Origin of the sequence: Chryseobacterium sp. MHB01 (assembly GCF_034651565.1) — a bacterium.
Classification (GTDB): Bacteria; Bacteroidota; Bacteroidia; order Flavobacteriales; family Weeksellaceae; genus Chryseobacterium; species Chryseobacterium nepalense.
On the sequence record NZ_JAYEDA010000007.1, the window covers coordinates 1 to 57,200 of the forward strand.

Here is a 57,200-nt window from a genome sequence, read left to right on the forward strand (position 1 = left end):
ACTCATCGAAAGGTTCTTCTACCAAATCAGAAAATTATTGGGGTATCAAAGGTAAATTGAAAAAATATAAAAAAAATAAAAACCGAAACATTACTGTTTCGGTTTTTTTGTAGCGAAGACGGGAATTGAACCCGTGACCTCAGGGTTATGAATCCTGCGCTCTAACCAACTGAGCTACCTCGCCGTTTTGGTGGTGCAAATATAGAAAATATTTACAAGTAACCAAAATTATTTTAATTTAAAATATTCCAAAACATCGCCTACATGCTCTGGTTTATTGATTATCTTATTGTTAGCATCCAAAATAAAATACGTTGGTGTAGCATGAACATTATAGGTATCTGCATAACTGCTGTTCCATCCTCTTAATTCTGAATCATTCACCCACGGAAATGCGCTGATTTTTTTAATATATGAATCTTTATCAACATCCAATGACAAACCGACGATCTGAATATTTCTTGCTTTCAAATCATTATATTTTGCCAATAATTGCGGTAGCTCACTTTCACAATGAGAACATGTTGATGACCAGAATATCACTACCTTTTTATCCGCTTTTATATCATGAAGTGTTTTGGCATTAGTATTAACCGGTGCCTGAAAAGTGTAATTAGGGAAAACCGCTCCAATTTCGACGTTGGCATTAGATTTTATGGTAGACGCCAATCGGTCCGTGATTGTACATTTAAGATTTTTAGCCAGCCCAAGATATTTGGTTTTAAAATCCTGCATGTCGTAAACATCAAAAATATCAATCAGCTCAGAAAGAACAGTCTGCCCTCTGGGAGTTTCTACTTTTAACCTGTCAAGGAGCTTATCTACAGACGTACTCACATTAGTATTTCCACCTGTATTGAGATACGAAACCAAAACCGGTCTCAGTAAAGACGAGGTTTCGAGCATGTCGTTTGATTTATCGATGAAATTAATAATATCATCCTGACTCACTTTTTTAGAAGCATCATTAGAAAGAAATTTGCTGTAATTGGTATTGTAATAATAAATAAAAGGATGTTGAGCCTGATCAATACCTTCAGAACCTCCGCTAAGTCTGCTGATTTCGGCCTTAAGTGCCTTTCCAAATTCTGTATTGTCTTTATAGTATTCTTTAATTTGTGACAATGCAGGAAGTATAAGCTCTTTTTTCTGGGAACCCTCCTGCTGTTTACTCATAAGGTCATTTGCTTCATCAAGATATACGATATCTTTAATTTTATTAGCCTGCGTTTCGAGTTTTATATTTACATTTTTATTTTCTGAAATAAAATTAAATGTATTGTTAGACCCCGGGAAATAAGCCTTCATCATCCCCATATAATTTTTAGGATACTTAAAGACCCATGTATTATTTTTACTTTTTTCTTTTGAAAAAATGATGTCTTTGGAACCGTTTAAGGTATATAAAATAGCGTCTTGATCTGTAAAATCTGAAGGAGCCTGTATGGTAACTGTAAACTGAGCCTGCAATGAAAATGCGGCTGTAATAGCCGATAACGTAAAAATCTTTTTCATAATGTAAAAATAGAAAAACTCCCTGAGTAATCAGGGAGTTTAATATTATTTTAATAAAATTTATATTTTCTTAAGCATATATTTTTTGCCGAAAATTAGTATCAATAAGATCGCAATAATGGCAAGTAAATATACATACATAGCCACTGGAGCAGATTCTGATCCTGTCCCGTTCCCCCCATTACCGCCACCTCCCGGAATTGGCGGCTGCGCACTAATCCATAAGACAGGTAAGAGAAAGAAAGCTATGACTAGTTTATTTATAGTTTTCATATATTCTATTTTAAAATTTTTGTATTAACAATCTCTCCTTTGTCAGATACTACTTTCACTACATAAGCATTTTTAATCTTACCATCTAATTCTATAACAAAATCACGTGATGTATCTACAGCTTTTCTAGAGATAACTAATTTTCCACTCATATCATAAACTTCAATATCAGCTTTTTTCCAGTTGGGATCAAATCTTACAAAATAGTTTGCTATCGACGGATCATATATTACAAGTGTTCTTGGAGAAGCTCCTGCCGTTTCAGTAGTCGCTAAAACAATATTGCTAGGTTCTCCGTAATACAGATCATATTCAGCACCTGTTACAGGTATTATCTGACCTTGTTTTGCTTCTTGTACTGTTCCATTTGGCGCCTTATAATAAAATCCTATTCCGGAAGAAAGTGCATGAGCCCCATTTGCAATAGGTTCTGCATTTTCTTTAATTTCAAACTTATAAGATGTAACCTGATCTGTATAATAATTAACAAGTTTTACATTTTTACCTTTAAAATTAAGCTCGTTGGCTTCATTAATGTATAGCCAGTAGTTAAGATAATTATCATACCCTCCGTTTAAAGCTTCTTCAAAAGTACCGATCATATTTTTACCGGCAGAAGCCTGAACGGATGTTGCCGCAGAAGTTTGATGTCCAGTAGTGAAAGTCGGGGAAACCACATAATAAGTCCTAGATAATTCTTTTCCGTTGACATCAAGACCAATCACACCTAACTGCTTCACTGTTCCTGTAGAAGTTGTTTTTGCAGCAACAACGCTATAGTCAGTTGACGCCGCTCTTACAGTTCCGCTAAACCTTCTCAAGGTGTTAAAATTTAATGTTTGAGGTGAATTATCTCTCAGCTTGATTTTAAAAGTTTGCATTGGTTTTATAATAAGACCAGTATCCCCTACCGGGATTCCATTTGTATCAAAGGTCTGTACTATAGAGCCTGTTGCATAAGTTGAGCCATTCGCAAGGGTAATGACTGTGCCTGGATTATATTCAATACCCCATATATTGGACACAGCGTTTCCGTCTGTTACACCCGCACTTTCATTATAGCCTATTCTGGATAAGTCTATATTCGTAAGAAACGGATTACCAAACTGGTAGAAATTCTTCCCAAATGTTCCGGACCAAGGTGTGGTTGTAAATTCAAAGCTGTCATCAAGATAAGTATTATACTTTTCATTGTACACATTTTTATTACTTCCGCTAGGACCAAAGTTCACATTCCCTCCATTCTGTAGTGTTAATGGAGCCGAAAGATTGGTATAAGGCTGGCCGTGGAGCGTAAATACGGATCCTGTTGCAGTTGGTGCAATAGTAGTGAGTGAAACAGGTGGAGTACTTGCATCCAAATCATTATTTTTGGATTTCAGCATGTAATATCCTGTAGGATCACTTGTTGCGGATGCTAAACTTGTAAAATGAACAGAGACCACATTCGTATTATCCCACTTTAAAACTGGGTTATCGTACCTGCTTGTATTAAACGTCTTTCCGAATTCCGTAGATAAGCTGCTGACTGTTTTACCGTTAAACGGCATAGCAATCTGCTGAAAATAGCTATTGCTGTTTCCATGTCTACCTGTGCGAAATTCTTTGGTAACAACACCCGTAATATTGGATTGAGATAGTCCGTTGATGTAAAGCTGGCCGTAAGTAGAAGATGCGTATGTATTAGGATCATTAAGACGTAATACGATATTTCCGCCGTTTGTTTTATTGGCTCCTCCGGTAGTAATGGTTTTGAAACCATCACCGGATACGCCGTCAATCATGATGTTGCCGTGAACATCGATTATACCGGAGCCTCTTGTTTGGAACCCGCCTCCGGAGTATAATAAAGTACCGTCACTAACATAGGTAATAGCTGTATCATCTATGTGTACTAGAATATTCTGCGCCTGAACAGAATAAGTAGCTGCTAATAGACCAATAGCAAATAAATTTTTTCTCACTGTATGTAGTTATTTGTGTGTTAATATACCTGCAAAGTTATATTTTTTTTAATTAAAAACAAAAATATTTTAATTTTTTACAAAAATATTGTCCTCAGACAGGATTATTTCTTTTTCTTCACCAATCGAAAACATATAATCTTCAAGAACTTTTTCAGTAGTTCCTCTCAATCCTCTTGCCCCTAAACCTTTTTCAATAGTTTCCTCTACGATTTTTTCAATAGCACCGTCTGTAAAAACAAGCTTGGTACCATCCATTTTGAAAAGCTCTATAAACTGGTTAACAATTGAGTTTTTAGGCTCTTTCATAATCCTTACCATTGTTTCTTTTGTCAATTTATCAAGGTAGGTGATAATCGGGAATCTTCCCAGAAGTTCAGGAATTAATCCGAAAGAACGGAGATCAATAGCATTTATATTTGTTAAAATGTATTCATCTTCATTGGTATTATTGATTTTCTCTGCACTGAAACCAATAGCCTGTTTATTCATTCTGCGCTCGATAATTTCCTTAATCCCATCGAATGCGCCTCCTGCAATGAACAAAATATTCTGTGTATTTACCTGAATATATTTCTGGTCCGGATGTTTTCTTCCTCCCTGCGGCGGTACGTTTACAATACTTCCCTCCAAAAGTTTAAGCAAGCCCTGCTGTACCCCTTCTCCGGAAACATCTCTTGTAATGCTCGGATTGTCAGATTTTCTTGCAATTTTATCTATTTCATCAATAAAAACAATACCTCTCTCTGCTTTTTCCACATCATAATCTGCAACCATCAGTAATCTTGACAGAATACTTTCAACATCTTCTCCTACATATCCTGCTTCAGTTAAAATAGTAGCATCTACAATACAGAAAGGAACATTCAGTTCGCGTGCTATGGTTTTAGCCAATAAAGTTTTTCCGGTTCCGGTTTCACCAATCATGATGATGTTGGACTTTTCAAGCTCAACTTCGCGGTTTTCGTCCTGAGCATGAAGCAATCTTTTATAATGATTATAAACAGCGATTGACAGTTGTTTTTTTGCCTGATCCTGTCCGATCACATATTGATCAAGAAATTCTTTGATTTCTTTAGGTTTCTTTAATTCTTCTATATTTTCAGCCGGGGAAAATCCTGTTTTTACCGAACTGTCCTTCACAATAGCATGTGCCTGCTCGATACAGTTTTCACAAATAAAACCATTCTGACCGGAAATCAGCATCTGCACTTCATTTCTCTTTCTTCCGCAGAAAGAACACTGGTTTGAATTCATTAGTATATATAAATATATGTATAGATTAAATAAACCCGTAAAAAGTTACGAGTTTATTGTTTTTTTTAGGAATTAATGATCGAGTTCTGAATCTCAACGTACTCTTCGTTTGTTAATTTAAGTCTTTCATTTTTGAAATTCATATCTTCCACCTGGTTTAGAGGAATCAAATGAATATGGGCATGGGGAACTTCAAGCCCTACTACTGCCACTCCTACCCGTACACAAGGTATTGCCGTTTTTATTTTTTTGGCAACTTCCTGAGTAAAACCCCAAAGGTTTTTATATTCTTCACTTTCAAGATCAAAGATAAGGTCCACTTCTTTTTTGGGAACAACTAAAGTATGTCCTTTTACCAAAGGCATTGCATCCAGAAAAGCGATAAAGTTTTCATCCTCGGCAATTGTATATGAGGGAATTTCGCCATTGATGATCTTTGTGAATATTGTACTCATTTTCTTTGTGTTGAGATTGTTTTTTTTCTTTACTGAATTAAAGGGTAATTTCTAATACTTCAAAAGAAAGTTTATTGCCGTTAGGAAGTGTAATGTCTGCGGTTTCGCCAACAGCCTTACCTAAAAGCCCTTTTGCAATCGGGGTATTCACAGAAATTTTTCCTGCCTTAAGATCACTTTCATTATCAGGAACCAAAGTAAATACCTGTTCTTTTTTAGTGGCATTATTCATCAATCTTACTGTGGTAAGAATAGAAACTTTTGAAGTATCCAGCTGACTTTCATCTATGATCTTGGAAGTAGCAATAACATCTTTCAGCTTAGAAATTCTCATTTCAAGCATTCCCTGGGCTTCTTTCGCGGCATCATACTCTGCATTTTCAGACAGATCTCCCTTGTCTCTTGCCTCTGCAATCTGCTGGGTGATTTTTGGTCTTTCCACAGTTTCCAACTGTTCCAGCTCAGCTTTCATTTTGTCTAATCCCTCCTTTGTAACATAGCTTGCCATAATTTTCAAAATTTAGTTTTAGTATAAAAAAATAATCCGACATTTGCCGGACAATGTTTTCGAGTTGTAATCGTTTAATTTCTACAAATATATAAAAATTTAAATTGAAATGAAAAAAACTTTTTCAATATTATCTTTAATAACATTATTGATTTTCAGCAATTTAGCAATAAAATCCTGTGGAAGCACAGAAGATACCGTAAGTTGCTTCCCGAATAACCCCATTAATGTTACGCTTAATCTTAATCTTCCTGCTTATTACCCGCTGAACCAGGTTGGCGGATGGGTATATATCAACGAGCAACAATCCGGTACAAGAGGACTGATTATTGTAAGAGCTTCAGATACCACTTTTAAAGTGTACGACCGAAATGCTCCGCACATTTGCCCAGACAGCAATACAACCTTAGAAGTACAGGATAATATCAGAATCGTTTGCCCGAAAGATAATGCCCAATGGATTTTATTAACCGGACAGCCTACCGCGGTAGCCAATGTACAGCCTAAAACGTATCTTTATAATTATGATCCTTCGGGGAAAATTTTAAGTGTTACGTATTAAAAAATTAACCGCAGAAAATTTCTGCGGTTTAATTTTATTTTAGTTTTTTGTAGATCTTATATACAAAATAGCACAATATGATAAGAAAAATTAATGCTATTATTTGCAAAAAAAATAAACCTGAACTGAACTCACTTATTGTTTTCATATCATTATATTAAAAGCATTTGCCCAAGTTTATTTATAATCTTTCCCCCACAGCTTTTTATCTTCTTTAACTTTTTGTTTATATAGTTTTTTAATGATCGTATTTAGTTCATTACTTTCATAATAACTTAAACATGATGAAATAATAAAGTTTTTCCCTTCTATTGTCTCATCTTCTAGATGAATATAAGGTATTGGCATATTTGAAATTATTCTTTTTGCTAAGCTGTCTTGCATAGATTCTTCCCGGGGCATAAGTGGCTCATCATATGGAGAAAATAAATCCTTTTCAGCCATTAGTTTTCCTATTTTAAAATTGAGGCTATCGCCATAACCATATTTTAAACATTTATAAAAAATGTTATCTCTAAATCTTTTACTATAAAAATACTGGTCATTATATTTTTTGGTTCTGTCACTCCTATAATGAAATTGTGGCCTTTCGTTGGCTGAACAGGAAAGGATAAATAAAAATAATAATGCTGGAATGAAAATTTTTGTTTTTTTCATAAGTTAAAAATTAGAAATAATTATTGCAATATCCAAACGTCAATATACGCAATAGGTGCATCAAAAAAATGACACCCGTTGATACATGTTGTATTAGGAAGTAAGATATCACCATGACCAGATGCCCAATTAGAATTACTAGAAACAAGAGAATAAATTCCTTTTTTTCCTCCTAATAAATTAGGTAAGTTAACTCCATGTACTCCCGCCTGAGCTCCAGTTATATGTATATGTTTTGGATTAAACGGTGTATTTGGTGTTGCCGGATTTGTTCCAAATGTTTTTCTCATCCATGCGTTCAATTTTTTAGCACTTAGAAAATAATATTTTCCGTCTGCCCCTTTAAATGTTTGATTCGGTAAATTAGGAATTATAACACCCGAATAATTTAAAGCCCTTGAAACCCTTAACGCACATGCATTATCATAATCACGATCATTATTTGGATTAGAATCACTTAATACACCATCTCTCATTCCCTTTGGTACGCCACCAACTAAGTTGTAAATATCTGGCCCTGGTATTCCATTACCATTAGAGTCCTTAGGAAAAGCATTATAATAATTTTGCCATGAAGGAAGGTTTTGTGCTGGAAAAATTAGATTTGGATCATCCCAATATGTAGCATCATAATCTTCTCCATCTTTTCCTTCAGACTCTCCCATAAACCAATTCTCAAACTGCTGCCAAGTCGTATCTGGATTTTGCATTAAAAAATCTATTGCCCAATTGGTAAAATTAATATTGTTACTGTTGTCACCGGTAGAGTAATTATTAAGATAATTTTCAATCAAATTCTGGTACATTTCCGGATGTTCATTTGCCCACTGATGGTATAATGCTCCCGGAAGCTGTTCCGAAAACAGATGCGCTCTCATTGCCCTTACATACCCTTCATCTATAGAAGGCGGTATATTAGGATCAAAAACATATCCGCTCGGGTCGGTAAGATATGCAGCAGAGCCACCTTCTGAAAAAGGATCTAAAGGCGGCGGCGGATCAGAAGGATTTCCGTCACTAGGGTTTCCAAAACCACCAGAGTTGTCTCCTCCACCACTTCCTACACAAACAGTTAAGGTTTCCAGACAGCTCTCACATTTATCGCATGCATCCCAACTACTCCCGTTTTTGCAATGCCATACACTCACGCTGTAAGAAGCAGCACAATCTTTATGACTGGATGTTTTAGCGGTGCTATTATTAGCTGCATGTTTCTGGGCTACGGAAGCTGCTTCTGAATCGTAAAGTACATAAGGGGTGTTTCCTTTTATGTGTATAATAGAATAATGCAGCGTGCCGTCATTTCTCTTACGGTATACCATATTATAGACATCCTGGGGATTGCCAAACAAAGAATAGATCCTAAAGGTATAAGTAGAAATATCCCCGTTGGCTTTAATACGATTGATCGTTTCTGTATCAATGAGGAATCCCGAAAGTAGATCATCATTTTGATTATTTTTTTGTACGGTACTTATCGGAGAAATTACCTCTCCAATTTTTTGAATCTGTGTTTCTTTTTGGAAAGCAGCAAAGGAAATGACATCCCGTTTTCTATTTGCAGAGGATTCGTTTAACGCATCCTGCTCATTTCGGCAGGAGAAAAGAATAAAAAACACTGCCATAAAAGACAGCCACGAAATCTTTTTTTTCATCATGTATTGATTTAAATTAAAGTTCAAATATAAAAAATAATTTCAATCTCTACCTGCTCTATTTTCGGGAATTAATTCTCTTTTTCCGGACGAAAATAATTTTTAGGAATCAGAAGAGAGTTTTTGTTATTTTTGTTAGATTAATATCACATTAGCAATGAACATTCAGATAGGAAGCAAAATAAGAAGACTGAGGGAAAATAAAGGTTTTTCTCAGGAAGAAATGGCTGAAAGGCTGCAAATTTCCCGTTCAGCCTACAGCAGAATAGAAAGCGGCGAAACAAACTCATGGGTTAATCACATCGAAAAACTGTGTGAAAATTTAGATATTAAGCCAGAAGATTTCTTTATTAATTCAGATAATAATATTAATACAAATCAGGATAATGCTTCTGCGGTTCAAACAAATACGCATCATGATACCCATATCACAATCAACCAGTTATCTGAAAAAGTAATTGAGCTTTATGAAGAACGCATCAAAGAATTAAAGGAACAGGTAGAATTCTGGAAAAACAAAAATAGTTAAAGTATTTAATGAAAGTAGTTATTCAAAGAGTTTCGGAATCCCATGTAAAAGTACACGGGAAGATAGTGGGAGCAATAGGAAAAGGGCTTATGCTCCTGGTTGGCATTGATGAAAATGATATGGAGACCGATGCCGACTGGCTCGTGCAGAAGATCCTTAATCTTAGGATTTTCGGAGATGAAGACGGGAAACTCAATCTTTCAGTACAGGACATCAAAGGAGAAATTCTCTGCATCAGCCAGTTTACCCTGATTGCCGATTACAAGAAAGGAAACCGCCCATCTTTCATTAAAGCTGCAAAGCCTGATAGAGCGATTCCGCTTTTCGATTATTTTAAACAAGAGCTCTCAAAATCCGGACTAAAAACCGAGAGCGGGATCTTTGGTGCCGATATGAAAGTTTCATTAATCAATGACGGACCGGTAACAATTGTGATGGATTCCATTATAAAAGCTTAAATTCGCAAAAAATATATTTATAATCAATGAAAAAAACATTATTTACGTTAGTTCTTTTAGCAGGAGCACAACTTGCATTTGCTCAGAAATCTTATACCGATGAACAAAAAGCCTCTTATTATATCGGGCAAGACATCGCCGAAAACATGAAAAAACAAGGCTTTCCTGCAGATCCTGAACTGTTGGCGCAAGGATTCAAAGATGCTTTCGGAGAGAAGGCAAGTTTATTTCCTAAAGAAGAAATGGCTACTTTCATGCAAAATTTCATGCAGAAGCAGAACGAAAAAAAGCAGGCTGAAGCTAAATTAAAAGCAGAAGAAAATAAAAAGAAAGGTGCAGACTTTTTAGCAAAAAATAAGCTGAACAAGAATATTAAAACCACAGCAAGCGGCCTGCAGTATGAAGTTTTGAAAGAAGGTGACGGAAAAACAAAACCAACAGCGACCAATACAGCAACCGTAACGTATACCGGAAAACTTATGGATGGAACCGTATTCGATTCTACGGATAAAAACGGCGGACAACCAATCGAACTGAATCTTTCAGGAGTGATTAAAGGATGGACAGAAGGAATTCAGCTGATGTCGAAGGGAGCAAAATACAGGTTTTATATTCCATCTGACCTTGCTTACGGAGATAACGGAGCCGGCGGTGTGATTCCTCCGGGAGCAACACTTATTTTTGATGTGGAGCTTGTAGATTTTAAATAGCCTTTATAACGATCAAAATAAAAACGTCTTTCAGTACCGAAAGACGTTTTTTTAATAAACTTTTATAAAAAATTAATTCGCAGGAATACTGCTGAAGTTAAGTGCTATCCTAAGGTTCATATCCGAGCTTGTCTGATTCTTCAGCTCATATACTGTTCTTACGGTCACTCCCGTACTTTTTACTACTTCATCCAAAAATCCTGTATTTTCCAGATCAAGCGTAAGGCTTGAAGCATCCGTGGAAATATTGGTTCTTGAAGCAACCAATCTCTCGCCCGTTCCGCTGGATGAAATATATACTTTAATTGATTTAAAGGCACTTAGATTTCCTCCTGAAGGTGTCACAACAGAAACCTTAGCATCAGAAATTCGTACATCTTTTATTTTGGCATTATTATTTCCCCCGAACCAGGTCTGAACATTAGATGCCGTGGCGGTAGAAGAAACTTCTTTATCTGCAGGAACGCCAGTTGAAATCAAAACATTAGCTGTATAAGGAAATGTATTCTGAACCAACGACTGCACGGTGCCGCAGCTTACCAAAGCAATTGAGGCTACTGCCGCTGTCAAAACGATATTTTTCATAATGATAAATTTTAAAAGTTGAAGCAGAAACTATACCAAATTGTTAAATTATTCTAAGCTTACTGTAAAGCTTCCTTTTGTATTTCCTGAAGCCATATTGCTTTTTCCGATAATGAGCCAGACTTCACCTTTTTCTTTAATATCGTACGTAAGGTCACGCCCGAAAGGCCCGTCATAATCGCCATTCGGCAATTTTATCTGGTTAAATCTGATATTAAAATCCTTTTCTTTTGTAGAAATTTTCGCGTTTATTTTTGGCTGATTGAAGTTGATGATTTTAAGAACAAATTCCTGCCCGTCTTTTGTGAATTCTTCTCCCAAAGTAAGTGGAAACCGTTCTCCATCAACTGTTCTTATAATCTGTCCGTCCTTAACTTCTCTCATAACACCGGTACGCAAAACTTCTTTCGTTTTCGGAGCATTGTTGATCACAGAATCTTTCATTTTCAATACTGCAGAATCAGTTTTTTCTGTTGTAACCGGTTGCTGAACAGCAGCTAATGAATCTGTATTCTGTGTTTCAGTAACGGATGACTCTTTTTTACATGAAAATATAACAAGAGGAATAAGCAAAAATAATTTTTTCATAACAACTATTTTTTTGAATGTAATAAGCCAGCGGCTTTTTAAAGTTTATTGAGAAGCGAAAATTGTTCCATTGATACATTATTTTAAAAGAGAAAAATCATGCTTTATTGATTTTTGGCAGCAACAGTTTGCCTGTCAATACTTTTTACAGATTTCATCATGAAATACATAAAATTAAGCATTACCCCCATGAATACAGTGACGCCCCAGGTTTGTGCATGGTTCATAGGATAAACAATTCTAACCAAAATGTCGTTAAAAAGACCAAAAGGATTGTTGATAACATCCCAACTGTTCCATCGCAAAAATCTCCCCAGATAAACACCAAACCCGGTAAGGAATAAAAATGAAATGATGATGATCCTGATGGTTGATTGTTTAAAATAAGCTAAAAGTAATTTTTCAATATCGAAAAGACTTATAAAACCACAAAACAATCCTGTCCATGCATAAGAAAGAATAACTACCAAATCATACCATACCGGTATGGAATTTCTGCTTTTCAGATGAAAAAGGTCTGTCAGAATATATGGTGAATTCGGAAAGAAAAGAATCCACACCGCTATTGCTGCAAAAACAGACAGCTTACTTCTGATCTTAAAAAGCATTAGAAAACTGCTGATAACAAACGGGATCCACGCAAGAAACAAATTCCAGTTGAGAAACAAAAACACTTTCGTATCACTGATATAATATCTGAAAACTGAAAGACTAAAACAAAACAATGTCATTAAAGCCAACAAAAAAGTGATTTCAAATCTTTCGATTTCTTTTAATTTTCTAATCATTTTAAATTTGATTTAATTTGTAATACATCATCTGTCATTTAGAATTTTTTCAAAATTTATTTTAAACTCTGGTAATACAGAACTTTAGAAAGGAATTTTTCATTCTGCTGGAATTTTACTCTTTCCAGTTCCAAAATTTCAGATTTCAAAAGGTAATTCCTTTTTTCTCCGGCATATTTCAGGAGAGGTTTTTCGCTGAAGTTGATTTCCCTCAAATGGTATTCTGCATTGAAATCTTTACGTTTCATATTTTCGGAAGTGATTATTCCGCCCCAATTAATGTAACTGCAAACGAGGATCACCCCGTAAATATACCAGGCCATGGTGTTGAAAAGGAAAATATTTCTTTTTTGTTTCTGAATTTTGATAAATGTGGTAAATAACCCGATCAACGCTAAAATTAAAAATGCATAAACGCCCAACCTTTTATAGGTAAAACCATAATTCATAATATATTCAGAATTCTTCACCATAGCAGATATGACGAGAACAGCATTCAGAAAAATCCAGATTTTGGCTAAAATTTTCATAAGTCCGGCTTTCGGATCAAAATTGAAGCTGGACTTGAAGTAAAACATAATAACCAGAATCGACATGATGATGGATATAATTACGGCATTGACTCTTTCATGCGTTTCCTCGGAAAGTTTAACCGGTGTTTTTGTGAATTCGTAAAATTGTTCATAATTGTAAGTAACGATAAAAAACACCAGCAAAATATTCAGCGCGAATAAAGAAATAACTCCGCTCATTCTCTCTGCATCCAGATCAAGAAAGGAATAGGTCGCTTTCTGAATTTTATCTTTTTCTCCAAAATTATTATCCAGCAATCTGTTGGTTTTGTAGATAAATCGTTCAACAGCGAAATTCCAGTAATTGAAGGCAATAAAAAATCCCAAAACAATCATTACCAAAAGTTGCCAGAAATTGATATCAAGCTCAATATTTGTAAACAGGCCGGCAAAATGATCGCTTCCTGCGGAATAAATTCCAAAGAAAACAGAGATCAGAATTAAAGGAATTATTACAAAAGCCAGTGTTTTCTGCCACAATCCGGAAACATTTCTTTTCGGAAGCCAGGCATCAAAATTTAAGATCCTGAAAAATTCGGTAAAACAATTCGTTACAAATACCGGAACAAGCAAAAGAATTTTCATCCTGCGGTTTCTTGAGCGGTAACCTAATAATAAAAGCGAAGTTGCCACCGCTAAAAAAGAAGGAAAATCTCCGTACCAGGCAAAAGCTGCACCCGAGAAAATGCTTGTTATAAAAAGAAAAACGAAGGTTTTGGTTCTGTTTCTTTTTGGTGTCCTGAAAAGTGTAAGTACGGCATAAATAATTCCTATAATTCCGAGATTAAGACCCACATTCTGGTCATAAAATACAACAACAAAAAGCAGTGTCGTGAGAAATATATAGTGATGTGTTTTCATAGTTTAGTTTTAGTGTAGTACGGTTGTATTTTTCTGTTGAATAAAATCTTTCAGGTGCTCAAAATTCTGCCAGAGCAGTGCCTCGAAATCCCACTGGTGAAAAGGGCGCATGTTTTGTCCTTTTTTATACGCTTTGATGTAAATTTTATAATATTCCGGTAAGATGATGCTTCCCAAAACAATAGCCGCCAAAAGATGGGCATTCAGCTTTCCGTTTCCCAACAACAGGAACTGCATGGCGATTTCATCCTCAAAATTGGTTCCGCAGCCAGTAATGAGGTGATGAACGTCGTGATTTTCCATTTTCGGGATCATAGAGAAACCGTGGTTTTGATAAAACTCGCCCAACTTTCGGCCCAGAGAATCTTCCTGAAATTCCAGCAGCTGCTTTTCGGTAAACTGCCACTGCCTTTTCTTTTTCTTAAAATATTTCCTGTAGAGTTTCTGGGTTTTATTGTAGACGAACAGAAGAAATTGTACGCGTATTTTTTTCATAGTTATGGGTTTAAAAAATTTGTGGAAACCAGTTGAATTCCTATAAAAATATAGATGATAGCGATCGGCACATTCATTAACATGATTGCAGAAGATTTAAGACAGGAATCAAGTTTACTGTTATGAAAAATGCCGTAGGTAATGAGAATAAATATCGCTCCAAGATTAATTAAGAATCCCCATTGAAGTACTAAGAATCCACCATTTACAAAGAATTTATTTCTGGTAAAAATATAACCGAATAGGCAAATGTTTCCTGATAAAAGTGAAGTCCAAAACAGAATTTTTCCGACGTTTATGATTGTTTTTTCACTCATATTGTTCAATTTAATCTACTTTTAGATAATAATGATTCATATCTGCGTTCAAAATAATCTTTGTTTTTTCAAAAAGTTTATTCGAAAAATAAGTATTACCTAATGCTGGTTCTCCATCACTTATATAATGCAATATAATTCTGGAAACAAGCCCATTACTTACCTCAAACCGTCCTTTCCCATAAAATTCACTTTCAAAATGTCCATCACGAAATAAAATTAAAGTATCAGGTTCATGAGGAGCTTCAACACAGCAAATCGGATTTTGGTAATTATAATTGGCATACCTTCCGTAAAGTTCTTTTTCTTTTAAAGGAAAATTTATATTTAAAATTATAATCACAAAGATTCCCAAAACTGCAAGTGATATTATTCGCTTCATCATTGATCAATTAACTTCCCGCGAAAGGAGTTCCGAAAATCCCGACAGCCAATTCAATCCAAATCAATGAAAGCAGCAATAAAATAATGAAGCAGATCATCAGCTTAGACAGCAATGGCTTTTTTGACCGGATAACCAGATTAATAAAGAAAGCGGTCCCGAAAAGTAAAACTGCAGCCATTGTAAAATCGAAAGGCGACCAGTTCCAGCCTTCTACAAAAAGGTTTGCGAAAAAAGCTGTGATCATTAAAAGGACAGGCACAGCGAAAATGATTGTTGTTTTTTGTTTTTCTAAAGTCATGATTTCTATTTTAAATTATTAAAAGTACTTTGTATTTCAAAGTTTAAATTCAAAAAAAATTTATTTTCCCAGTAATTTTTCCAAAGCATTAATATGTTCGGTAAAGGCTTCCCTTCCATTTTGTGTAACGCGATATGAAGTCTTTGGTTTTTTTCCTACGAATTCTTTTTTAACTTCTATATAACCGGATTTTTCAAGCGCATTGCTGTGGCTTGCCAGGTTGCCATCCGTAATTTCAAGCAGGCTTTTCATCTCGGAGAAATCAACCCAGTCGTTAACCATAAGAACAGACATAATGCCCAATCTTACACGGCTTTCAAATTCTTTGTTGAGTTGATTTATTTTTATCATTTTTTAATTTTGTTTTGAGAAACATTGTCTTCCAATTGCTCCTCCTCCGTATTCTAAAGCCAATTTATAGTTTACAAGAATATAGGTACAGCCATCATTAAATAAAGTCCTATCTGTTTCCTTCTTCTGAAAAACATTAAAAAAGTACATTCCCATACCGCTTCTCTTAAATCCTATTTTAATAGGCTCACCATCTTCAATTGAGATACAATTGGCTTTATCAAGTCTGTTTTTCAATTCATTAACTTGATCTTCATTCCAATGTAATTCTTTTTTAAATTCCTGCTGATAAAGGCTCTTAACATTAATATCCCAACCACGATATGTATCTTTAGTTGTATCAGAAGGTACAACAACTAATCTCTCAAGGATTTTGTCATTCTTAAATTCAATTGCAACATTTGTATCTTTAGGCTTTATCTGATTAAAGTACTTAATAAGATCATCAATTTCCTTTTCCTTGTGATTATATTCTGTTTTAAGTTCATCTATAGAATAATCTCTTTCAAAGAAATCTCCAAATACTGATGCAATTGAAATTAAAATATATAGACAATAAATCATTAAAATTCCTACAATACAGGTAAAAACAATTAAAATATACTTGAAAACCGATGACATTTCACTTATACTTTTTATGCATAATCAATCCGTACACAATATGCAAAGCCCCAAAACCAACGGTCCAGAACAGCAGTCCCCAACCTAAAAAGAACAAAGAAATCAATCCTAAAATAATCTGGCAATATCCTAAATATTTTATATCCGTTAACGTATATCGTTCTGCACTTACCAGAGCCAGTCCGTAGAAAAGCAATGTTGCCGGAGCAATCAATACAAAAAGATGATGATAAAGCAGCGCCAGACAAAAGAAGCCTCCCGTTACTAAAGGAATTGCAAAGGTAACCAAAAGTCTTCTTGTAGTAGCATCCCATATTTTCAAGCCTTTTCTTTTACTTTTGTTGGCCGTAAAAATATATCCGCTGAAAATAGCAACTACCATAATCGCAATTCCGATTGTTACCAGTTCTTTAACAAGAGAGGGTGAAAAAACATTCCGTTCGCCATCAAAATAATCAATCCCTTCTCTCTGAAATACAAAATAAACATATACCGCTCCTGCAATTGCAGCCAATCCTGCAACTACTCCGGACAAACCGCTCAAAGAAATAAAGCGGGAAGAACGCTCCATCATGGTGCGAATGTGTGATAAGTCTTCGTGATAGTTTTTTGATTCCATAAAAAGAACTTTGAATTACAAAGTTATTATTTATTTTCAATCTGCAAAATATTTTTTGAAATTATTTGCAGACAGATTACGGCGTAAAAAAACCGCTGGGGAATCCGGCGGCATATATTGTTGTATAGAAGGACAGCTATTTCGCTCTCAGCCTTTCCTTAATAGATTCAATATTTTTCTTTGCAGAATCTTCCAGGATCAAACTAGCACTCATGTGAATTCTTGCCGGCATCAGCTCATTAAAATGATCGGTTCCTTCCCACGAAACTTTTTTAATCAAAGCTAATGCATCACTGCTTCTTGAAGCAAGAGTCTGGAGGAAGCTCTCCAGTTTAGCATCCATTTCTTCAATGGTTTCTGAAACGGAATGATAAATATTATGCTGTACTGCCCATTCTGCCGATCTGAAATCTGCATCAATAGCCATTGCCGAAAATTGCGACTTTCCTATTTTTCTTTCTACATAAGGTCCGATTACGAAAGGTCCGATCCCTAAATTGATTTCCGTTAGAGCCAAGGCAGCATCCTTTACAGCAAAACAATAATCGGCTCCGCAGGCAATACCCACTCCTCCTCCTGTAGTTTTACCCTGTACTCTTACTACTACGATTTTTCCGCAGTTTCGCATTGCATTCAGAACTTTTGCAAAACCTCCGAAAAACCTGGTGGATTTTTCCAGGTCTTCAATTTCCAGCAATTCATCAAAACTTGCTCCTGCACAGAATGCTTTGCTGCCTTCACTTTTAATAAGGATGGCTTTTACTTCCTCTTTTGTTCCTTCCTCAAGAATGGTTTGTGCCAGTTTTTCAAGAATTGCCCCCGGAAGGGAGTTGCTTTTCGGGGTCCCGAAAGTAATTTCAGCAATATGGTTTTTAAGTTCAGATACTACAAATTCGCTCATTTTTAAATTTAATTGGATAAGAGCAAAAATACTAATACAAAGTGTTTTGGGAAAATAAATTTTTATAAAACTCTAAGGACATTTTATAAACGAATTGATTATAGCTAATTATCAATCATATAATATTTATTGACAAAATAAAGATGAGATAATACAGGTACCATATTATGAAAAGGAATCAATAAATTATTTATTTTTGCCGAAAATTTAACACTTCCCCATTATCCGTAGAAATACGTAATGTACAATTTGGTATTTTTTACTCTATAGGAAAAGATGCGATTGTTGTTAATTTGAACTCTAAATAAAGTATAATATTTAATTAAAGGCGGAAACCGAAAAGCCTGAACAGAGTAGGAAATTAATTAAAAAAATTAATAATCATAAACGAAAATTCCTGGGAATTTCGAAATCACACGACTTCAACTTCCCGATAATGTGAAATATTGTGCATTCATCAATCAAGTCATACCAATCCTTATCCGGAATTAGATAATTAGGAAGCCTCATTGCCAGAACTTGCTTTTGATAATGCTCTTATTTTCAAATTATTATATCAATATAATCATTTACCAACTAAAAAATACATATCAACCTTAAATTTAAAATTATGAAAAGTACTTTACTTTCTACCCTTTGCGGTCTGTTTGTTTCAATGCTTACATTTGGGCAAACCAGTACAGAACAATTTGAAACAGAATCCAATGGGAGCTCAAGCTTCACGGATAATGGAGTAATCTTCAATATCCTGTCTGTTGTAAACAGCTATAAGGTATCTGGCGCTAATCCTACTGCAGGATGGAACGGAACTTCTATCGACAACAGGTTTATTGATAATTCAGGAACGGGAAACCAGTCGGCGGGAACAGCATTTAGTATCAAAACAACTTCAAACCTTTTTAAGGTAAACAGATTCTGGGTTTCTGCAGCAGCTGCAAACGGCACATTGGGTGTAGCCGGTACAATTACCGTTACAGGAAAATTGTCTGGAGTAACGAAATTTACACAGACTAAAACCACTGGTTTTAACGGAACAACGGCTGTTACCAATGGTTACACATTAATTGACATGACCAACCTTAACGGCCAAAATTACAGCAATATTGTAATTGACCAACTTCAAATTACTGCCGGAGGAAACTTCCAGTATCTTAAATTTGATGCCTTCACATGGGTGAAAGACAGCGGAATTGTGTTGGCTGCCAATGAAGTAAAATCTTCTAAAAAAGAAACAAACATCTATCCAAATCCAACAAGCGGTCCCCTAACAATTAAAGCTGCTGAGAATACAAAGTTTGATATTTACAGCGAAGCCGGACAACTGGTAAAAACAATCGAAGCGAAAAAAGGCACAAACCAGGCAGATATCACAGAACTACCAAGAGGAGTTTATATGGTAAAATCTGCTTTAGAAGCTTACAAAATCATTAAACAATAAGATATTTATTATCTAAACTAATAACCATAACCAACTGTTAAATAACTTATTGTTTGTGTGACGGTTCTAATGCATAAGTGTGATTAATCCCCTGAATTTTTCAGGGGATTTATTATTTTAAAGCTAAAATATATTTATCAATATACAGTTGTTTCTCTTTTGATTTATATTGCTGAATATACCTGGGATGTTCCAGCACGGTCATTTTTCCAAAAAGTTGAGCTTCCTGATTAAGTTTCGAAATAAAGTCTGCATTTTTTTTACCCATGATAAAAACTTCGGACGTATCCAGGTTAAGGCTGATGTGTTTTTTTAAAGAATCAATCATAAAATCTTTAACATCATTAAATAGAGCTTTATCATCGTAGTAATTGGCATTAATCCAGCTACCTTTCGATTTTCTGACAATGGCTAACGGAAATGGTGAATTAATGTAAATTTCTTTATAAAATTCTTCTGCACCACCATATTCAGAAATCATATCATACACAAAAACGGATGAAACTTCATGCGTATAAGCAGAAATCATTTTTATGCCGCAAACACTTTCCAGACGTTTGGTATCCGTGAAGGGCACACCGGTAACTCCGGCTCCATGGCGACTGGGATTGATTCCAACTAAAAATTTCCTTTGATGATTGTCACTATAATATTTATGATAAAACTGTTCCATCACCAGTAACGTTTCGGGATTATCAAGATAAGGATTCAGTACATGAAAATCATCGGGAAGATTTCCGTTATAACTTAATTTTTTATTAAATTCTATGACTTTTTCTCCGAAGTTCTTCATAAGATATCAAAATTCCAAAGGTTTATAGTTTTTATATATTCTGTAAAAATCTTCGTCATTACCAGTAAATATTTTTTCTTCGATAATTCTAAATCTCCCTAAAGAATCTTTTTCTTCAACTAAAATTTTGTCCGACACATCTACTCTTGCAAACTCATCTAAAGAATCTCCTTTAATTTTAAGAAAACTGGTAGTTGTAGATCCCGTTAAAATAAGAGAATTAATGCAGTTTAATGTTGAATTGTAGCTTAAATTCGGAAAAGAATCTGAGTTTTTAATAAGAGTAAAATTTTTACTTTCGGGATTATAGATAAATAGTGTCCTGATAATATTTCCGCCTCTGGCTGCTATTCCGCTTTGAAAAGTAAAATCCTTAAACCCATCATTGTTGAAATCTGAAATTTCGGCATTTATTCCTGTAAGACCATCTTTATCGAAATAAAACCTTTGCATAGATTTCCAAATCTCTCCTACATTCTTCTGTTTTTTATGGTCCCAAATACTGTCTCGCTGATAAAAACTAACAATTACAAAATTATCTTCTCTTTTATCATTCCGGAAGTTTTCAACACCAATTTTAGTTATTCTTTTCCCTCCTATGTTCAAACTATCAATAAATTTTTCGCAAGAAAAATAGACATCAGATTTTTTTTCTTTTAAACAAGAATTAAAAACAATACAAGCAAGTAATGCTAAAAAAATAAGTCTTAGAAGTTTCATACTAAAAATCCCTTCCAGAACAATGACTGAAAGGGATTATAAATTTATTAATTATTTTCAATTAAATCAATCCAAACTGCTCAAAATGATGGGTAAAATGTTTTCTGTGCATTAATTCCCACATTTCTTTATTCAGTTTCCCGAACACGAAATTCATATGCTCAGCCTGTGGATTTTCTTTATAATAAATGATGAACCTTTTCAGATTATCCATAAATGATTGCTTCGCGGCTTCTAGATTTTTATGTCTTGGTTCCAAAAGCTTTTCATCTTCTGCTAAAAATGGTGCAGGGAAATCTTTTGGCATTTTTCTGTGGTTGTACAGAGAATCCTGCCATTTTTCCAACTGCTCTTCCGGAGTGAAGCATTTGTCAGCTTCAGGCTCGCCTAAACTTACCAGAATACCGTGCTCCAAATGTTCGATCATTTGCTGAGGCGACATTTTCCCCCATTCCGGCTGAGTAGATTCCGTTAAACCATTTAATGCTTTCTGAATATTTTTCAGGTTTAACTCAATAAAAGGAGATTGTTTTGCTACTAATGTTAAAATTGTAGCTACACAAACAATTTCATCTCTTTGATTAACAACCTCAACCAGCCATTTTACAACACCAGATGGAATATTTCTTCCTTTTACGCCCCGGTTGATCTTTTCTTTCGCTGTTAAATACACCGTAATTGTATCTCCGGCATAAACAGGCTTGAAGAAAGAACAGTTTTCCAGTCCGTAATTCGCAATAACCGGCCCTTTTTTCCCGGAAACAAACAATCCTGCTGCCGCAGAAAGAATAAAATATCCGTGAGCAACCGTTTTATCGAAAATAGTTCCCGTTAAACTTGTAGCATCGGTGTGCGCATAAAAATGATCCCATGAAACATTGGAGAAATTTACGATATCCGCATCCGTTACGGTTCTTCCTGCGGTTTCTAAAGAATCTCCAACTTCAACTTCTTCAAAATATTTCCGGAAAGGATGTTTGTCTGAATATTTTTTCTCAGCACCTTGCTGATAAATTTTCGTAATTGCCGTTAAAATATCCGGAGAACCCTGAATTGCCGTTTTCTGAAGGAAAAAATGAAGACCGTTCAGTCCGCCCATTTCCTCACCGCCTCCTGCTCTTCCCGGGCCGCCATGCATTAAAGTCGGAAGCGGCGAACCGTGACCTGTACTTTCTTTCGCACTGTCTCTGTTCAACACAAAAATTCTTCCGTGCTGAGATGCCATTTTCCATGAGGTTTCTGCAACGAAGTTATTATCATAAGAAACGATGGAACCAACCAGACTTCCTTTTCCTCTTTTTGCCAACGCCGCAGCTTCTTCGGCATCTTTATAAGGCATTAACGTAGAAACAGGACCAAAAGCTTCGACATCGTGAGAAATATTTTTCTCGAACGGTTTATCATTTAAAAACAGTTTCGGGCTCATGAAGGCTCCGTTTTCGTAATCGGCATCTACCAATTCATGTTTTCCGTCATAAATAAGCTCGGTTTCTGCTTTCAGCAAATTGATTTTTCTAACGACTTCATCATACTGCTGCTTTCCTACCAAAGATCCCATTCTTGTTTCTCTGCTTAACGGATTCCCGATTTTTGTCTGGTCTAAAGCTTTAGATAAAGCATGCTGAACATCGCCTATCAAATTCTCAGGCACAACAATTCTTCGGATCGCCGTACATTTTTGCCCGGCTTTAGTGGTCATTTCATTACGAACTTCTTTGATGAACAGATCAAATTCCGGAGTTCCCGGTTTTGCATCCAAACCAAGGATTGAACAGTTCAGAGAATCTGCTTCCATATTGAAACGGACCGCATTTCCTGCAACCGAAGGTAACGATTTTAATTTTCTTCCTGTATTGGCAGAACCTGTGAACAACACAGAATCTCCATCCTGAACATAATCCAGAATATTCCCAGGCTCACCGCAAACTAATTGTACGGCTCCTTCCGGAAGCAATCCGCTTTCGATCATATCGTGGAAAACGGCATTCGTTAAATATGAACCATAAGGTGAAGGTTTTACAATAGACGGAACACCTGCCAATAACGAGGTAGATAGTTTTTCCAACATTCCCCAAACCGGGAAGTTATAGGCATTGATCTGAATAGAAACGCCTTCGCTTGGTGTTAAAATATGAGTTCCCAAAAAAGTTCCATTGGCAGAAATCTTCTGAGTTTCCCCATCTACCCAAAACGGTGTGTTCGGAAGCATTCTTTTTGCCAAACCTGAGTAGGTAAAGAAAGTACCGAACCCTCCTTCAATATCTACCCACGAATCTACATGAGTTGCTCCTGTTTTATAAGATAAATCGTAATATTTTTTCTTTCTTTCTAAAAGGTAAAGCGCTACTTTTTTCAGCATTTCTCCACGGTCATAAAATGTCATGGACGAGAGGTTTTTGTAGCCGACTGTTCTTCCATAGTCCAGAGCCTGTTCAAAATTCAATCCTTCCGTATCAGAAACAGCAACCTGTTCTCCTGTCACAGCATTGTACAAAGGAATCCCGTTTCCGGTTCCTTCGACCCATTCGCCGTGAATATAGTTTTTTAATTTTTCCATAAAATTTAATTTAACAATGTAATAATATAACAGTTTACCAATTAATTGTTACATTTCTTACACTGGTATATTGTTATATTATTTAATATCATCCCAAATGCTGTAATCAACAACTTTCGTAGGAATCTGCTGAACGTATTCTGTAAATGGTTCGCAAGGTAAAATAGCATCTTTTCCTTCTCTCGCCAATTCCTGATATAGTTTTGTCCCTTCTGTTTTCCATTTAATCATTTCATCGGAAACATCACGGATAATTTTTGCTGGGCTTCCAACGATCAGTTTTCTTGGTTCACATGTAAAATTGGCAGGTACAAAAGCCAAAGCGCCAATAATACATTCGTCACCAATAACAGCTTTATCCATCACGACAGCATTCATTCCGACTAAGCAGTTTTTTCCGATATGCCCGGAATGAATAATAGCGCCGTGACCGATATGTGCAGATTCTTCCAAAATGGTTTCAATCCCGGGAAAAACGTGAAGCGTACAGTTTTCCTGAACATTAGCGCCGTCTTTGACGATAATTTTACCCCAGTCCCCACGGATCACCGCGTTGGGACCGACATAAACTTCTTCGCCGATTTCCACATTGCCGATAATTACCGCCTGGGGATGAACGTAAGCGGAAGGTTTAATGATTGGTTTGATTCCGTGGTATGAGTAGATATTCATAAATTTTTTGTTAAAAATTTAGTTTAACAATGTATCAATCTAACAGTTTACCAATAGATAATTCGACAAGTTACTATACTTCATTACAATGGAATTGATACATTGATACATTTCTATATTGTTACATTATTGAAAAAGTTATACTTTTTCAATCACCATCGCATACCCTTGTCCGACACCGATACAAAGAGTACACAAGGCATATTTTTTATTTTGTTTTTGCAATTCCATTGCGGCAGAACCAACAATTCTTGCTCCCGAAACACCAAGTGGATGACCAATAGCAATCGCTCCTCCGTTTGGATTCACTCTTGAATCATCATCCTTTAATCCCAATGTTCTGGTTACTGCCAAAGCCTGCGCTGCGAATGCTTCATTTAGTTCGATAATATCCATATCGTCTAACGATAGACTGACTCTTTTTAATACTTTCTGAGTAGCTTCTACAGGACCGATTCCCATGATTCTTGGTTCCACACCAGCAACGGCTGAACCTAAAATTTTTGCAATAGGATGAAGTCCGTATTTTTGTACTGCTTCTTCACTGGCTAAGATCAATGCTGCTGCACCGTCATTCATGCCGGAAGCATTTCCAGCCGTTACCGTTCCTTCTTTTCTGAAAGCAGGACGAAGCTTCCCTAAACCTTCCATTGAAGAAGCCGGCTTAATGAATTCGTCTTTATCAAAGATCTTCGGTTCGCCTTTTTTCTGAGGAATTTCAACTTTTACGATTTCTTCTGCCAGTCTTCCGTTTTGCTGAGCTTTGGTTGCTTTTTGCTGTGACCAAAGGGCAAATTTATCCTGATCTTCACGGCTGATGCTATGAATATCCGCTAAATTTTCTGCGGTTTCGCCCATTCCGTCTACTCCGTACATTTCTTTCATTTTCGGGTTGATGAATCTCCATCCGAAAGTGGTATCAAACATCTGGCTGTCTCTTCCGAAAGCTGTGCTGGGTTTTGACATTACGTAAGGCGAACGTGTCATATGCTCCACTCCACCGGCAATATAAATTTCACCTTCTCCAGCTGCAATAGAACGAAATGCATTGGCCACCGCAGACATTCCCGAAGCACATAATCTGTTTACGGTTTCCCCGCCGATTTTATACGGAAGCCCCGCCAATAAAAGTCCCATTCTGGCTACATTTCTGTTGTCTTCACCTGCCTGATTGGCACATCCGAAAATAACATCTTCAATTTCTTCAACCGGAACTTCAGGATTTCTTGCTATAATTTCTTTAATAACAATGGCAGCCAAATCATCGGCTCTAACTTCTGAAAGACCACCGCTTAATTTTGAAATGGGTGTTCTGATGTAATCTATGATGTATACGTTGTTCATAATGTTTTTAATATAACAATCTAGTAGTGTAACAGTGTAACAATTATTGATATATTGATAAACTGGTACATTGCTAGATTAATTTTTTAAACTTGTACTTAATATTTTATATATAATTTTCCCAATCTCGGCAACCTGAAGTTCTAACTTTTCATTAAAAGGATAAGTTTTTGAATGCTTACAGAGATAGAGCCAATATTTTGTTTCTTCTAATTCTTTTGCTGCGATTTTTATTTTATTGATAAAATCACTCTTGCTATGTGGGTTTTGTGCTTCAAATGAGTTGGCTCCTATGCTTGTCCCAGAGCGTAACAATTGTTTAGCAATAACAAATTTTCTTTTTTCATCTAACAGTTCACAAAATTCAATAATATCTAAAGAAAATTGAACTGTTTTCTCAATTAATGGATTATTCTCGAAATTTATCATTTGTGTTCATTGAATTTTATTTCATCATTGTTAAATTGTTATACTGATAAATTGTTACATTGAGTTACAGCTCCGTTACTTTCTTTCCAATTTTATATACTGTTCCGACAAATTTTGCAATCAATTCTTTATTTTGATTTGTAATTTTTATATCGTAAACAGCAGTTTTTCTGGTGTCATTTACCAAAATGCTTTCTGCTCTGAAAACATCGCCTTCTTTTCCGGCCTTGGTAAAATTGATGATACAGTTCAGGGCTACGGCAGCATCTCCGGAGTTGTTGGATGAAAACGCCAGTGCCGAATCTGCAAAAGCAAACGTAACACCCCCGTGAACGGTTTTTAGCCCGTTAATCATTTCTTTTTTAATGGGCATTTCTATTAAACAATAATTTTCTTTAACATCAATCAGTTTGATATTCATCCATTGGGAAAAAAAATCCTGATCGAACATATATTCTGCAACCTGTCTCGGATTCATCTTTAATTTGTACTTGTTATTTCTTCATATAATTCATCAACCAATTTGTCATAAATACTCATAGTTCTACCTAAAATGATCTGTTCATAAGTAAGACTTTCCGATTTTGATGGATTTTCTGTTTGAAAAGGCTCATTTAAATCAATTCCAAATTCATTGGATAACCTTTTAATTATTTCACGATATTTTTCATTGAATTTCCCCAATGATTCAAGTTTTTCCTGATAATCATTTATCGAAGAAAGCTCTTGAACAATATATTGTTTTTCAATGCTCAATCTTGTTTCCAATTCGGCTCTGAATGCATTTATATCCATTAAACATTTATTTTATCAAATCTTTTGGATTAGTCTTTTAAAAAAAATTATCAGTTTATCCATAAAGAAATTACTTATGAACATTGCTAAAAAATAAATGATTACGAATCCCCAACTAAACATTTTATCACCGTCAATCGGTTTAAAACGAGTATCAGTTAAGTAAAATATACCTCCTATAAAAATCGTTGAAAAAAATGCAACTATAAAAGATGAGATCAATTTCTTTTTAATCATAATTTATTATTTTGTTACAGCAACAATCTATAAATAAACAGGTTACATTCTACGCAACAATGGACTTTGTCTGTATCTGTCTTCCTGATACTCATCATAAAGATTTTCAAGGATCTCAGTTACCAGATCGTATCCAATTTCTTTTCCCCATTGTAAAAGACCTTTTGGATAATTTACACCTTTCTGCATGGCTAATTCAATATCTTCATCACTGGCAATTCCCAATCTTTTTGCTTCAACAGCTTCATTGATAAGCATGGAAAGAATTCTGTGAAAAATATCATCGTACAATACTTCATCCTTTTGAGGAACAGGATTTTGTGCACCTTCAGAATAATCATAGAACCCTTTTCCTGTTTTTCTGCCGTGAAGTTTGGCTTCAGACATTCTTTGCTGAAGGAGAGACGGTTTGTATTTCGGATCGTAAAAATATTCGTTGTACACGGTTTTGGTTACGGAGAAATTGACGTCAACACCAATAAGGTCCATTAATTCAAAAGGTCCCATTCTGAAATTTCCTAATGTTTTCATGGCTTCATCTACCTGTTCTACCGTTGCGATGTTCTCTTCCACAATTCTTAATGCTTCTCCATAATAAGGACGGGCAATTCTGTTTACGATAAATCCTGGAATATCTTTAGCAATAACCGGTGTCTTTCCCCAATCTTTCATAAGATTATAGATTTTTCCCGCTAAAGATTTTTCTGTTAATAAAGATGGGATGACCTCAACCAAAGGCATCAACGGAGCCGGGTTGAAGAAATGAATCCCAATGAAACGCTCCGGTTTCTGTAATTCCGCACCGAGAGAGGTGATGGAAATGGATGAAGTATTAGAACCAATAACACAGCTTTCTGAAACGTGTTTCTCCAATTCTGTGAAAACTTTGGTTTTGATTTCTTTGTTTTCGATGATAGCTTCAATGATTAATTCGCAATCTTTGAAGTCTTTCAGTTCAGTAGCGATGGAAATATTGTTTAAAATTTCAGTCATTTTCTCTGCTGAAATTTTTTCTTTGTCGACCAGTTTAGTCAATGTTTTTTCCAAACCTACGGTTGCCGTTTCTACTTGTTTTGCATTCGCGTCATAAATCCAGACTTTGCATCCGTTCGTTGCGGCTACTTGTGCAATGCCGATTCCCATTGTTCCGGCACCGATAATTCCTACATTTTTCATGTTTTTAATGTAACAATTTAACAATGTAGCAGTTTAGCAATGTAAAAAATTTTGGTCATTGTTACATTGCTAGATTACTACATTGTTATATTAATTCTTATTTTCCTTTATAATCAGGTTTTCTTTTTTGTAAAAAGGCACTTACTCCCTCCACGAAATCTTCTGTACCTGCTGCTTCCTGCTGTAGATCTGCTTCCAGTTCCAGCTGTTCTTTCAGTGTATTGTTGTAAGAATTGGCGAAAGCTTTTTTGGTAAGTTTAATGGCTGCCGTCGGCATATTTGCCATTTTTTCAAGAATTTCCATGGATCTTGATAGAAATTCTTCTTCATTAAAAACTTCAGCCACCAATCCGTATGATTTTGCTTCTTCAGCCGATAATTTTTTTCCTGTAAATGCTAAATAATTTGCAAGCTGTCTACCCATTAATTTTGGTAAGAAATAAGTTCCTCCCGTATCCGGTATAAGACCGATATTAGAAAATGCCTGTGCAAAGTACGATTTATCAACCGCTAAAACGAAATCAGAAATTAACGCCAACATTGCTCCTGCTCCTACTGCGGGACCATTAACCAAAGCCACTACAGGCTTTCTGCAGCGCGTAATTTCCATAACCAGAGGATTGTAGTAATCTTCCACAATTTTTCTGATAATATCATTATCATGATGCTCATTTCCCTGAACAAAAGCATCATCCAAATTCTGACCGGAACAAAAAGCTCTTCCTCTTCCTGAAATAGCGACACATCGTACCTGAGGATCTTCACTACATTCTTTTACAAAATCTTTCAGATCTGATAATGATGGCTTTGTAAGCGCATTCATGGTGTCAGGTTGATTCAGGTAAGCAATTTTAAGCTTTCCTTCGAAGTGGCTCTCAATATCGAGTTGTGTGTACATAGTATTAATTTTTTAATTTGAAAATTATATAATTTGAAGATATTTTTAAGCAATTTCTATTAATTAACTCATTCTCAAATTTACACATTTTCAAATTGATTAATGGCATTTAAAATAATCAAAAGGCTCTAAACAGTCTAAGCATTGATAAGAAGCCTTACACAAAGTAGACCCAAATCTGCTGATCTGTTTTGAGTTCATAGAACCGCAGCGAGGGCATTTTTTTGGTTTTCCGATATGGTGTTCGTCGGCTCCTTTTTCGGGAGGCGTGATTCCATAAACGCGAAGTTTTTCTCTCGCTTCATCAGTAAGCCAGTCCGTTGTCCAAATCGGAAACATTTTGGTCACTACTTTTGCCTCCCATCCGTTTTGTTTCATGATCTCGATGATATCTTCCTCAATGGTAAACATAGCGGGACAGGCTGAATAAGTAGGCGTAATCGTTACTTCACAAGAATTTTCGCCGGTAACTTTTGCTTCTCTTACAATGCCCAATTCCACGATATTGATTACCGGAATTTCCGGATCAGGAACGAGTTCTAATATTTCTAAAAGATTTTTCATAATTAATTTGAAAATTTGAAAATTTGGGTAATTTGAAAATTTATGGCACTCCTCAATTTTCAAATTAGCACATTTTCAAATTAACTCATTGATTTTTTTACCAAGTACAACCAGGATACGCTCTCTGCATATATTGTAATTCACAAAGAATATATCCAAAATATTCCGTGTGATAACCTGTTCTTGATTTTGGCTGCATAAAAGGATTTGTTGGATATTCCAACCCGAAATCTGCAAAATCTTTCTGGGTGATCGCTAAAAATTCTTCGTAAAGAACATCTGTATTTGGAGCAATATTTAGAGCTACCAAATCATCTTCACCTTCTGTTTTTGCAAATAAACCTTTTGTATACTCCCAGATATTCTCAACGGCTTTTACCAGCCGGGTTCTACTTTCTTCAGTTCCCTGAGCGAAAATCTTCATCCAGGAAGCGGCGTGTGTATAGTGATATCTTACTTCTTTCAAAGACTTCTGGGCAATAGCAGAAAGTTCTTCATTTGCAGAATTTGACAATGCTTCGTACATTAATTTCTGATAGACTGCAAAAACGTATACTTTTAAAATCGTCTGTGCATAATCTTCGTTGGGAAGCTCTGTCCAATGGGCATTTACGTATTCATGTTCGTATCTTAAAAAGGCAAGATCATCTTCACTTTTTCCGTTGTCTATAACTCTTGAAGCGTATACGTAAAAGTTGTTGGCCTGTCCAAGTTCATCTAATGCGATATTAGTTAATGCGATATCTTCCTCCAGATAAGGACCTTCTCCACACCATTCGGACAAACGTTGTCCCATGATGAAGCTGTCGTCTGCCAGTTTTAATAAATAATTGTATAATGGGTTCATTATTTTTTAATTTGAAAATTTGAGAATTAGTTATTTGAAAATTGGGTGAATTGTCTTAATTGAAAGTTTGAAAATAATTAACGTGATTAAGGTCATTCCCAAATTTTCAAATTAGCACATTTTCAAATTATTAATCTACATATTTTTTACATCATTCGGAATTTCGTAGAAAGTCGGGTGACGGTACAACTTGTCATCAGCCGGATCGAAGAACGCTTCTTTGTCCACCCCTTCCGAAGTCACAATATATTTACTCGGAACCACCCAAACCGAAGTCCCCTCTTTTCTTCTTGTATAAACGTCTCTTGCATTCTGCAAAGCCATTTCTGCTGTTGGTGCCTGTACCACTCCAACGTGTTTGTGAGATAATCCCGGTTTAGTCTGAATAAACACTTCCCACATATCTAAATTTGCCATAATTAATTTGAAAATTTGAAAATTGGTTAATTTGAAAATTGATTGATCAGTTTAATTGAAAATTTGAGAATAATTAACTTGGTTAAGGTCATTTCCAAATTTTCAAATTAGCACATTTTCAAATTATATTACTTCTTTTTGTTGTTTTTCTGCGAAAGCCGCTGCAGCTTCTTTTACCCAAGAATTCTCTCTTTGAGCTTTTCTTTTGGTTTCGATACGCTTCTTGTTGCAAGGACCATTTCCTTTTAGAATTTCCATGAATTCATCCCAAGGAAGTTCCCCGAAATCATAGTGCTGTCTTTCTTCATTCCATTTTAAATCTTTATCCGGAATGGTTAATCCTAAAAACTCTGCCTGAGCAACAGTAACATCAACAAATCTCTGACGAAGGCTGTCGTTACTTTCTCTTTTCACCCTGTAATTCATAGAAATTTTAGAGTTTGGCGAACTGTCATCGTTCGGTCCGAACATCATCAAAGCCGGCCACCAGAAACGGTTTAACGAAGCCTGAGCCATTTCTTTCTGCTGTTTTGTACCGCGGCAAAGCGCCATCAAAATTTCATAACCCTGTCTTTGGTGGAAAGATTCTTCCTTACAGATTTTCACCATCGCTCTTGAGTAGGGACCGTAAGAATTTCCCATCAGCATTACCTGATTCATAATTGCCGCTCCGTCTACCAGCCAGCCGATGGCGCCGATATCTGCCCAGCTTAACGTCGGATAATTGAAGATGCTGGAATATTTTGCTTTTCCTGAAAGCATATCATCATAAGTGGCGTCTCTGTCGGCTCTCACCGTTCCGTCACCTAAAGTTTCGGTTGCAGAATAAAGGTATAAACCATGACCTGCCTCATCCTGAACTTTCGCCAAAAGCGCCATTTTTCTTCTCAACGAAGGCGCTCTGGAAATCCAGTTGGCTTCAGGTAACATTCCTACAATTTCGGAATGGGCGTGCTGGGAGATCTGACGAACCAATAATTTCCTGTAATCGTCAGGCATTACATCTTTTGGTTCTACTTTATTTTCGTCGTGTACGTATTGTACAAATTTTTCTAAATCCATAATTAAAATTTTTCAAATTTTAAAATGTAACAATGTATCAATTTAACAGTCTAGCAATAATTGTTACATTGGTAAACTTTTACATTGTTATATTAATCACACGTCATAATTAAGCATCACCACATTCGTTGTAGGATGACACTGGCAGGTAAGAACGTAACCTCTGGCTACTTCTTCTTCGGTAAGCGCGTAGTTTTTCTCCATGAAAACTTCACCTTCTAAAACTTCGGCTTTACACGTACAGCACACTCCTCCTTTACACGCAAAAGGCACAGGAAGATTGTCTTTCAATGCTTTATCTAAGATACTTTCTTTTTTAGAATTCAGGTGGAACGAATATTCATCATCATCAATGATTACCGTTACCATACTTTCGATATTGGCAATCGCTTTGAATTCATCGCTCATCTCCTCCGTGTTTTCTTCATCCGGAGCGGTGAAATATTCAAATAAAACCTGAATGGCCGGTACTTTTTTATCTTTCTTTAAATAATCGGCAACACTCTTAATCATCTCTGAAGGGCCACAGATAAAATATGTAGATTCTTTCACATCAATTTGAGGATGCCTTTCAAAAAGCTGCTCCAGTTTATCCGGACAGATTCTTCCTTCAAACAATTGATCTTCATGCTTTTCACGGCTAACCAAATAGATAACTTTCAGTCTTCCGTTGAAGTGCTCAACCAATTTATCGATCTCAGCCTTTTTCATTACATGATTCATGCTTCTGTTGCTGTAGAACAGATAAGCGTTTGAATTCGGTTCCTGGTAAAGACTTTCTTTGATATTGGACAATACCGGGGAAATTCCGCTTCCTGCAGCAAGGCCGATATACGTTTTAACGTTGGTTGGATGATAAGATGTGTTGAAACCGCCCATTGGAGGCATCACTTCCAGCATTTCATCCATGTGAAGATGCTCGTTGAAGTATCCGGAAACCTTTCCGCCTTCCAATAATTTTACCAGTACTTCCAGCGTGTTACTTTTCTCGCTTGGTGCGTTACAGATAGAATAAGACCGTCTCTCTTCATTTCCGTTGATCATCATTCTGAAATTAAGATACTGCCCCTGCTTGAACCTGAATTTATCCTTCAGTTCCTCAGGAATTTCAACGGCTACATTTACTGCATCGTTGGTATCTTTCTGAACCTTAACTGTTTTTAGTTTATAAAATGAATTCATTTATTTTTTAAGTATTCTGTTAATTTTTCCGCCTTCGCATTTCGGAAGACTGTCCTGAGCATGAATTTTTACTTTCGTGGTGATTCCTACCCGCTTTTTAATTTCGTTTTCTATATTTTTTCCGAAATTTCCGACAAAAATAGCATAATCGTCGGTATTTAAACTTAAATTTTGTGCCTTTACCAATTCATCATCTACTTCCACATCAATATCCAGTGCCACACACATTTGTTCTTTTTCAACCGGTGTTAAATAATAATTCGGAACAACCCCTTTTATATGAGAAAACGCTTCCTCAATCTGGCTTGGATAAACATTTACTCCCCTTACGATCAGCATATCATCTGATCTTCCAAGAATTGGTTTCATCTTTACCATGGTTCTTTTACCATTTTCATCATAGTAAAGACTGGTAATATCATTTGTCCAGTAACGTAACAGTGGCATTGCTTTTTTCGTTAAAGTCGTGATCACCAAAACGCCTTCTTCTCCAAATGGGACCGGATCTTTCGTAACCGGATCTAAAATTTCAGGATAAAAATGATCTTCCCAAATGTAAGCTCCTCCTTTTTCCTCAAAATCCTCCATAGAAACGCCGGGACCGATAATTTCACTTAAACCATAAATATTGGTCGCGTGAACACCCAGTTTTTCTTCAATATGATGCCTGATCAATTCCGTCCAGGGTTCAGAACCTAAAACGGCATATTTCAAACTTATTTCATCAGCCGTAATTCCGCGGTTTGCCAGTTCATCAGCAATGGTCAAAGCATAAGATGGTGAGCAACAGATTACTTCCGGCTTAAAATCTATAATTAAATCTACCTGCCTCGCTGTCATCCCTCCGGAAATAGGAAGAACGCTCATTCCTAATTTTTCAGCGCCATAATGAAGTCCCAATCCACCAGTAAAAATCCCGTAACCATAGGCATTGTGCAACTGCATTCCGGGTTTTGCCCCTGCCGCATTCAAAGATCTCGCTACGACTTCGCTGAATAAATCAACATCTTCTTTGGTGTATCCAACAACCGTCGGCTTACCTGTTGTTCCGCTTGAACAGTGAATTCTCTGCAGTTCATTTTTAGGAACGGTAAACAATCCGAACGGATAATTGTCTCTCAAATCCTGCTTGTAAGTAATAGGAAGTTTCGTAATATCTTCAATAGACCTGATATCTTGTGGAACTATTCCTTCTTCATTAAACCTTCTTCTATAAAACTCCGACTTCTCTCCAAGATAGCCTACCAATTTAGCCAACCGCTCAGACTGAAGCTGTCTCAACTGGTTGAGCTTTAAATATTCAACTGAAAAATCCATATAACTAACTAACACTTGTTAGGTGTAAATGTAAAAAGATTTTTTGTTTCTGCCAAATATTTATTCTTTCATCATATCACTAATTAAAATAATACAACATTTCATAAAATAATTGGTTTAAATACGCTATAAATATGACTTCTTTTTAATATACTTTTTATAACATCCGTGCTAAATTGATGTATCTTTGTACGTCCGATTAAAGCTGTATAATATATTATTTAAAGTAAAAACAATACTGGAAAGAGGCTGTCTTGAATTTTACTTGTTAACAGCTGATAAATAATAAGATGAGTAATATTTTTTATTACTGTTTTTCATTACTTTTATGTTAAATTAATTGATTATAAAAAAATTTTAATGAGAAGATTAGTTTGGGGATTATTGCTTCTGGCTTCATGGCAATTTTCTGCTCAGGAGTTGTATATGCCAAGAAATATAAAGAAAGCATACGCCAATGGTACGCGCGATTTATCCGGAGCACCTGGAAAAAATTACTGGCAAAACAAAGGGGTTTATAATGTAGAAGTAAAAGTGGATGCTAATTCGAAAATTGTTTCCGGAAAAGAAACGATTCTTTACAGCAACAACAGCCCGGACAACCTTACGGAACTTGCTATCCGGTTCGTAAATAATTTACATAAACCGCAGGCTCCAAGATCGGGTATGGTTTCCAAAGATTTTTTAACCTCGGGACTGCATATTAAATCATTTATTGTAAATGGCGAAAAATATGCTGTTAACAGTGAAAATTGGGGAACCGTTGAAAAGATAAAATTGAATTCCGCTTTAAAATCTAAGTCCAAAGCTGAAATAAAGATTGAATGGGAATACCCGCTATCTGTAGAGAGCGGAAGAGAAGGTCAGATTGATCCTGAAACTTTTTATGTTGCCTATTCTTTCCCGAGAATATCTGTGTATGATGATTATAACGGATGGGATATGCTCCCACATTCCGACAGGCAGGAATTCTATAATGATTTTAACGATTACAGCTTTGCTATTAGCGCTCCAAAAAATTATGTAGTCTGGGCCACAGGAGATTTTCTTAATCCCGAAGCCGTTCTTCAGTCTGAGTATTTAAAAAGATACAAAACCTCTTTAAAAAGTGACAAGGTGATTCATGTGGCTACTCCACACGAAATGAAATCCGGAAAAGTTACGAGGCAGAATAAATGGAATGTGTGGAAATTTAAAGCCAGCCATATTACAGATTTCTGTTTTGCACTAAGCAGCCACTATGCCTGGGATGCATCAAGCGTTCAGCTGAAAACAAAAAGAGCCAGTGTTCAGGCTGCATACGGACCTGAAGCTAAAGATTTTGAACATTATGTTGAATGGATGCGCTACAACCTGGACTGGTTTTCCAAAAACTGGCCCGGCGTAGAATATCCCTACAATGTTATGACTGCCGTACAAGGATATGCCGATATGGAATACCCGATGATGATCAACGATACCAGCATTCCTGATGATTTCCAGGATGCCAGATTAACGGCCGATCATGAAATTGCGCATACGTATTTTCCCTTCTATATGGGAATCAACGAAACGAGATATGCTTTTATGGATGAAGGCTGGGCAACCACATTGGAATATCTGATCGGAATCGATGAAAATGGTGAGGCTAAAGCCAAAGAATTTTATAAAAATTTCAGAGTGAAACGATGGATCAATGATCCTTCCGCAGAACAAGATCAACCTATTATTACCATGAGCACACAGGTAAGCGGTGCAGGATATGGAAACAATTCGTATGTAAAAGCTTCATTATCTTATCTTGCCTTAAAGGATTATCTTGGAGATGACCTTTTTAAAAAAGCATTGCATCACTACATGAATAACTGGAATGGCAAACATCCTATTCCATGGGATTATTTCTATTCCATGAACGCGGGTTCCGGAAAAAACCTCAACTGGTTTTTCAACAACTGGTTCTACACCAATAATTATATTGATCTTAAAGTAGCCGGAGCCAGCCAGATGAATGATCTTTTAACGGTAAACATAGATAATGTAGGCGGTTTTGTTATTCCTTTTTCAGCAGAAATCACCTATGAAGACGGAACAGCGGAAAAGCTTCATTTCTCGCCTTCCGTCTGGGAAAAAGACCAAAGACAGACCATGCTGACCATTCCAATTACCAAAAAGGTACAATCGATAAATCTCAATGGCGGAATTTTCATGGATTATACGCCAGATGACAATAAGAAAACTTTATAAAAAGCTATAGAACAAGTCCGGCTGTTTCATTCTGAAACAGCCGGACTTTCGTATTTATGAAAAGGTATTACGCAATTAATACAGTCTTAATCCTGACCTTGCTCCTGATGAAGCTACCACAGACTGCATTCTTGTTTTCTGTCCTGATGAGAACATAAACATGGCAGCATCATCCACATAGTCCATATAATTCATGAACATTACAGATCTTTGTACACCTCCGCAGGTATTATATAACGGATAGCTTGGCTTTCCATAGTTTGGACCCGTTTGGGTAGGAGTATCCGTAACAAGATCATTTCCGCAGTTAGCATCTCCCCAGATATGTCTGAGATTTAAATAATGTCCTACCTCATGCGTAGCGGTTCTTCCTTGGTTAAATGGCGCTGAAGCCCCTGTTTTCCCGAAATAAGAAGCAGCGATTACCACTCCGTCATTCCACAGCCCTGAAGATTCCGGAAATGTAGCATATCCAAGGATCTGTCCCATATTTCCTACAACCCAGATATTAAGATAATTGGCAGGACTTGTAGCATCAATTCCGCCGCTTGAAGATCTTTTCATGGCGTCATTTGTGCTCCAGCTCGTTTTGGTAGTAGATTTTCTCACGGTATTTGCCAGCCTGAATCTTACTTTAACATCTCCGGCTTTTACCCCCTGAAAAGCAGTCGGGATTTTAGAGACATCCGTGTTTGTCCCTCCGTAATCTGCATTCAGAACAGCAATCTGCTCTGCAATACGGGCAGCGGAAATATTTTCTGCTGAGGTTCTGTATAAGACATTTACCACCACAGGAATTTCAACTGTTCCATCGGAAAGTACTTTCCCCAATTTAAGATCATTGGTAAATTTTTCTGTATTGGCTTCAAGCTCAGAATATTTTTGTCTGAGTTCAGCACTGCTCTGAAGGGCAGTTTTCCTGATGTCTTCAGACGGACATCCTCTTTTAAAGGCAGATCCACCTAAATTTTCTGTGTTGTTTGAGGACTCTTCAGTCTGGTTGTTAATGTTGTCACTGTTACACGACAGGAAGCTCAGCATAAGAACTCCGAATAGTAGTTTTTTCATATAAATATATTTTGTTCAGAAAATGAAATTAAAAAATTCAGAATTATTACACAAGTATTTCACCAATATGTTACTTAATTTTATTATTCAATCAATAACATTTTTAATATTACTATGAGAAAACATTAATTCATACAATAATTTATTGCATAAATATCACATTAATCAAAATTTTAATATATCCTAATTTTAGCCTGCGAATCCATTTTTAATAGCAAATACAGCCAGCCCTACCCGGGTTTTGAGATCAAGTTTATCACAAAGCTGATCCCTGTAGCTTTCAACCGTTCGTGGGCTGCAGCACATCTTATCGGCAATTTCTTTATAGCTAAGTTCAGTAACTGTGTATTTAAGAAACTCTTTTTCGCGTTCGGAAATTTTAATGCTGTTTGCCGACTCGTCGTTATTCATATTGGAGAAAATAATTTTTGAAGCCCAGTCGGGGTAGAAGAACCCGTCTGTGCTCAATCTCACGAGTGCATTTTCAAGCTCTTTCGGATGTGTATTTTTCAGCAAGTAGCCCTTTGCCCCGTTTTTTATCATTTTAATGACGCTTTTGTCGTCACCCTGCATGCTCAGCGCCATTACCTTAACACCCGGATGATTTTCCCTAAGCCATAATACAGTTTCAAATCCGTCCATGATCGGCATGCTGATATCCAACAAAATAATATCCGGAATTCTGCTGTTGTTTTCAAATTTCTGAATAAGATCTTTACCATTCTCTGCCACATAAACCACTTCAAATTCAGCAAAATTATCGATGATTCCTTCTAATGCTTTTGCGATAAGTATGTGATCATCAACGATCACTATTGTCTTTTTCATGACTGTTTCTTTAAAATAATATTGAGTGTGGTCCCAAAATTTTCGCGGCTTTCGAGGCAGAAATCAGCTCCAATAATTTCGGCTCTGTTCTTCATATTGGTGAGACCGATGCCGTTTGATTTGATTTTTGACTGGTCGAAACCCATGCCATCGTCCTGAATATTCAGTTCCCAAAGTGCTTCTTCAGAAGTGTTCAGGGTAATCCGTATATTTTTGCAATTTGAATGTTTTATACTGTTCTGAATAAATTCCTGAGTAATTCTCAGCAGCACATTCTTATGAGCAAACCCTAAATCAAGCTGTCTGAAATTGCATTTGAATGACACTTTGCATTTTTTAAAAGCATTGGTATTGTCTACTTCTTCCTGTATTAAAGTTACAATTTCCTTTTGATTGATTTTATCATCAGTGAGTGTTTTTGAAAGGCTTCTGAGATCCTGCAAAGACTGGTTGATAATCTGCGAAACCTGATCAATTCTTTCACTGACTTCAGGAACTTTATTTTCATACAGAAGCTGCTGGGTGTAAAGACTTACGAGGGTAAGTTTCTGCCCGATATTATCATGCAGTTCACGGCCGATCTGCTGCATGGTGGCCTGTTGTATCTCGAGTTGTGTAGCCAGAAGTTCACGCTTGTGAATCTCATTTTTCACTTCAATTTCATGCAGGTATTCTTTTTTACGCTGCCTGTATTTGCGGATGTACATCATCACCGCTGCAACAAACAACACAAAAAACATGTTGAATAAGATAATTGTTATCAGGAGCTCTGTTTTCCCCATATGAATGAAATTGAAAATAACATGTACATAATAATTCCTGAAATAAGAAAATACGCAAAATAAATGTTGAATATTTCACGATACTGCTTAATAAGTTCCAGGAAAGTCCAGAACGGCAACGTTCCAATATAAAACAAGGTTACCCCGAGATTGATATAAAACATTCTGTTTTTATCAAAATTCAAAATATCAGAATCGTTAATCTGTTTATAATATTCCATGACTACAAGAATCATTAAAATCAGGCATCCAAGTGTATAGTTAAGAGAAAACATTACTTTATTTTCGGAATACAAAAATTCACTTGGGATAAATGAAAGGAGGTAAACGGAAGAGAGAATAAGAAAAAGATTCATTTTCCCGAAAGACCTTGCAGCATACAGCCAATAGAAAAAAATGAACTGAACAGGAATTACAAAATAATTATAAAAAGCCTGTTTATTATACTCAAAAAAAAGTCCGCCCCATCTTCCGATGCTTTCACTTAAGAAAATAAAAATGAGATAAAACACAAAGTATTTCCAGTATTTATCTTTTATTCTGCTATAAAATATAAGAGAGACAGCAGCTGAAATCCCTTCTGCCCAATACATAAATTCGAATGCTATTCTTTGGAAATCACTCATCGTGCTTACTGTTAAAATTTCTTTTTTGATAAGAATATTAAAATAATTCAGTTTTTGTACTGTCTGGTGGTATTAAAGCTCCATGATTCTGGCAAATTACTTCACAATCGGAATTTGCATTTTTTGCGGAAGCCATTGCAAGCACTTTTCCGTCCCCGCTCAATGCCAGCGGATTGAAATCGTAACTCAGCATTTCTCCATTTTCATCCTGTCTTTTTATGGTAGGAATCATTACCAGTGTATGTTTTTCCGCATATTCTCTTCCTATTGGAGTATTGTTCATAACATCCCAGTTTTCAAGGTTCGGATATGCAGCATAATAAAAACGGATTCCTAAATCTTCAGGATTGGTTTCCGGATTATTTGCGGAGGCTAATGTTTCAATATCAGCAATAAATTTTTTCAGCGTGTTAAGGTCAAAATGAATGGAATGTGCATCATCAATGCCCATTTTATCCTTTACAGATTTCAGTTGATTATTTCTGTAATTATTCACCAGGATCTGGATAAAATTCTGAGCCATCGTGTTTGGCGGCAGGTTAAGATCCAGTGTTTCAGTTTCGGAGGTAGGTTGTGTTTTCATAAGCTAGTTTTATAATGTTAGTTGATGATGCAAAGTTCGCAAAAAAACACATTGCTGCGACATGGTTTTTTTCCTGTTTATTTTCAGGGATTTTACGGATTGTATATTCAGGGCCAAATCTTATGAAAAGTACTATAATAAAATAAGTGCTGCAGAAAACAATCTACAGCACTTACTTACAAAATAATATATATGAAAAAAAACTACTTATAATTCCGCAGGTCTGAAAACAAGACCCGTTTCCTCGAAATAATCCAGTGTAATCCGGTCTCCGTCATTTACATTTCCGGCGAGAATTTCCCTTGATAATTTGTTAAGCACTTCTTGCTGAATTACTCTTTTTAAAGGTCTTGCTCCAAATGCAGGATCATAGCCTTTGTTCATCAGATAATCTACAGCGTCCTGAGTGGCCGTCATAATGATATTCCGTTTTGAAAGCATATCATTGAAACCTCTCAGCTGATAGGTAACAATTTTTCCAATCTCTTTTTTCCTTAACGGCTGGAATAACACCACCTCATCAATTCTGTTCAGGAATTCCGGACGTAAGGTTTGTTTCAGCAAATCGAAAACCTCATCTTTTGCTTCCTCCAAGGTCTCAGGACTGATGTTGTCATCTTTGTCGCGCTGAGCAGAGTCAAAGCGTTCCTGAATTAAGTGCGAACCTAAATTCGAAGTCATGATGATGATTGAATTTTTAAAATTCACCACCCGTCCTTTGTTATCTGTTAAACGACCATCATCTAAAACCTGTAACAATGTATTGAAAACATCCGGATGCGCTTTTTCAATTTCGTCTAAAAGAACCACAGAATAAGGTCTTCTGCGAACCGCTTCCGTTAATTGTCCGCCTTCATCATATCCTACATATCCCGGAGGCGCACCCACCAATCTCGAAACGGAATGACGCTCCTGATATTCACTCATATCAATTCTCGTCATATTGTTTTCATCATCAAATAAAAATTCCGCCAAAGCTTTTGCCAGCTCGGTTTTCCCGACTCCGGTTGTTCCCAGGAATAAGAATGAACCGATCGGTTTTTTATCATCGCTTAATCCCGCTCTGTTTCTTCTGATGGCGTCCGCAACGGCGGTAATCGCTTCGTCTTGTCCTACAACTCTGTGATGAAGTTCTGTTTCCAGATTCAATAATTTTTCTCTTTCAGACTGAAGAAGCTTGGTTACAGGAATTCCTGTCCATTTGGCGATGACTTCAGAAATGTTTTCAGCAGTCACCTCCTCCTTAATCAATTCATTCTGATGATTTTGCATCTCCAGTTCAAGCTTGGAAAGCTCTTCCTCTTTTTCGCGGAGTTTTCCATATTGGATCTCTGCTACTTTTGCGTAATCTCCGGCTCTAGAAGCTCTTTCGGCTTCCAGTTTCAGAGACTCTATATCTTTTTTAATCTGGGTTAAATCCTCAGATTTTTGTTTTTCTTTCAGCCATTTGGCATTGATTTCATTTCTCTGCTCGGAAATTTTCGATATATCTTCTTTTAAGTGATCGATTTTCGTTTGGTTTCCTTCTCTTGAGATCGCAGCCAATTCAATTTCCAGCTGCATCAGCTTTCTGTCTAAAACATCAAGTTCTTCGGGCTTAGAATTGATCTCCATTCTCAATTTGGCAGAAGCTTCATCAATAAGGTCAATCGCCTTATCCGGTAAAAAACGATCTGAAATATATCGCTGCGACATTTCCACCGCCGCGATAATCGCTTCATCTTTAATTCTTACTTTATGGTGTGCTTCATATTTATCTTTAATTCCCCGAAGAATAGAAATAGCCGATTCCGTATCCGGTTCTTCCACCATTACTTTCTGGAAACGTCTTTCCAACGCCTTATCTTTTTCAAAATATTTCTGATATTCATTGAGGGTTGTTGCGCCGATAGCTCTTAATTCTCCTCTTGCCAGTGCCGGTTTCAGAATATTGGCAGCGTCCATTGCGCCTTCACCACCTCCTGCTCCCACCAAAGTATGGATCTCATCAATAAAAAGAATAATCTGTCCGTCTGATTTAATGACTTCATTTACAACGGATTTTAAACGCTCTTCAAACTCACCTTTATATTTTGCACCGGCAATCAAGGCCCCCATATCCAAAGAATACAAAGTTTTATCCATCAGGTTTTCAGGAACGTCTCCGCTGATAATTCTATGGGCAATTCCTTCAGCGATGGCTGTTTTACCTACACCGGGTTCCCCGATAAGAATTGGGTTGTTTTTTGTCCTTCTTGAAAGAATCTGTAAGACTCTTCTGATCTCTTCATCACGTCCGATTACGGGATCCAGTTTACCTTCTGCCGCTAATTCGTTGAAATTTTTAGCATATTTGTTTAAAGATTGGTAGGTTTCTTCCGAACTTGCAGAAGTTGCCTTGCTTCCTTTTCTTAATTCTTTGATCCCGCCTTCCAGAAGGCTTTTTGTAACGCCCATATCTTTCAGCATTTTTGAAACTTCTGAATTCGTTTCTAACAGCGAAAGCCAAAGATGTTCTATCGTCACATATTCATCACCCATTTTTTTTGCGATGTTGGGTGCATCAAGCAAAACTTTATTCGCCGATTGTGAAAGGTAGATATTTCCACCTTGTACTTTCGGAAGTTTCTCTAAATTTTCACGGTTGCGCTCTCTTACCAAAACAGCATCAGCTTCTGATTTTTTTAATAAGAAAGGCGAAATATTTTCATCCACCTGAAAAATACCTTCAAGAAGATGTTGAGGCTCAATACTCTGGTTGCCGAATTCCATGGCTACCTGTTGAGCAGCCTGGATGGCTTCCTGCGATTTTACAGTATATTGGTTTAAGTTCATATTCTATATATATTTTTAATTTAATTCGGTTTTCATTTGTATGATTTCAGACATCAGATTTCAGACCATAAGAGTGTAATAAATGTTAATTTTTTAAATCTGATTTTCTAATTTCTGATGCCCTCCATCGTATTTAATCATTTAATTCAAGAGCTATATCGCAAAAAGTGTTCAATTATTGATTTTTCAAAAAAAATAGACAAAATTTCCGAAAAATGCATTTTAAACCTGATTATAACAGACAAAAATTCCGGTTAGGCTATTTTAGAGTAAAAAATCATGGAAGAAAAGTCAGATTTGGAAAAATTCAAAAAAAATGAAGTTTAAAATTCCTTTATCAAGTTTAAAACGAACATAATAAAGTTAGGCTAAAGGAAAGTGTAAAATTTTTATATTTTAAATGGGACTAAAGTCCGTTCCTATTGAAGACAAAATCATCCGTTGAAAAACAAAATATTACAATCAAAATAATTACTTTTGCGTTTTACCAGATGGAGCTTAAAGAAAAACAGAAGAAAATATTAGATGTTGCCGTAGAACTTTTCAAAGAAAAAGGGTATATGGGCAGCTCTGTACGGGATTTGGCGACAAAGCTCAATATCAAGGCAGCTTCATTGTATGCCCACATCCGTTCTAAGGAAGAAATTTTAGAATGGATCTGCTTCGGAATTGCCCAGGAATTTTTCGATGAACTTCAGGAAGTAAAAAATACATCTATTCCTCCAAAGGAAAAGCTTAACCTTTTTATTGACAAACATTTATCCGTAGTTCTTAAAAACCGTGATGTTACACATATTTATTCCAATGAATGGAAACACCTGGAAGAACGTCTTCCTGAATTTATTGCGCTTCGGAAAAATTACCAGCAGGAAGTAGAGGAATTGATTTCCGAGATTTACAGGGCAGAAAACTGGGAATTGCGATCATCATCATTTACAACAAGATTTATTCTTCACACTTTAAATAATTCTTATTTCTGGTTTAAAAGAAATACAGAATCTACCTCCGAAATCACTGATGAAATAAGAGATAAGATTCTGTATGGATTATTAGGAAAGGTCTCTTCTAAAAGTTAAATTACATTTTCAGTTGTTATATCAATTAAACTGCAGATCTGCCAATACCGGAAAATGGTCTGACGGATACAGCAGATTTTCCCTCCTGTCATTGATGTGTCTGTGGGACTTAATTTTAAATCCTTTTACAAATATATAATCGATTCTGTCTTTTGGGATTTCATTGACATTAAAAGCTGTAAATGTTCCTTTCGGGCCGTAATGTTTTGTTTCTGAATGATAAAAGCTGTCCTTCATATTTTGTGACATGATTTTTATCGGTTCCGAATCTTCGGTTAAATTAAAATCACCGCTTACGGTTACCGGTAAGTTTTTAGGATTCAGTTCTTTGATCTTTTTTAAAATCAGTTCAGAAGATTTTACCCTGGCCACATTGCCAACATGATCAAAATGGAGATTCAGCGCCATAAATTCTTTTTTCGACTTTTTGTCTCTGAAAAGCGCGTAGGTACAGATTCTATTTAAAGCCGCATCCCAACCTTTTGATGGTTTTTCAGGAGTTTCAGAGAGCCAGAATGTCCCTGATTTTATTACCCGAAGTCTTCCTGTATCGTAGAAAATAGCTGAAAACTCACCTTTTTCTTTTCCGTCATCCCTTCCTACTCCCACATAATCATAATTCTTCAATCCGTTTTTTATGTCTTTCATCTGTTCCGGCAACGCTTCCTGAACCCCGAAATAATCCGGATGATAATAAGAAAGAAGATCTGCAACATCCTGCTTCCTGTTCGTCCATGAATTTTCTTTATCAGAATCTACATTCAGCCGGATATTAAAACTCATTACTTTAAGATCCTGCGAAAAACCTAATGCAAACATCATCATCGTTAAGATTGAAAATCTGAAATTCATAATCATTTATTTTAGTTACAAAACAAAAATAAGGTTTATCCAATAGAAAGCATACTTCGCTGGTATTTTTAATAAATAATTAAAATCATATTATTAAATCTCAATATTTTTATCCTCTTCCACGGAAATGAAATAGGCTTCAAAATCTTTCTGGTAAACCGGCTTTTCACTTTCTAATTTTACTACTCCAATAGATATATAGTGAGCCGCCGGTTTTATATTTTTCTTTTTCAGTTCGTTTTCAAGCTTTTTAATATCAATATTTTTTTTCAGAACTGCGATATAGGTTTTCATAATTATGCCTGTATTAATCCGCTACCGATATCCCTGTATTTCAGGCCTTCGATTGGTTTTGCTTTCGTTTCTGCCAGTTCCCAGATTTCTTTTGCCGATTTTTCAGGAAACTGCTCCATGTACAATGCCATCATTCCGGAAACATGAGGCGTTGCCATACTTGTTCCGCTCATTGCATAATAATTGCTGCTTTTATTTTTGTTATTTTTCGGATATGCGCTGATGATGTCTACTCCCGGAGCACAGATATTGACAGAGCCTCCCGTTGCGGGATTCAAGCCTGCATTAGAGAATCTGGCAATCTTCATTTGTCCGTCTATCGCACCAACTGCCATTATAGATGAAGTATTTGCAGGAGAAGATACCGGCTTTGGGAGTGATGGCCGGCTGCTGTCATTTCCGGCAGCGGCAATAATGATACAGTTATTTTCCAATGCCCTTGCACCTACGGTTTCAAAAAGAGGGGAAGGGAAATCATTTAATTTTACTGCAGAAGCCAATGATAATGATAAAATCCTGAACTGCTTTGTAATAGCCCAGTCTATGGCATCGATTACGCTGCTGGTGGTTCCTTTTCCCGAATCGGAAAGCACTTTGGCAATTTTTAAATTGGCATCTTTGGCAATTCCGTATCGTTTTCCGTTGTCCAGTCTGATGTTTCCTGCTGCTATTCCTGCACAATGTGTTCCGTGGCCATTCGGGTCGCGGTCCCAGCTTTCTCCGCTGATGAACGATTTTCCTTCAATTTCCATTCCTGAAAAATCGGGATGTGACAATTCTATCCCCGTATCCAGAATACAGATATCGACACCCTTGCCGGTGTAGAGGGAATTTTCAATACCAAGCGCTTTTAATCCCCATTCCATTTCCATAAGAGATTTTTGCGGCAAAGGTTTATTTGTAATATATTTTTCCAGCTCTGCTATTTTATCGGTGATTTCGGCGGATTGCTTTTTTAGTTCATGGATGATTGATAACTCGTCGGCAGAGAAGAATTCTCTTTCTTTTTCAAAATAAATGATGGGATTAGAATCATTTTTAACGGCACTTTTCAATTGCCCTTCATCCATATTTTCCACGACCAGAACGCCTAAATTTTTATATAGGACACCGTTATCATTATCAATTACCTCGTAAGAACGGTTTTCCGATGAAAGAAATTCTGACGAAGTAATGGTAACCTCAAGTTCATTTTCTACTTTCTTGAGGGATTTTTTCTGCTGATCTTCGAGCACAACAATATATCTTTCTTTTTCCATGGTAGTGGTTTATATTAATTTTAAAAGAACTTTCTCAATGACCAGGAATATATCTTCCGAAATCATGCTGAGTCTCAGTTTTTTGTTAATTCCTAAAATCTGTGTGTTGTGGTTAACAAGTGAATTCCAGAATATTTCAATTTTGGGGATTGTATTGAGATCTTTTACTTTGTCTTCATCTAAAAATCCGTTCTGGTATAATGAAACAATAAGTCCTGAAAGGATTTCTTCCGCTTCATCCAGTTTTTTTTGTTCCTTATTGTACATTTCTGTCAATAACCCGTGGACACTTTCCATTGCACTGAATGAAAAACCCCACTGAAGCTCACGTTTTGCATTGGTAATTTTTTCCATCTGAACGGGATTGAATCCTCTTTTGACGGTTGAAATCATATTCATAACCTTCAACACGTCAGATTCGCAGGTGGTATTTCCTTTGGTTTTCAAATATTCTAAAAATTCGTGAAGAAAAGCTTCAAATTGTCCGTCAAAATCGAAAGATTTCGACAGATACAACTCCTGAACTTTATTAAATTTCTGAAAGAGTTCCTGAATTTTCTGTATCGTGTGATGAACAAGTTCCTGCATTATTCAAAAATTATCTGTTCGATTTCTTTACCGTCTTTGTCTTTGTAAGACATGATCCTGATACCCTCTTCTTCCATTTCCACATGAAGGTTGATGAATAATTTATCTTTATCTTCGGCAGAATTGGTATTCGGGTCAATATAAATGTTGTTCAATTTTGAATTGATCAAAATATACCTGTTCAAAACTTCGGTATAAATCTGTCTCAATGCCGCAGACTCTTCTTCCGTGGAGGTACCTTCTATAGGTCTCTCAACAGGTTTTTGCGGAACGGCAGCGATAGATTTTGCAGTTTGCATCCTGCTTGCAGGAGTTTTCGTTTCATTCTCAATTTTCGGCAGTTTCAAATATTCCAGACCTCCGCCTCTTACGGAATTCAGTAATGTTTTGAAATCTTCCGTCTGAATGTTTTTCGTGGAAATCGGCTGGATATTCAGCTGTTTTTCTTTGTTGACCGTATAAATTCGTTCGTTGACATCGTGAATTAATTTGAGTTCATTTATCGGAAAATCCCTGTCGGCATCGGCATCAATATCGGTGATTTTAATAGGAATATCCATTTTCACACTGGGAAGCGAATATCTCGGAACTTTAAAATATTTTAAGTACTCGTGCTGAGCATACTCTTTTGCTATGGCAACTGCATTTTCGTCTGCTTTTTTACGAGCCTGAATTATCTCATTATTGAGATAATCCAGGTAATCTGATAATTTAATCATGATCTCGTAAAAGTTTTATTGTGCAAGTAATCCCAGAACTTTTTCCAATCCTGCAGGCATTTCGTCATTGGTAGCTTTCACTTTTACCCCAAGAGAATATTCTTTCTCCACTTTAATTCCCGTGCTGGAAGTTCTCTTGTAAGATACATCGACGTTGAATTTTACCGGACCGAAGCCTCCTGAAGCACCTGCTTTAATTCCGAATTCATCGCTTACGTCTTTGGTGTAGGTAGAATTTAATTTCACATTAAAATCTACATCACAGGTTTCGATTCTGAAGCTCGGCACATTTAGTAAAGCAATGAAAGGAACGGAAATTTCCACATCCTGCTCAATAGTAGCGTCTACATTCGGGGTTTCTTCTTCGTTTTTATATTCAGGATTCGGGACATGTTTTTTGTATTTGAATTCTGCCATACGAAGCTTGTTTTCCTCTCCGTCTTTTTCAAAACCAACCTGCTGAATGAAGTTCACCGTGCTGATAGCTGCGTTGGACTGTGCTTTAACACATGCGTCAAGCGGCCCGCCAATAATTTTTGCAAAATCAATGCTTCCCAGCTCTGCGGCAAAGTCTGCACTTTCAGCACCTGATGTTTTGAACACCTGGTCATCAGCAGCTATTTTTCCTGCAATCATTTTCATTACTTCCGATGAAACTGCGGCAAAAGATTTTTCCCATTTCTCATCGTAATTTTTTTTGAAGTCATCAATAATGCTTATTAATTCTTTGTTTGATAAAGAAGCCAGTTCGGATGTTTCAATTCCCGAAACTTTTTCGTACACTGCAGGCGTTAATGATTTTTCCAGTCCTGTTAAAAGGTCAATTAATTCGTTTTTTGATTTTTTGGTGTGGTTTGCTTCCAACACCGACTTTAATGTTTCCATGTTTTTGAATTTGTTTTAGTAAAAATTTCTACTGCAAATTTATCTCGCTCAAGAGTGAACTATCTCAGTAATTCAACGAAACTTCAACCGTAGAATCCCCCAAATAAAAAAAGTAGATTCCCGATAGAGAATCTACTTTACTTTTTACCTAAAGCTTTTTACCTTCATTTAACCGTAAAAGAAAAAAGCTATTTTTAACCTTACTAATGAATATGCTAACTTACAATCAAATCTTTGTGATTCTAGTAAGACCTAAAATTAATTTGATTTTTTTGCCTTAATCATTGCTTCCAGGGCATCCCACATTTCCTGCGGAATATCCTCCAGCATGTTAAACTCTCCCGCTCCCTGAAGCCATTCACCACCATCAATGGTTACCACTTCTCCGTTTACGTATGCGGAATAGTCCGAAACCAGATACGCCGCAAGATTGGCCAATTCCTGATGTTCTCCTACTCTTCGTAGCGGAACTTTTTTTCTCATGTCGAATTTTTCCTGCAGATCTCCCGGAAGCAACCTGTCCCAGGCTCCTTTTGTAGGAAATGGTCCCGGAGCAATCGCATTGAAACGGATTCCGTATTTTGCCCACTCCACCGCTAAAGATCTTGTCATCGCCAATACGCCTGCTTTGGCACAGGCGGACGGAACAACATACGCTGAACCTGTCCAGGAATAGGTGGTTACGATATTCAGAACGGTTCCGGGTGTTTTGGAATTGATCCAGTGTTTCCCGACAGAAAGGGTACAATTTTTTGTGCCTTTTAAAACAATATCCAGGATGGAATCGAAGGCTGAATGCGTCAGCCTTTCTGTAGGAGAAATAAAATTCCCGGCTGCATTATTCAATAAGATATCAATTTTTCCGAACTCTTTTAAAGCGGCTTCTTTCATTGCTTCCACCTCATCCCAGTTTTTAACATCGCATGCCACGCTGAGAACTTTTCCACCGGTTTCGTCTTCCAGTTCTTTGGCTGTCGCCTGTAATTTTTCAAGATTTCTGGAAGTAATTACCACTTTTGCACCTAACTGAAGAAAATATTTTGTCATGGCTTTTCCAAGACCGCTTCCGCCACCAGTAATGATGGCTACTTTGTCTTTTAAGGCATCTTCGCGTAACATGGGTTGTGAATATAAGTTCATATTGTTTATTTTTCTTAAAAATACTAAATATTGAATTGCCGTTCTTTAAAATAATCCAAGAAATAATGCACTAAATAATTATTTTATTTTACCGCAAAAGAATTGACGATGAAATAATTCAAAAGGTTACAAAAACTCAGAGGAAAATGATTATCTATTTCCTGAAAAAAATAAAAATTTTTGAATGCCTGATATTGAAATGATGACTTCGATCCTAGCCCGGATTGCAGCTTTGTCTGAGCTCATTTTACTATTTTCGGCGGCGCGGCTTCGCCGCGCCGCCGAAAATAGTAAAATAGCGAGTGCGGAAAGCCGGAAGAAGCTTCAAATAGAATAATATAACTTTCGCTGTAGTTATAAAGCTCCTAAAAATAAAACAGCGTAACCAGTAATGATCACGCCGTTTTTTATATTGAACAAGATTAAATTAATAGAAATTAAGATGCAACAACCGTGCCTTTGAAAGAAAGCGTTTTCGGAGTTTTGCTGTCGCTGGTGGTAACATTTACCGTCTTCATGAAGGGACCTGCACTTGCAGCATTATAACTCGCTTCTACGAATCCTTTTTTTCCGGGAAGAATAGGAGTTTTGGTGTAGTCTGCCGTTGTGCATCCGCAAGATGGCGCCACATTTTCAATGACAATAGGTTTTTTGGATGTGTTGGTGAATTCAAATCGGATCACTTTAGGTTTTCCCTGAGGAATATTTCCTACATCAATAGATTCTGATTTCCATTTAATGGCATCTGCAAGTACTTTAACAACGGGATTGCTGTCAGCAGGAAAAACTCCCGCATAGAACGGAGAAAATGCCAACACTGCTAAAAGAGCTGTAATTTTTAATTTTTTCATGATATAAAATTTTATTAATTGTTACAAGAAACGTATTATGTCTTTTGATATAGCAAATGTAAAGGTGATAACAAGTTTTGCGTGTTAACCGGTTTCAAACATTTGTTAATGAGTTGTTAATAGCCAAAGATAAATAAATATTTTTGGATAATATTGTTTGATAAAATGGAAATAAAAAAACTCAATATTATCATTACCCTCGGATTTGTGGCAATTATCGGGATCTTAATTGCCCAGCTGATGTGGACCCGGCAGGCGTATAATCTTGAAGACAAAAAATTTAATCAGACTGTGAACATTGCCCTGCTCGAAGTGGTAGAAAAATTGTCCGGTGGAAAAACGTCTTTCAGCGAAAGCCCGGTACAGAATATTTCCAATGATTATTATGTGGTAAACATTAATAATGAATTTCATCCTGAATTATTGGAATATTATCTTAAGACCGAATTTAATCGCTTCCAGATCAACACCGATTATGTGTATGCGCTGTACAATTGTCACAGCGATCAGATGCTTTACGGGAAATTCGTTTCGAAGCATCAGGAAAGCCCAAACGAGAAGATCATTAAATTTCCTAAACACAAAAATCTCGTTTATTACTTTTCTATCCGTTTTCCTGATAAAACGACGTACCTTATCAGCTCATTGCGTTTTTGGTATGTGCTCACGTTTGCATTAATCATTATTCTTTTAGTATATGTTTATTCAATCTACACCATTATTCAGCAGAAAAAATTTGCAGAGCTGCAAAGGGATTTCATTAATAATATGACGCATGAATTCAAAACACCGCTTTCTTCCATATTGCTGGCTTCAGAAGCATTAACCAAACAGGATATCGTAAAAGACAATCCGAAATTGCAGACTTATACCTCAATTATTACCGATCAAAGCTATAAACTTAACCGACATATTGAAAAGATATTAAATATTGCCAAGAATGACGCTTCAGGGTTGTCTTTAAAGCCGCAAAGAATTGTGTTGCTTCCTTTTATCCATGAAATCATTGATAATATAAAGCAAAAAAACGAAGATCTTTCCGTGCAAATAGATATTGAGAGTAATCTATCCATCATTGCCGATGAGTTTCACTTTACCAATATCGTTTATAATATTTTAGATAACTCCATAAAATACTGCGATACCAAACCCGTCATTTTTATTTCTTCATTAAAAGACTCAAAAGCATTATATTTAAAGTTTAAAGATAACGGAATTGGGATTCCTGCTAAAAACATTCCTCATATATTTGATAAATTTTACAGAGTGAATACCCCAAAAAGCGATGAAGTGAATGGTTTCGGCCTAGGTTTATTTTACGTGAAAAAAGTTGTCCAGCAGCATAACTGGAAAATTTCGGTTGAAAATAACGCCGATAAAGGAATCACCATTACCCTTACTCTGCCACTTTAATATTTGAAAGAGATGGAAAAATCTAAAATTCTGTATGCCGAAGATGATGAAACGATTGCCTTCCTGATTCAGGACAGCCTGGAAAATCATTACAACATTTCATGTTATCGTGATGGGAAATCAGCACTTGAGGCATTTAATAAAGAAGCTTTTGACATCTGTCTTCTTGATATCATGATGCCCGAACTTAACGGCTTTGAACTGGCAGAACGGATCCGTGAGAAAAATACTGAGATCCCAATTATTTTCATATCCGCAAAAGCACTGAAAGAGGACCGAATCAAAGGATTAAAAATCGGGGCCGATGATTATCTGGTAAAACCTTTCAGCATTGAGGAATTGATTCTGAAAATCGAAGTTTTCCTGAGGCGCTCTAAGAAAACGAATGCTTTTCCATCAAAATTCAAAGTAGGAAAATATACTTTTGATCCTAAAAACTATACGTTGCAGGACGCCCAAAACATGATTACCCTTACCCAAAGAGAATCTGATCTGCTGTTTTATTTTATCAGTAATAAAAATACCGTCCTGAAAAGACAGGACATTCTGAAAGCCATCTGGGGCGATGATGATTATTTCATGGGCCGAAGTCTGGATGTATTCATTTCCAGATTGAGAAAAGTATTGGCAGAAGAAGAAAATATTGTCATTGAAAATCTGCATGGTATTGGCTTTCGTTTTTCTGAAAAATAATTGATTAATCAAAAACCATAAATCATTATCATTCGATTTTATCTAAATTTATGCATCGAAAAAATTCTTGCATGAAAAATCCCGGAACTTTTGTTTTTATTCTTTTGCTTTTCGGCGCATTTACCAATGCCCAAAAATCTGAAAAATTAATACAATTTGTTAATCCTCTGATCGGTACAGAAAAAATGGGTCATACCTATCCCGGAGCCACTGCACCCTTCGGAGCCGTTCAGCTAAGTCCGGAAACCGACACTATTGCTTATGAACTCAATGGGAAATATAATGGCGAAGTCTATAAATACTGCGCCGGTTATCGTTACGAAGATAAAACCATCGTAGGGTTTAGCTCGACCCATTTCAGCGGAACAGGACATTCAGACTTGGGAGATTTTTTAATAATGCCGACTATCGGAAAGTTACAGCTGAATCCCGGAACTGCAGACCATCCTGAAAATGGCTACAGAAGCAGATTTTCCCATCAGAACGAAAAAGCAGAAGCCAGCTATTACAAAGTAAAACTGGAGGATCATAATATTTTAGCCGAATTAACCTCAACAACAAGAGTTGGTGTTCATCGATACACTTTTCCGAAGTCGGATCAGGCGCATATTATTTTTGATCTGATGTCCGGAATCTATAATTATGAAGGAAAAAATATCTGGACTTATGTTCGGGTAGAAAACGAAAACACTGTTACCGGCTATCGTCAGACCAACGGCTGGGCAAGAACGAGAACCGTTTATTTTGCCATGAAATTCTCAAAGCCTTTCAAATCTTACGGACAGAAGAATTATGATGGGAAGCAGGTTTATAATGGCTTTTGGAGAAAATTCGACCAGACTAAAAATTTCCCCGAAATCGCAGGAAAAAACCTGAAAATGTATTTCGATTTCGATACGGAAGAAAATGAAGCCATTGAAATTAAATTAGCCATTTCACCGGTAAGCCAGGCCAATGCCCTTGAAAATTTAGAAAAAGAAGCCGGAAATTTATCTTTTGATCAGGTAAAAGCACAAACCCAGGAAATATGGAATAATGAGCTTAATAAAATAGTCATTAAAGGTTCAGATACTGAGAAAACGAATTTTTATACGGCAATGTACCATACTTTTATCAATCCGACCACGTATATGGATGTAAACGGAGAATACAAAGGTTTGGATCAAAATATTCACCGGGTAGAAAGCTTCACCAATTATACTACTTTTTCCCTTTGGGATACCTATCGTGCACTACATCCCTTTTTTAATATCATCCAGCCAAAAAGAAACGGCGATATGGTGAAATCTATGATGGTGCATTACGATCAGTTTTCTATGAAAATGCTGCCGATATGGTCGCACTATGCCAATGACAACTGGTGCATGAGCGGCTATCACAGCGTAAGTGTTGTGGCAGATGCCATTATTAAAGGAAATTATGACGGTGACGCAAAAGCAGCCTTATCAGCCTGTGTTGCTACAGCTAACAAAAGAGATTATGAAGGCATCGGGCAATATATTGATTTAGGATATATTCCTTCGGAAAAAAACGGAACTTCGGTTTCCAACACGCTGGAGTATGCTTATGACGACTGGGCAATCGCACAACTGGCGAAACATTTAGGCGAAACAGAACTTTATAATCAGTTCATCAAACGCTCCGAAAACTGGAAAAATAATTTTGATAAAAGTAATGGATTCATGCGTCCCCGCCTTGCAGACGGAAGTTTTAAAAAAGATTTTAGTCCGCTGAGTACGCACGGACAGGGCTTCATTGAAGGAAATTCTTGGAATTATACTTTTTTTGTACCGCAAAATCCGGGTGAATTAATTCGGCTTATGGGCGGAAAGAAAAAATTTGCTTCAAAGCTGGATGAATTGTTCACCATGCATTTGCCTGACGAGTTTTTTGCAGATACAGAGGACATTACAAGAGAAGGCATCATCGGAGGCTATGTTCACGGAAACGAACCGGCACATCACGTGGCTTATCTTTATAATTGGGCAGGACAGCCCTGGAAAACCCAGGCGCAGATCAGAAGAATTCTTGAAATGCAATATAAAGCGACTCCAGATGGATTAGGTGGAAACGACGATGCAGGACAAATGAGCGCCTGGTATATTTTGAGTTCGCTTGGATTTTATCCTGTTGCTCCGGGTTCGGAAGAGTATGCCATTGGAAGTCCGGCAATCGACCATGCGATTTTGAATTTAGAAAACGGAAAAACTTTTGAGATCGAAGCGATTAATCAAAGTCCGAAAAATGTGTATGTTCAAAAAATTCTGTTGAATGGAAAGGAAATTAAAAACTTTATATTAAAACATTCGGATATCATGAATGGTGGGAAATTGAATTTTTATATGGGTTCGAAGCCAAAGAAATAGCTTTTAAACACTATTTTCAATGATAAAAATGAGATTAATTCTGCTCATCTGTAATTTGCATACGACAATCAGCGTTTTGCATACATCGGGTTCTTAATTTCTCTTCAATTTTGTATCAATAAAAATCAACAATATGAAATTGAATCAGGTAAAATTAGGAAGCCAGGGACTCATCATCCCGAATATCGGTTTAGGATGTATGGGAATGACAGGATTTGGCGACGCCAACATGTATGGTCCTGCAGATGAAGCAGAAGCTATTGCCACCATTCACCGTTCTTTGGAACTGGGCGGAAATTTTCTGGACACGGCAGATCTGTACGGTCCTTTTAAAAACGAGCAGCTTATTGCAAAAGCAATTGAAGGTAATCGTGACCAATATATCATCGCCACCAAATTTGGTTGGGAAATTGATGACAATGAGCAGATTACCTGGAAAATCAACGGAAGTAAAGACTATGTTAAAAAATCTGTTGAACGCTCACTCAAAAATCTGAAAACCGATTACATCGACCTGTATTATATGCACCGACTGGATAAAAATGTTCCGGTAGAAGAAACGGTTGGCGCCATGAGCGACCTGGTAAAAGAAGGTAAAATCGGTTATATTGGTTTATCCGAAGTATCTTCTGAAACCGTAAAGAAAGCACATGCTATTCATCCGATCTCGGCAGTTCAGAGCGAATATTCTTTGTTTGAAAGAACCGTTGAAGAAAAGGGCGTCATCAAAACACTGAATGAATTGGGAATTGGTTTTGTAGCTTATTCACCGTTGGGAAGAGGATTTTTATCCGGACAGATTCGTTCTATTGATGATTTGCCGGAAAATGATTTCCGAAGAGGAATCCCAAGATTTCAGGAACAGCATTTCCATAAAAATATAGAGCTGGTGGAAGCAATTGAAGCGATGGCAGCAGAAAAAGGAATTACGTCTTCTCAACTCGCTCTGGCGTGGATCATCAGCAAAGGAATTGTTCCGATCCCGGGAACGAAACGCAGAAAATATCTTGAACAGAATATTGAAGCAGCAAGCATTCAGTTAAGCGAATCTGATATTGAGAATCTTGAAAGTATTGTGCCGTTGGGAACGGATACGGGAGCGACATACGATGAATTCGGGATGGGACTTTTAGATTATTAGTATTTTCTTTTCAAAAGTTAAATCTTTAAAGTAAAATTCGTAATAATTCAAGCCTAACAGGTTTTTGAAACCTGTTAGGTTTATAAAGTAGTACTTTTATGCGCCCCGGCTTGAACGGAGCTCTTTTTGCGCAACGAAGTGAAGCAAAAAAAGCGGGAGTGGAAGACGGAAAAAGGCGCCCAAATCTAAGACGGTATGAAGAATCCAAATAATTGTTACCTTTACTATATAAACCTTAAGTATGAACACCATACAATCTATTTCCCATTTTCACAGACTTTTGTCGTTACCGGAACCGAAACATCCAATGGTAAGCGTGATCAATCTTTCGGAAAGTATTTTTATTGAAGATGAAGTATGGAAAGGTTTTGTGAGCCATTATTACTGTGTAGCCCTGAAACGGAACGCTACAGGAAAAATAAAATACGGACAACAGCATTACGATTATGATAAAGGGGTGTTGAGTTTTACAGCGCCCAACCAGGTTCAGTATCTGGATCTGCAGACGATGGATTGCAAAAACACAGGTTACCTGTTGATTTTCCACGAAGATTTTCTTCTGAAACATTCCCTGGCAAAAACCATTTCTGCCTACGGATTTTTCTCTTACGCCGTTAATGAAGCGCT

Annotated in this window: 63 protein-coding genes and 1 tRNA gene (1 of these 64 running past the window's edge); 13 read left to right on the forward strand and 51 right to left on the reverse strand. The window is 36.5% G+C overall.

Annotated features, from left to right (window positions below; all coding sequences use genetic code 11):
- Nucleotides 1-110: 110 nt before the first annotated feature.
- The 7 genes from U9K52_RS12165 to greA all read right to left on the reverse strand — a co-directional run bounded on the left by U9K52_RS12165 (nt 111) and on the right by greA (nt 5,972).
- A tRNA-Met gene (locus U9K52_RS12165) sits at nt 111-184 on the reverse strand.
- Nucleotides 185-228: 44 nt separating this feature from the next.
- Entirely contained in the window at nt 229-1,515 is a 1,287-nt protein-coding gene (locus U9K52_RS12170) for a TlpA disulfide reductase family protein (RefSeq protein ID WP_322926743.1), read from the reverse strand.
- A 60-nt stretch (nt 1,516-1,575) separates the two neighbouring features.
- On the reverse strand, nt 1,576-1,788 hold the full coding sequence (locus tag U9K52_RS12175; protein ID WP_248390636.1) for a signal peptidase: 213 nt from the start codon (nt 1,786-1,788) through the stop codon (nt 1,576-1,578).
- 5 nt (nt 1,789-1,793) lie between these two features.
- Nucleotides 1,794-3,752, reverse strand: coding sequence for a T9SS type A sorting domain-containing protein (locus U9K52_RS12180; RefSeq protein WP_322926746.1), 1,959 nt, complete (start codon nt 3,750-3,752; stop codon nt 1,794-1,796).
- 69 nt (nt 3,753-3,821) lie between these two features.
- Nucleotides 3,822-5,009, reverse strand: a complete 1,188-nt coding sequence (clpX, locus tag U9K52_RS12185) for an ATP-dependent Clp protease ATP-binding subunit ClpX (RefSeq protein WP_248390630.1) — start codon at nt 5,007-5,009, stop codon at nt 3,822-3,824.
- Nucleotides 5,010-5,074: 65 nt separating this feature from the next.
- The gene (locus U9K52_RS12190) at nt 5,075-5,464 is read right to left on the reverse strand and encodes an HIT family protein (protein WP_248390627.1); all 390 of its coding nucleotides are present in this window, start codon (nt 5,462-5,464) and stop codon (nt 5,075-5,077) included.
- Nucleotides 5,465-5,501: 37 nt separating this feature from the next.
- Nucleotides 5,502-5,972 (reverse strand): transcription elongation factor GreA, encoded by a 471-nt coding sequence (gene greA, locus U9K52_RS12195; protein WP_072886125.1) that lies wholly within the window; start codon nt 5,970-5,972, stop codon nt 5,502-5,504.
- A 109-nt stretch (nt 5,973-6,081) separates the two neighbouring features.
- Between greA and U9K52_RS12200 the strand changes: the two genes are divergently transcribed.
- Entirely contained in the window at nt 6,082-6,534 is a 453-nt protein-coding gene (locus U9K52_RS12200; protein WP_312173711.1) for a hypothetical protein, read from the forward strand.
- A 177-nt stretch (nt 6,535-6,711) separates the two neighbouring features.
- On the opposite strand, the gene U9K52_RS12205 is transcribed toward U9K52_RS12200, so the two are convergent.
- Together U9K52_RS12205 and U9K52_RS12210 are read right to left on the reverse strand one after the other, a co-directional pair.
- Nucleotides 6,712-7,191, reverse strand: coding sequence for a hypothetical protein (locus U9K52_RS12205; RefSeq protein WP_322926750.1), 480 nt, complete (start codon nt 7,189-7,191; stop codon nt 6,712-6,714).
- A gap of 20 nt (nt 7,192-7,211) precedes the next feature.
- Complete coding sequence (locus tag U9K52_RS12210; protein ID WP_322926752.1) at nt 7,212-8,849, reverse strand: T6SS effector amidase Tae4 family protein; 1,638 nt, start codon at nt 8,847-8,849, stop codon at nt 7,212-7,214.
- A 154-nt stretch (nt 8,850-9,003) separates the two neighbouring features.
- Between U9K52_RS12210 and U9K52_RS12215 the strand changes: the two genes are divergently transcribed.
- Genes U9K52_RS12215 through U9K52_RS12225 form a run of 3 tightly spaced genes read left to right on the forward strand, consistent with a single transcriptional unit; the run spans nt 9,004 to nt 10,543 of the window.
- On the forward strand, nt 9,004-9,375 hold the full coding sequence (locus U9K52_RS12215; protein WP_322926754.1) for a helix-turn-helix domain-containing protein: 372 nt from the start codon (nt 9,004-9,006) through the stop codon (nt 9,373-9,375).
- Between the two features lie 8 nt (nt 9,376-9,383).
- The gene (gene dtd, locus U9K52_RS12220) at nt 9,384-9,833 is read left to right on the forward strand and encodes a D-aminoacyl-tRNA deacylase (RefSeq protein ID WP_322926756.1); all 450 of its coding nucleotides are present in this window, start codon (nt 9,384-9,386) and stop codon (nt 9,831-9,833) included.
- A 26-nt stretch (nt 9,834-9,859) separates the two neighbouring features.
- Complete coding sequence (locus U9K52_RS12225; RefSeq protein ID WP_248390619.1) at nt 9,860-10,543, forward strand: FKBP-type peptidyl-prolyl cis-trans isomerase; 684 nt, start codon at nt 9,860-9,862, stop codon at nt 10,541-10,543.
- A gap of 72 nt (nt 10,544-10,615) precedes the next feature.
- Here U9K52_RS12225 and U9K52_RS12230 read toward each other — a convergent pair whose 3' ends face one another.
- The 12 genes from U9K52_RS12230 to U9K52_RS12285 form a co-directional block, all read right to left on the reverse strand.
- On the reverse strand, nt 10,616-11,128 hold the full coding sequence (locus tag U9K52_RS12230) for a hypothetical protein (protein WP_322926758.1): 513 nt from the start codon (nt 11,126-11,128) through the stop codon (nt 10,616-10,618).
- A 48-nt stretch (nt 11,129-11,176) separates the two neighbouring features.
- Complete coding sequence (locus U9K52_RS12235) at nt 11,177-11,716, reverse strand: hypothetical protein (protein WP_322926759.1); 540 nt, start codon at nt 11,714-11,716, stop codon at nt 11,177-11,179.
- Nucleotides 11,717-11,820: 104 nt separating this feature from the next.
- Nucleotides 11,821-12,504 (reverse strand): DUF1361 domain-containing protein, encoded by a 684-nt coding sequence (locus U9K52_RS12240; protein ID WP_322926761.1) that lies wholly within the window; start codon nt 12,502-12,504, stop codon nt 11,821-11,823.
- A gap of 56 nt (nt 12,505-12,560) precedes the next feature.
- Nucleotides 12,561-13,937: a DUF4173 domain-containing protein gene (locus U9K52_RS12245; protein ID WP_322926763.1), complete on the reverse strand. Its 1,377-nt coding sequence runs from the start codon at nt 13,935-13,937 to the stop codon at nt 12,561-12,563.
- Between the two features lie 9 nt (nt 13,938-13,946).
- Nucleotides 13,947-14,432, reverse strand: a complete 486-nt coding sequence (locus tag U9K52_RS12250) for a ubiquinone biosynthesis protein COQ4 (protein WP_248390604.1) — start codon at nt 14,430-14,432, stop codon at nt 13,947-13,949.
- A gap of 2 nt (nt 14,433-14,434) precedes the next feature.
- Nucleotides 14,435-14,749, reverse strand: a complete 315-nt coding sequence (locus U9K52_RS12255; protein WP_322926765.1) for a hypothetical protein — start codon at nt 14,747-14,749, stop codon at nt 14,435-14,437.
- A 10-nt stretch (nt 14,750-14,759) separates the two neighbouring features.
- Complete coding sequence (locus tag U9K52_RS12260) at nt 14,760-15,134, reverse strand: hypothetical protein (RefSeq protein WP_322926766.1); 375 nt, start codon at nt 15,132-15,134, stop codon at nt 14,760-14,762.
- A gap of 7 nt (nt 15,135-15,141) precedes the next feature.
- Nucleotides 15,142-15,432, reverse strand: a complete 291-nt coding sequence (locus U9K52_RS12265; RefSeq protein WP_322926767.1) for a hypothetical protein — start codon at nt 15,430-15,432, stop codon at nt 15,142-15,144.
- Nucleotides 15,433-15,492: 60 nt separating this feature from the next.
- Entirely contained in the window at nt 15,493-15,783 is a 291-nt protein-coding gene (locus U9K52_RS12270; protein WP_248390593.1) for a winged helix-turn-helix domain-containing protein, read from the reverse strand.
- 3 nt (nt 15,784-15,786) lie between these two features.
- Nucleotides 15,787-16,404 (reverse strand): hypothetical protein, encoded by a 618-nt coding sequence (locus U9K52_RS12275; RefSeq protein ID WP_322926768.1) that lies wholly within the window; start codon nt 16,402-16,404, stop codon nt 15,787-15,789.
- Nucleotide 16,405: 1 nt separating this feature from the next.
- Nucleotides 16,406-17,023 carry a hypothetical protein gene (locus U9K52_RS12280; protein ID WP_322926769.1) on the reverse strand — a complete coding sequence of 206 codons (618 nt, stop codon included), beginning with the start codon at nt 17,021-17,023 and terminating at the stop codon, nt 16,406-16,408.
- Between the two features lie 136 nt (nt 17,024-17,159).
- Nucleotides 17,160-17,924, reverse strand: coding sequence for an enoyl-CoA hydratase/isomerase family protein (locus U9K52_RS12285; protein WP_322926770.1), 765 nt, complete (start codon nt 17,922-17,924; stop codon nt 17,160-17,162).
- Between the two features lie 610 nt (nt 17,925-18,534).
- Between U9K52_RS12285 and U9K52_RS12290 the strand changes: the two genes are divergently transcribed.
- Nucleotides 18,535-19,362, forward strand: coding sequence for a T9SS type A sorting domain-containing protein (locus U9K52_RS12290; protein WP_263601560.1), 828 nt, complete (start codon nt 18,535-18,537; stop codon nt 19,360-19,362).
- A gap of 112 nt (nt 19,363-19,474) precedes the next feature.
- On the opposite strand, the gene U9K52_RS12295 is transcribed toward U9K52_RS12290, so the two are convergent.
- From U9K52_RS12295 to U9K52_RS12370, 16 genes are all read right to left on the reverse strand, one after another.
- Complete coding sequence (locus U9K52_RS12295; protein WP_322926772.1) at nt 19,475-20,155, reverse strand: SMUG2 DNA glycosylase family protein; 681 nt, start codon at nt 20,153-20,155, stop codon at nt 19,475-19,477.
- 6 nt (nt 20,156-20,161) lie between these two features.
- Nucleotides 20,162-20,761 carry an XAC2610-related protein gene (locus tag U9K52_RS12300; protein ID WP_322926774.1) on the reverse strand — a complete coding sequence of 200 codons (600 nt, stop codon included), beginning with the start codon at nt 20,759-20,761 and terminating at the stop codon, nt 20,162-20,164.
- A gap of 175 nt (nt 20,762-20,936) precedes the next feature.
- Complete coding sequence (gene paaZ, locus U9K52_RS12305; protein ID WP_322926775.1) at nt 20,937-23,432, reverse strand: phenylacetic acid degradation bifunctional protein PaaZ; 2,496 nt, start codon at nt 23,430-23,432, stop codon at nt 20,937-20,939.
- Nucleotides 23,433-23,510: 78 nt separating this feature from the next.
- Complete coding sequence (locus U9K52_RS12310) at nt 23,511-24,104, reverse strand: transferase hexapeptide repeat family protein (protein ID WP_263601566.1); 594 nt, start codon at nt 24,102-24,104, stop codon at nt 23,511-23,513.
- A gap of 138 nt (nt 24,105-24,242) precedes the next feature.
- Nucleotides 24,243-25,448 carry a 3-oxoadipyl-CoA thiolase gene (pcaF, locus tag U9K52_RS12315; protein WP_322926776.1) on the reverse strand — a complete coding sequence of 402 codons (1,206 nt, stop codon included), beginning with the start codon at nt 25,446-25,448 and terminating at the stop codon, nt 24,243-24,245.
- A gap of 78 nt (nt 25,449-25,526) precedes the next feature.
- A complete protein-coding gene (locus U9K52_RS12320) occupies nt 25,527-25,877 on the reverse strand; it encodes a four helix bundle protein (protein ID WP_263601568.1) in 351 nt (116 codons plus the stop codon).
- A gap of 64 nt (nt 25,878-25,941) precedes the next feature.
- A complete protein-coding gene (locus U9K52_RS12325; protein WP_248390560.1) occupies nt 25,942-26,355 on the reverse strand; it encodes a PaaI family thioesterase in 414 nt (137 codons plus the stop codon).
- Between the two features lie 2 nt (nt 26,356-26,357).
- Nucleotides 26,358-26,672, reverse strand: a complete 315-nt coding sequence (locus U9K52_RS12330; RefSeq protein ID WP_263601569.1) for a hypothetical protein — start codon at nt 26,670-26,672, stop codon at nt 26,358-26,360.
- Between the two features lie 279 nt (nt 26,673-26,951).
- Nucleotides 26,952-28,085: a 3-hydroxyacyl-CoA dehydrogenase NAD-binding domain-containing protein gene (locus U9K52_RS12335; protein ID WP_322926777.1), complete on the reverse strand. Its 1,134-nt coding sequence runs from the start codon at nt 28,083-28,085 to the stop codon at nt 26,952-26,954.
- A 97-nt stretch (nt 28,086-28,182) separates the two neighbouring features.
- Complete coding sequence (locus U9K52_RS12340; RefSeq protein ID WP_248390550.1) at nt 28,183-28,983, reverse strand: enoyl-CoA hydratase/isomerase family protein; 801 nt, start codon at nt 28,981-28,983, stop codon at nt 28,183-28,185.
- A gap of 99 nt (nt 28,984-29,082) precedes the next feature.
- Nucleotides 29,083-29,547, reverse strand: a complete 465-nt coding sequence (gene paaD / locus U9K52_RS12345; RefSeq protein WP_322926779.1) for a 1,2-phenylacetyl-CoA epoxidase subunit PaaD — start codon at nt 29,545-29,547, stop codon at nt 29,083-29,085.
- Nucleotides 29,548-29,644: 97 nt separating this feature from the next.
- Nucleotides 29,645-30,394, reverse strand: coding sequence for a 1,2-phenylacetyl-CoA epoxidase subunit PaaC (gene paaC / locus U9K52_RS12350; protein ID WP_322926781.1), 750 nt, complete (start codon nt 30,392-30,394; stop codon nt 29,645-29,647).
- Between the two features lie 135 nt (nt 30,395-30,529).
- The gene (paaB, locus tag U9K52_RS12355) at nt 30,530-30,811 is read right to left on the reverse strand and encodes a 1,2-phenylacetyl-CoA epoxidase subunit PaaB (protein WP_027373980.1); all 282 of its coding nucleotides are present in this window, start codon (nt 30,809-30,811) and stop codon (nt 30,530-30,532) included.
- A 123-nt stretch (nt 30,812-30,934) separates the two neighbouring features.
- On the reverse strand, nt 30,935-31,873 hold the full coding sequence (paaA, locus tag U9K52_RS12360; protein ID WP_248390541.1) for a 1,2-phenylacetyl-CoA epoxidase subunit PaaA: 939 nt from the start codon (nt 31,871-31,873) through the stop codon (nt 30,935-30,937).
- A 96-nt stretch (nt 31,874-31,969) separates the two neighbouring features.
- Entirely contained in the window at nt 31,970-33,055 is a 1,086-nt protein-coding gene (locus tag U9K52_RS12365; RefSeq protein WP_263601574.1) for a 2Fe-2S iron-sulfur cluster-binding protein, read from the reverse strand.
- Nucleotides 33,056-34,372, reverse strand: coding sequence for a phenylacetate--CoA ligase (locus U9K52_RS12370; protein WP_322926789.1), 1,317 nt, complete (start codon nt 34,370-34,372; stop codon nt 33,056-33,058).
- Nucleotides 34,373-34,732: 360 nt separating this feature from the next.
- On the opposite strand from U9K52_RS12370, the gene U9K52_RS12375 reads away from it, so the two are divergent.
- The gene (locus U9K52_RS12375) at nt 34,733-36,595 is read left to right on the forward strand and encodes a M1 family metallopeptidase (protein WP_322926791.1); all 1,863 of its coding nucleotides are present in this window, start codon (nt 34,733-34,735) and stop codon (nt 36,593-36,595) included.
- 75 nt (nt 36,596-36,670) lie between these two features.
- Here the strand turns inward: U9K52_RS12375 and U9K52_RS12380 are convergent, their stop codons facing one another.
- The 6 genes from U9K52_RS12380 to clpB form a co-directional block, all read right to left on the reverse strand.
- Complete coding sequence (locus U9K52_RS12380) at nt 36,671-37,663, reverse strand: zinc metalloprotease (protein WP_248390529.1); 993 nt, start codon at nt 37,661-37,663, stop codon at nt 36,671-36,673.
- A gap of 189 nt (nt 37,664-37,852) precedes the next feature.
- On the reverse strand, nt 37,853-38,491 hold the full coding sequence (locus U9K52_RS12385; protein WP_248390510.1) for a response regulator transcription factor: 639 nt from the start codon (nt 38,489-38,491) through the stop codon (nt 37,853-37,855).
- Nucleotides 38,488-39,273: a sensor histidine kinase gene (locus U9K52_RS12390; protein WP_322926794.1), complete on the reverse strand. Its 786-nt coding sequence runs from the start codon at nt 39,271-39,273 to the stop codon at nt 38,488-38,490. The genes U9K52_RS12385 and U9K52_RS12390 overlap by 4 nt, the downstream gene beginning before the upstream one ends.
- Nucleotides 39,252-39,899 (reverse strand): hypothetical protein, encoded by a 648-nt coding sequence (locus U9K52_RS12395; RefSeq protein WP_248390505.1) that lies wholly within the window; start codon nt 39,897-39,899, stop codon nt 39,252-39,254. Before U9K52_RS12395 ends, U9K52_RS12390 begins: the two co-directional genes overlap by 22 nt.
- Nucleotides 39,900-39,936: 37 nt before the next feature.
- Entirely contained in the window at nt 39,937-40,482 is a 546-nt protein-coding gene (locus U9K52_RS12400; protein WP_248390503.1) for a hypothetical protein, read from the reverse strand.
- Nucleotides 40,483-40,689: 207 nt separating this feature from the next.
- The gene (gene clpB, locus U9K52_RS12405) at nt 40,690-43,296 is read right to left on the reverse strand and encodes an ATP-dependent chaperone ClpB (protein WP_248390500.1); all 2,607 of its coding nucleotides are present in this window, start codon (nt 43,294-43,296) and stop codon (nt 40,690-40,692) included.
- Nucleotides 43,297-43,718: 422 nt separating this feature from the next.
- On the opposite strand from clpB, the gene U9K52_RS12410 reads away from it, so the two are divergent.
- The gene (locus U9K52_RS12410; RefSeq protein ID WP_248390489.1) at nt 43,719-44,372 is read left to right on the forward strand and encodes a TetR/AcrR family transcriptional regulator; all 654 of its coding nucleotides are present in this window, start codon (nt 43,719-43,721) and stop codon (nt 44,370-44,372) included.
- Nucleotides 44,373-44,393: 21 nt separating this feature from the next.
- On the opposite strand, the gene U9K52_RS12415 is transcribed toward U9K52_RS12410, so the two are convergent.
- The 7 genes from U9K52_RS12415 to U9K52_RS12445 all read right to left on the reverse strand — a co-directional run bounded on the left by U9K52_RS12415 (nt 44,394) and on the right by U9K52_RS12445 (nt 50,109).
- The gene (locus tag U9K52_RS12415) at nt 44,394-45,224 is read right to left on the reverse strand and encodes an endonuclease/exonuclease/phosphatase family protein (protein WP_322926798.1); all 831 of its coding nucleotides are present in this window, start codon (nt 45,222-45,224) and stop codon (nt 44,394-44,396) included.
- A 93-nt stretch (nt 45,225-45,317) separates the two neighbouring features.
- Nucleotides 45,318-45,518 carry a hypothetical protein gene (locus U9K52_RS12420; RefSeq protein ID WP_322926800.1) on the reverse strand — a complete coding sequence of 67 codons (201 nt, stop codon included), beginning with the start codon at nt 45,516-45,518 and terminating at the stop codon, nt 45,318-45,320.
- Between the two features lie 2 nt (nt 45,519-45,520).
- Entirely contained in the window at nt 45,521-46,777 is a 1,257-nt protein-coding gene (locus U9K52_RS12425; RefSeq protein WP_322926801.1) for a S8 family peptidase, read from the reverse strand.
- 9 nt (nt 46,778-46,786) lie between these two features.
- Nucleotides 46,787-47,365, reverse strand: a complete 579-nt coding sequence (locus tag U9K52_RS12430) for a hypothetical protein (RefSeq protein WP_312173783.1) — start codon at nt 47,363-47,365, stop codon at nt 46,787-46,789.
- Nucleotides 47,365-48,084 (reverse strand): hypothetical protein, encoded by a 720-nt coding sequence (locus tag U9K52_RS12435; RefSeq protein WP_322926803.1) that lies wholly within the window; start codon nt 48,082-48,084, stop codon nt 47,365-47,367. Before U9K52_RS12435 ends, U9K52_RS12430 begins: the two co-directional genes overlap by 1 nt.
- Before the next feature lie 15 nt (nt 48,085-48,099).
- Entirely contained in the window at nt 48,100-48,969 is an 870-nt protein-coding gene (locus U9K52_RS12440) for a DUF2589 domain-containing protein (RefSeq protein ID WP_322926804.1), read from the reverse strand.
- Between the two features lie 258 nt (nt 48,970-49,227).
- The gene (locus U9K52_RS12445; protein ID WP_322926806.1) at nt 49,228-50,109 is read right to left on the reverse strand and encodes an SDR family oxidoreductase; all 882 of its coding nucleotides are present in this window, start codon (nt 50,107-50,109) and stop codon (nt 49,228-49,230) included.
- Nucleotides 50,110-50,293: 184 nt separating this feature from the next.
- On the opposite strand from U9K52_RS12445, the gene U9K52_RS12450 reads away from it, so the two are divergent.
- The gene (locus tag U9K52_RS12450) at nt 50,294-50,446 is read left to right on the forward strand and encodes a hypothetical protein (RefSeq protein WP_322926807.1); all 153 of its coding nucleotides are present in this window, start codon (nt 50,294-50,296) and stop codon (nt 50,444-50,446) included.
- 100 nt (nt 50,447-50,546) lie between these two features.
- Here U9K52_RS12450 and U9K52_RS12455 read toward each other — a convergent pair whose 3' ends face one another.
- Nucleotides 50,547-50,960 (reverse strand): DUF1573 domain-containing protein, encoded by a 414-nt coding sequence (locus U9K52_RS12455; RefSeq protein ID WP_248390441.1) that lies wholly within the window; start codon nt 50,958-50,960, stop codon nt 50,547-50,549.
- Between the two features lie 165 nt (nt 50,961-51,125).
- On the opposite strand from U9K52_RS12455, the gene U9K52_RS12460 reads away from it, so the two are divergent.
- The 5 genes from U9K52_RS12460 to U9K52_RS12480 form a co-directional block, all read left to right on the forward strand.
- A complete protein-coding gene (locus U9K52_RS12460) occupies nt 51,126-52,373 on the forward strand; it encodes a HAMP domain-containing sensor histidine kinase (protein WP_322926810.1) in 1,248 nt (415 codons plus the stop codon).
- A 12-nt stretch (nt 52,374-52,385) separates the two neighbouring features.
- The gene (locus tag U9K52_RS12465) at nt 52,386-53,066 is read left to right on the forward strand and encodes a response regulator transcription factor (RefSeq protein WP_322926812.1); all 681 of its coding nucleotides are present in this window, start codon (nt 52,386-52,388) and stop codon (nt 53,064-53,066) included.
- Between the two features lie 71 nt (nt 53,067-53,137).
- Nucleotides 53,138-55,432 carry a GH92 family glycosyl hydrolase gene (locus tag U9K52_RS12470; RefSeq protein ID WP_322926814.1) on the forward strand — a complete coding sequence of 765 codons (2,295 nt, stop codon included), beginning with the start codon at nt 53,138-53,140 and terminating at the stop codon, nt 55,430-55,432.
- A 133-nt stretch (nt 55,433-55,565) separates the two neighbouring features.
- A complete protein-coding gene (locus U9K52_RS12475; protein ID WP_322926816.1) occupies nt 55,566-56,573 on the forward strand; it encodes an aldo/keto reductase in 1,008 nt (335 codons plus the stop codon).
- A gap of 241 nt (nt 56,574-56,814) precedes the next feature.
- Nucleotides 56,815-57,200 carry the 5' end (the start) of a helix-turn-helix transcriptional regulator gene (locus U9K52_RS12480; RefSeq protein ID WP_322926817.1) on the forward strand. 511 nt of this gene lie beyond the right edge of the window, so only the first 386 of its 897 coding nucleotides appear in the window; it begins with the start codon at nt 56,815-56,817; the stop codon falls past the right edge of the window.

Bases quoted from the DNA above. Each gene is read 5' to 3' on its own strand.
- U9K52_RS12170 (WP_322926743.1), bottom strand. From the start codon at position 1,515: ATGAAAAAGATTTTTACGTTATCGGCTATTACAGCCGCATTTTCATTG.
- U9K52_RS12175 (WP_248390636.1), bottom strand. From the start codon at position 1,788: ATGAAAACTATAAATAAACTAGTCATAGCTTTCTTTCTCTTACCTGTC.
- clpX (WP_248390630.1), bottom strand. From the start codon at position 5,009: ATGAATTCAAACCAGTGTTCTTTCTGCGGAAGAAAGAGAAATGAAGTG.
- U9K52_RS12190 (WP_248390627.1), bottom strand. From the start codon at position 5,464: ATGAGTACAATATTCACAAAGATCATCAATGGCGAAATTCCCTCATAT.
- greA (WP_072886125.1), bottom strand. From the start codon at position 5,972: ATGGCAAGCTATGTTACAAAGGAGGGATTAGACAAAATGAAAGCTGAG.
- U9K52_RS12200 (WP_312173711.1), top strand. From the start codon at position 6,082: ATGAAAAAAACTTTTTCAATATTATCTTTAATAACATTATTGATTTTC.
- U9K52_RS12205 (WP_322926750.1), bottom strand. From the start codon at position 7,191: ATGAAAAAAACAAAAATTTTCATTCCAGCATTATTATTTTTATTTATC.
- U9K52_RS12210 (WP_322926752.1), bottom strand. From the start codon at position 8,849: ATGATGAAAAAAAAGATTTCGTGGCTGTCTTTTATGGCAGTGTTTTTT.
- U9K52_RS12215 (WP_322926754.1), top strand. From the start codon at position 9,004: ATGAACATTCAGATAGGAAGCAAAATAAGAAGACTGAGGGAAAATAAA.
- dtd (WP_322926756.1), top strand. From the start codon at position 9,384: ATGAAAGTAGTTATTCAAAGAGTTTCGGAATCCCATGTAAAAGTACAC.
- U9K52_RS12225 (WP_248390619.1), top strand. From the start codon at position 9,860: ATGAAAAAAACATTATTTACGTTAGTTCTTTTAGCAGGAGCACAACTT.
- U9K52_RS12230 (WP_322926758.1), bottom strand. From the start codon at position 11,128: ATGAAAAATATCGTTTTGACAGCGGCAGTAGCCTCAATTGCTTTGGTA.
- U9K52_RS12235 (WP_322926759.1), bottom strand. From the start codon at position 11,716: ATGAAAAAATTATTTTTGCTTATTCCTCTTGTTATATTTTCATGTAAA.
- U9K52_RS12240 (WP_322926761.1), bottom strand. From the start codon at position 12,504: ATGATTAGAAAATTAAAAGAAATCGAAAGATTTGAAATCACTTTTTTG.
- U9K52_RS12245 (WP_322926763.1), bottom strand. From the start codon at position 13,937: ATGAAAACACATCACTATATATTTCTCACGACACTGCTTTTTGTTGTT.
- U9K52_RS12250 (WP_248390604.1), bottom strand. From the start codon at position 14,432: ATGAAAAAAATACGCGTACAATTTCTTCTGTTCGTCTACAATAAAACC.
- U9K52_RS12255 (WP_322926765.1), bottom strand. From the start codon at position 14,749: ATGAGTGAAAAAACAATCATAAACGTCGGAAAAATTCTGTTTTGGACT.
- U9K52_RS12260 (WP_322926766.1), bottom strand. From the start codon at position 15,134: ATGATGAAGCGAATAATATCACTTGCAGTTTTGGGAATCTTTGTGATT.
- U9K52_RS12265 (WP_322926767.1), bottom strand. From the start codon at position 15,432: ATGACTTTAGAAAAACAAAAAACAACAATCATTTTCGCTGTGCCTGTC.
- U9K52_RS12270 (WP_248390593.1), bottom strand. From the start codon at position 15,783: ATGATAAAAATAAATCAACTCAACAAAGAATTTGAAAGCCGTGTAAGA.
- U9K52_RS12275 (WP_322926768.1), bottom strand. From the start codon at position 16,404: ATGTCATCGGTTTTCAAGTATATTTTAATTGTTTTTACCTGTATTGTA.
- U9K52_RS12280 (WP_322926769.1), bottom strand. From the start codon at position 17,023: ATGGAATCAAAAAACTATCACGAAGACTTATCACACATTCGCACCATG.
- U9K52_RS12285 (WP_322926770.1), bottom strand. From the start codon at position 17,924: ATGAGCGAATTTGTAGTATCTGAACTTAAAAACCATATTGCTGAAATT.
- U9K52_RS12290 (WP_263601560.1), top strand. From the start codon at position 18,535: ATGAAAAGTACTTTACTTTCTACCCTTTGCGGTCTGTTTGTTTCAATG.
- U9K52_RS12295 (WP_322926772.1), bottom strand. From the start codon at position 20,155: ATGAAGAACTTCGGAGAAAAAGTCATAGAATTTAATAAAAAATTAAGT.
- paaZ (WP_322926775.1), bottom strand. From the start codon at position 23,432: ATGGAAAAATTAAAAAACTATATTCACGGCGAATGGGTCGAAGGAACC.
- U9K52_RS12310 (WP_263601566.1), bottom strand. From the start codon at position 24,104: ATGAATATCTACTCATACCACGGAATCAAACCAATCATTAAACCTTCC.
- pcaF (WP_322926776.1), bottom strand. From the start codon at position 25,448: ATGAACAACGTATACATCATAGATTACATCAGAACACCCATTTCAAAA.
- U9K52_RS12320 (WP_263601568.1), bottom strand. From the start codon at position 25,877: ATGATAAATTTCGAGAATAATCCATTAATTGAGAAAACAGTTCAATTT.
- U9K52_RS12325 (WP_248390560.1), bottom strand. From the start codon at position 26,355: ATGAATCCGAGACAGGTTGCAGAATATATGTTCGATCAGGATTTTTTT.
- U9K52_RS12330 (WP_263601569.1), bottom strand. From the start codon at position 26,672: ATGGATATAAATGCATTCAGAGCCGAATTGGAAACAAGATTGAGCATT.
- U9K52_RS12335 (WP_322926777.1), bottom strand. From the start codon at position 28,085: ATGAAAAATGTAGGAATTATCGGTGCCGGAACAATGGGAATCGGCATT.
- U9K52_RS12340 (WP_248390550.1), bottom strand. From the start codon at position 28,983: ATGTACACACAACTCGATATTGAGAGCCACTTCGAAGGAAAGCTTAAA.
- paaD (WP_322926779.1), bottom strand. From the start codon at position 29,547: ATGAAAAATCTTTTAGAAATATTAGAACTCGTTCCTGATCCGGAAATT.
- paaC (WP_322926781.1), bottom strand. From the start codon at position 30,394: ATGAACCCATTATACAATTATTTATTAAAACTGGCAGACGACAGCTTC.
- paaB (WP_027373980.1), bottom strand. From the start codon at position 30,811: ATGGCAAATTTAGATATGTGGGAAGTGTTTATTCAGACTAAACCGGGA.
- paaA (WP_248390541.1), bottom strand. From the start codon at position 31,873: ATGGATTTAGAAAAATTTGTACAATACGTACACGACGAAAATAAAGTA.
- U9K52_RS12365 (WP_263601574.1), bottom strand. From the start codon at position 33,055: ATGAATTCATTTTATAAACTAAAAACAGTTAAGGTTCAGAAAGATACC.
- U9K52_RS12370 (WP_322926789.1), bottom strand. From the start codon at position 34,372: ATGGATTTTTCAGTTGAATATTTAAAGCTCAACCAGTTGAGACAGCTT.
- U9K52_RS12375 (WP_322926791.1), top strand. From the start codon at position 34,733: ATGAGAAGATTAGTTTGGGGATTATTGCTTCTGGCTTCATGGCAATTT.
- U9K52_RS12380 (WP_248390529.1), bottom strand. From the start codon at position 37,663: ATGAAAAAACTACTATTCGGAGTTCTTATGCTGAGCTTCCTGTCGTGT.
- U9K52_RS12385 (WP_248390510.1), bottom strand. From the start codon at position 38,491: ATGAAAAAGACAATAGTGATCGTTGATGATCACATACTTATCGCAAAA.
- U9K52_RS12390 (WP_322926794.1), bottom strand. From the start codon at position 39,273: ATGGGGAAAACAGAGCTCCTGATAACAATTATCTTATTCAACATGTTT.
- U9K52_RS12395 (WP_248390505.1), bottom strand. From the start codon at position 39,899: ATGAGTGATTTCCAAAGAATAGCATTCGAATTTATGTATTGGGCAGAA.
- U9K52_RS12400 (WP_248390503.1), bottom strand. From the start codon at position 40,482: ATGAAAACACAACCTACCTCCGAAACTGAAACACTGGATCTTAACCTG.
- clpB (WP_248390500.1), bottom strand. From the start codon at position 43,296: ATGAACTTAAACCAATATACTGTAAAATCGCAGGAAGCCATCCAGGCT.
- U9K52_RS12415 (WP_322926798.1), bottom strand. From the start codon at position 45,224: ATGAATTTCAGATTTTCAATCTTAACGATGATGATGTTTGCATTAGGT.
- U9K52_RS12420 (WP_322926800.1), bottom strand. From the start codon at position 45,518: ATGAAAACCTATATCGCAGTTCTGAAAAAAAATATTGATATTAAAAAG.
- U9K52_RS12425 (WP_322926801.1), bottom strand. From the start codon at position 46,777: ATGGAAAAAGAAAGATATATTGTTGTGCTCGAAGATCAGCAGAAAAAA.
- U9K52_RS12430 (WP_312173783.1), bottom strand. From the start codon at position 47,365: ATGCAGGAACTTGTTCATCACACGATACAGAAAATTCAGGAACTCTTT.
- U9K52_RS12435 (WP_322926803.1), bottom strand. From the start codon at position 48,084: ATGATTAAATTATCAGATTACCTGGATTATCTCAATAATGAGATAATT.
- U9K52_RS12440 (WP_322926804.1), bottom strand. From the start codon at position 48,969: ATGGAAACATTAAAGTCGGTGTTGGAAGCAAACCACACCAAAAAATCA.
- U9K52_RS12445 (WP_322926806.1), bottom strand. From the start codon at position 50,109: ATGAACTTATATTCACAACCCATGTTACGCGAAGATGCCTTAAAAGAC.
- U9K52_RS12450 (WP_322926807.1), top strand. From the start codon at position 50,294: ATGCCTGATATTGAAATGATGACTTCGATCCTAGCCCGGATTGCAGCT.
- U9K52_RS12455 (WP_248390441.1), bottom strand. From the start codon at position 50,960: ATGAAAAAATTAAAAATTACAGCTCTTTTAGCAGTGTTGGCATTTTCT.
- U9K52_RS12460 (WP_322926810.1), top strand. From the start codon at position 51,126: ATGGAAATAAAAAAACTCAATATTATCATTACCCTCGGATTTGTGGCA.
- U9K52_RS12465 (WP_322926812.1), top strand. From the start codon at position 52,386: ATGGAAAAATCTAAAATTCTGTATGCCGAAGATGATGAAACGATTGCC.
- U9K52_RS12470 (WP_322926814.1), top strand. From the start codon at position 53,138: ATGAAAAATCCCGGAACTTTTGTTTTTATTCTTTTGCTTTTCGGCGCA.
- U9K52_RS12475 (WP_322926816.1), top strand. From the start codon at position 55,566: ATGAAATTGAATCAGGTAAAATTAGGAAGCCAGGGACTCATCATCCCG.